Consider the following 53,752-nt stretch of genomic DNA (forward strand, 5'->3'; position numbering starts at 1 on the left):
TTGCGCGCTAACTGGCTATTCCTGACGCCGTTTTCCTCGCCAATTGGCCTCTTGGTTCGTCAGCGGCTCCCCGTATACAGAATGCCGAAAACGCTGTCGTGCGCGATTTTCAGGCAATGCGATGGAAAATCGTGGAGTTCCCCATGGATTCGAATGACCACGGTTCCCTTCTCAACCTCATTATGATCCCAGCACTTCGTCACCGGCGATTCGTCGGCGTCAAGAATATCTAAGCCCGCGAGAAAAAGCTCGTCCCATGCAGGCGCGGACTTTACCAAATACGATTTACGTTTTGAGCGCCCGCACCAAATTGTTCGCCACGGCTGCAGACCTAAGTTCACGATTCTCGTCGCAACGAAATCCACCGGAAGATCCAAATGATTCGAAATATGGACGACAAGATCCATCGACGGACGACTACGCTTTAGTTTCTCAGCCAGCCATTCTCTCGGCAAAAGAATCTCGTCCGCACCGAGATCGCAAAGCTGCTCAATTAAGCCGTGCGCGATCCGCTTTTTCACGTTGCTCCCGGCCGCGCGAGCCATAGCGACACGGTCCTTCTCCAGCACGAGATGGACAAGCTCGTGGGCAATCGTGTGGCGCCGACTCCACTCGTCAAGATCGCCATTAATTTCTATTTCAACGTCGCTCCCCGACAACATTAGCCTGCCGCGCATTGCAAGCGGGACGATCGCAACGCGTTGCACGCCCAAGTGCTTCGCCAGTCGCTTCAAATCCGTCGGCGGAGCGTCCGTCCCAGCGGCGATTAATTCTCGTCTGACGAGGCGCATCGCCTCGGCTTGAGTCGCTTTGCTCTTGCTCCGCTGTTCAGCGGCGGAGTCGAGCAAGCGGTTATAGAACCGAACGTCGAAGTATCGCTGATCTCGGCTGCCGTTCAGCATGGCGTCAGGCCTCTTATTTTCGGTCGGCGTCGTCTGGAAAAAGCTGTAGGCGGCGTCCTCCTCTTTCTTCGGATTCTCTTAGGTGGCGCGCCTCCAACGCCCTGTGGCGTGCAACCCACTGGTCTTCGCTGATATTCGTCCCTTCGCCGCTCGCCGCTAACTGCCGCAAATAGTCGTCACGAAGATCGATGAACGAGTCCGCGTTCCAACCCGCCTTCTTTGCGGTGTTTTCGAGTCGCTTTAAATTCGCGTCCGGTGTCGTCATATTACGCGAGGCTTTGGGCATTTCGTCGCCGAAAAGGTCATTTAGCGAGGCGCCTAAGGCGACGGCAATCCGTTCGATCAGGTCAATCGATGCGCTCTGATAATACCCCTTTTCGATGGCCTCGAGCAGTCGGGGCGAGACGCCCAATGAATCCGCGAGATCGCCGGGCGAGCCGTACCCCTTTCTCGTCCGCAAGGTTGTAAGACGGTGTCCGAGCGGTACCGCGCCGCCAGCATGGACGAGCGTCTTCCAACGCCGAACCGTACCGAGATTGGCGCCTAGGGACCTCCGCAGCTTGCGCTCCAGGTCCTCTGGCGTCGCGTACGTGATATCGTCGAGGAGGTGCGCAGGACTGCCCGTCACCATCCGCGAAACCGTGCTACTATCCTCGCGCACGAGGAGGATTGTCGGAATGCTGTGACTTGTCGCAATCTCGATTTCTTGTCCAACGCCGAAACTCGGTCGATTGGCGATCACGAAGAGTAAGTCAGCGGCAACAACTCGCTCGCGGTCAAGCCGATAGACGACGCGCGGATCAACGCCTTTATTCAACTGCGGATCGGTAGCCTTCCGAGGCTGGTACACGTAAAGGCCGTACTCCTTGGCGGTCTCGGCGATCTTACTGGATACGAACATGATCGCTTCACGAGAATCGGGGTCCAAGCCGGTTAATGCCGTGGCGATGTACCCGTGAAGCGGCTCAATAGGTTCCACGCTTGCGAGTTCCGAGTTCGCACGCTCCAAAAGACTCCGAACGTCCGCGCACGTACCCGGTCGCTTTTCCGGCAATTTGTTCAAGAGTTTCTGCGCCGCGTCAAAGAGAATGGAGGACACGCCGTCTGTCGCCTTCACAGCGGGATCAAAACGCGGATTGTCGGTCTCGATCAAGCGGGTGAGGCGTGCCCACTGTCCCTCATCCGCGAATACCTGCTCCCCGTGCAGTAGCGCATAAATAATGGTTCCCAGGGAATACAAATCAGTCCGATCGTCGTAGCTGCGGCCAAAAAGCATCTCGGGGGATGAATTCCGGATCGTCCCGATGAAACTTTCCTCCGGCGTCAGACGCGAGTCTGAGAGGATCTGTACAACACCCAGGTCCATCAACTTCACGTCGAAATTGGACGTCACTAATGCGTTTGCAGGTTTGATATCACGGTGACGAACCCCGTTGTCATGAAGATGCGAGACGGCGCTTAGCAATTGACTGACAAACCGCATGACCAACCGCCGGGGAGCGGGGTGGAATTGCTCAATCCATTTGTCGAGCGGAATTCCGTCGACATACTCCATCACCAGGAACGGCGCTGAATCGGACGTTCCGGCGGGCACGTATTCGTGCATCCGCACGAGATTCGGGTGGGAAAACTGCGACCCAACTTTGAACTCGCGCTCTATTCTGTCGAACTGCCGCGCTTGTTGAAGGATTTCAGGCTTGTAGCGCTTGATTGCAACGAGATCACCAGGGCGAGCGTACGCCTTCGGCGCGACCGGCGTTGCAAGAAAAACTTCGCCCGCGGCGCCTTCGCCCAATTTATCCACGACCCTGAAGTCGCCGATCTGCTCAGTCATGACACTCGCCCCCGATTGTTTAATTTCGCGCTGAGCGCGGGGAATGTGCATTCGACGCCGCTCAGTATTCGTCCGTTTAGTCTCTCATATTCTGCGGTCCTGTGCTTGCCGTCGTCCTCCTTACGAACATCCCATGCTGTTGCCGCAGTTGTAGCAGAGGTAGCAGTTGCCGCTGCGCACTGTGATCGAGCCGCAGTTGTCGCAGCTTGGGGCGTCGAGTTGGAATTTGGCGAATTGCTCGCTTTGCGTCGAGAAGTGGCCCCCGTTGAGATCGACTTTCATCGCCACGCCGGCGCGCTCGAGGAGGGCCGCGTCGGGGCGGGATGGGGACTGGGGGCTGGGGGCTGGGGGCTGGGAAGTCGAGCGTGCCTTTTTTTCTGGGCGCTTTTGCGCGGTTGCCCCCTCACCCCGGCCCTCTCCCGCCAGGGGAGAGGGAGATGAAGTTGGCGCGCTCCGTTGGATTGTCGGTCCGGTTGAATGCTTGGCTGCCGGCGCTTTTGTCAGGCCGCGGGCCTGACCTACGGGCTTGGAACTGGTCCGGGGTGTGACCACCCCGGCTCGTTGTTCGTCGCCAAGCAGTCCGCGCTGGTCTTCAATCGGCGCGTCGTCGCTCTTTGGGATCACGGTCGGGCCTTCGTCGCCGAGAAGGCCTTGCTGCGCTTCGCGGAAGCCGGGTAGGAAGGTGATCCCCAGCCAGCGGAAGATGTAGTCGACGATGCTCTTGGCGATCCGGATGTCCGGGTTCTTGGTGTGCCCCATCGGCTCGAAGCGGGTGTGTGAGAACTTGTTCACATACACTTCGAGCGGCACCCCGTATTGCCAGCTCATCGAGACGGCCGTGCCGAAGCAATCCATCAGCCCGCCGATCGTGCTGCCCTCCTTGGCCATCGTGATGAACAGCTCGCCCGGCCGGCCGTCTTCATAGAGGCCGACCGTGATGTAGCCCTCGTGCCCGGACACGCTGAACTTGTGCGTGATCGAGTTGCGAGTGTCCTGCAAGTGCTCGCGGCGCGGGACGGCGGCTTGTTTGGCGGCCGCCTTATCCCCTTCGCTCGAAGTGGAAAGCGGTTGACTCTCCTTCGAACCGTCGCGATAGATGGCCAGGGCCTTGAGGCCCAGCCGCCAGCCTTCGAGATAGGCGCTGGCGATGTCGGCCGGGGTCGTGTCGCGCGGCATGTTCACCGTCTTCGAGATGGCCCCCGAAAGGAACGGTTGGGCCGCGGCCATCGTCAGCACATGCGCCCGCCAGCCGATCGACCTGGTGCCGTTGCGCGGTTGGAAGGCACAGTCGAACACGGGCAGGTGCTCCGGCTGCAATTCCGGGGCGCCTTCGATCGTGTCGTGCTTGTCGATATAGGCCAGGATCGACTCGATCTGCGGCTCGTCGTACCCGAGGGTCTTGAGCCCCAGCGGCACCGTTTGGTTGACGATCTTGAGCATGCCGCCGCCGGCAAGCTGTTTGTACTTCACCAGGGCGATGTCCGGCTCGATCCCGGTCGTGTCGCAATCCATCATGAAGCTGATGGTGCCGGTCGGGGCGAGCACGGTGGCCTGGGCGTTGCGGAAGCCGCTGGCGCGCCCGGCGTCGAGCACTTCGTCCCACAGACTGCGGGCCGCTTCCTTCAAATCGCCGGGGCAGGCTTCGTCGATTCGCTCGACCGCGTCGCGGTGCATCTGCATCACGTGCAGCATCGGATCGCGATTGATCTCGAACGAATCGAACGGCCCGACCGCCGCGGCCAATTCGCTGCTGGTGAGGTTCGCGGCGCCGTGCAGCAGGGCCGTGATCGCCCCGCAAAGGCCGCGCGCGGCGTCTGAATCATACGGCAAGCCGCTGGCCATGATCAGGCTGCCGAGGTTCGAATAACCCAGCCCGAGCGGGCGGAAGCGATGGCTGTTCTCGGCGATCCGCTTGGTCGGATAGCTGGCATGATCGACGAGGATTTCCTGGGCGATGAAGTAGATGCGGCACGCATGATGGAACCGGTCGACGTCGAACGAGCCATCCTCATTGCGGAACTTCATCAGGTTGATGCTCGCCAGGTTGCAGGCCGTGTCGTCGAGGAACATGTACTCCGAGCAAGGATTCGAGGCGTTGATCCGCCCCGAGTTCGGGCAGGTGTTCCAGTGGTTGATCGTCGAATCGTATTGCACTCCAGGATCGCCGCACGACCAGGCGCATTCCGACATTCGGCCGAGCATCTCACGGGCCGGCCACGATGGCCCGGCCTCGTTCGGGTTCGTGACCCAATGCGTGACCCAGGGCTTGTCTTCGGTGACGGCCTGCATGAACTCGTCGGTGACGCGCACCGAGAGGTTCGCGTTCTGGAACATGATCGAGCTGTAGGCCTCGCCGTTGAAGTTGGCCTCGTAGCCTCCCTTCTCGATCAGCACCAGCGCCTTCTTCTCCTCTTTGGCCTTGCACTCGATGAACTCCATGATGTCGGGATGGCCGACCTTGAGCGATTGCATCTTGGCGGCGCGGCGCGTCTTGCCGCCGCTCTTCACGACCGCGGCGATCTGATCGTAGACGCGCATGAACGAAAGCGGGCCGCTCGGCCTGCCGCCCCCCGAGAGCTTCTCGCGATGCGAGCGCAGCGTGCTGAGATCGGTCCCCGTGCCCGAGCCGAACTTGAACAGCATGGCCTCGCTGCGGGCGAGTTCCATGATGTCTTCCATGTCGTCTCTGACGCTCTGAATGAAGCAGGCGGAGCCTTGCGGGTATTCGTACGGGTTCTCCGGTTGGTTGACCGTCTCGGCCACCGGGTCCCAGTGCCAATTGCATTGCGCCCCTTTGACGCCGTATTGATGATAGAGGCCGACGTTGAACCAGACCGGGCTGTTGAACGCCCCGTGCTGGTGCAGGCAGAGCCAAGTCAAGTCGCGGTAGAAATTCTCGCCGTCTTCGGCGCTGGCGAAGTAGCCGTCTTGCAGCCCCCAATCGGCGATCGTGCGACTGACGCGATGGATGATCTGGCGGACGCTATTCTCGCGCTGCGGCGTGTTGATCTCGCCATAGAAGTATTTGCTGACCACCACGTTCGTGGCCAACTGGCTCCAAGACTTGGGGATCTCGCAATTGGTCTGCTCGAAGAGCACGCCCCCCGATTCGTCCTTGATCGCCGCGGTGCGCTGGTCCCACTCGACGGTGTCGAACGGATCGGCAATATCGGTTGGGCAAAAGACCGGCTCGACGGCCAGGCCTTCCGGGCGGCGCCGGGCAGAATGGCGACGCGAACCACTGGTCTTGGAAATGGGGTTTTTCATGCTACCGAGTTCGGCTCGGGCCATTGTTCAGCTCCTTCTGGAAAAGAATCCTGAGCATCCGTTCGATAGTATACTTCAGTATACTAAACCAAAGTCCCTTTCGGCACCCGCCACACAAGATTATAAGGCTTTTGGAGGCCAGGAATCCGGCCCCGTGCGATCGTTCCACCCATTGGTGGCAAATTGTGTCGTTTGTGCTAGCAGAACTCAACAGGTTGTGGTCGATGCTCACAATACCACAACATACAGCGTGAGGGGCTAGTTTACAAACTTTCTCCTCCTCGTCAACAGGAGTCCAAAATCGGGTTCTAAGGCCTTGCAGGGAGGGGGTTTCGGGCGGCGGATGCTAGCACGGCCCGCCGCGCGGTCTCAAGGTCGCCAGGGCGGATTCGCGCTCGTTTTTCCGGACGATTTGGAGCTTCGTTGACGCCGCGCTAACGCACTCTAAACACGCGGAAAATTTTTTGGCGTTTTTTCGCCCGGCCGACATGAATCGATGGTGGTCGTCCTTCAAAAGAACCGGAGGAAACAGAGAGTTTGATTCGCGACTTGCCGGTCTCTCCGTTCCCTCTGTTTGCTCCTCTTCATCCGTTTTGGATTTCTCGTATGAGGAGTCAGCGTCTACTCGGCATCGGGAGCGGATTTGGTAGAATTGCGGCTGCCCGATGACCCTAAGCTGAGCGCCAGCGTGATGTCGCCGATCTAGCCAGTTTTACCTGAACTTGAACGATCCCGTACCACCCCAAAAAAAATCCCGCATAGTTCTCTTGCTAACTCAAAAGACCGCCGATATACTGTTCAGGAGTTCAGTAACTCGGCCGCGACGGATTGGCGATTTTCGCGCTCGTTTCCGCCGGCTTTTCGAGATCTCGAGCCAAAAGGACTGTGACCATGGTAACCGCCACGAAAACGAACAATCGCATGGCCAAAAAAGAGACCGTTCCCGGCAAGTCGTCCACGAAACACGATCCGCACCAGGCCGGCGAGACGCTGATGGAAGAGAATCCGGCGCTCAAGAACGCGGTGGCGCAGATCGAAAAGCAATACGGCGAAGGCTCGATCATGCCGCTGGGAACCGGCATGAACGGACCGATCGCGGGAATCCCCACCGGCAGCCTCTCACTCGACATGGCGCTCGGCGGCGTCGGCGTGCCCAAGGGGCGGATCATCGAGATCTTCGGCCCTGAATCGAGCGGCAAGACCACGCTCGCCCTGCACGTCATCGCGCGGGCGCAGAAGGCAGACGGAATCGCCGCCTTCATCGATGCCGAGCACGCCCTCGATCCAAGCTGGGCCAAGAAGCTGGGTGTGGAGTTGGAAACGCTGCTCGTGAGCCAGCCCGGCAGCGGTGAAGAGGCGATGCACATCACCGAAATGCTGATCCGCTCGAACGCCGTGGACGTGATCGTCATCGACTCGGTGGCGGCGCTCGTTCCGCAGAAGGAACTGGATGGCGACATGGGCGATTCGCACGTCGGCTTGCAGGCCCGGCTGATGAGCCAGGCGATGCGCAAGCTGACCGGCGCGATCTCGAAGAGCAAGACCTGCGTGATCTTCATCAACCAGATTCGCGAGAAGATCGGAGTGATGTTCGGCAGTCCGGAAACCACCCCCGGCGGCCGGGCGCTTAAGTTCTATAGCTCCTGCCGGATCGACGTGCGCCGGATCGGCCAGCTCAAGGAAGGGGAGGAAGTGGTCGGGCAGCGGGTGCGGGCGAAGGTGGTCAAAAACAAGGTCGCGCCGCCGTTCCGAGTCGCCGAATTTGACATGATGCATTCCGATGGCATCAGTTACGAAGGAGACGTGCTCGATCTGGCGATGGTGCAGAAGATCGTCGTGCGGTCCGGCACATGGTTCCGCTATGGCGATCTTCAACTTGGCCAGGGTCGCGAGCGCGTGCGGGCGTATCTCCGCGAGCATCCCGAGCTGACCGAAGAGCTGCGAACCAAGATCATGGAATCCGGCGCGCCGGCGGCGATCGCCGCGGCGCCGGCGGCAGACACGGAGGGCGACGGTGCGGCGACCGAGTGACAGGATGAAGAATGCGAAGCCCGGAGCGATCTCGAGTCTGACCGCCCGCTTCCCGACCTCCGCACAGCGGTGAACGAATGGCGACAACGAAGTTGACCCGCGCGTCGTTTGTGGCGTTGCTCGCCGCCGTAATCGCGCTGATGCCGAAACCCCTTTGGGCTCAAGAACCGAACGGCCTGCAAGCTGCCGCGGCCATTGAGGGCGCTCTGGTCGATGCGATTGCCGGATCAGAGAAATCGGTCGTGGCGATCGCGCGGGCCGATGTCGACGATCCTGCGGCACAGAGCCGTGTGACGATTAGCCGCGGGCCGGCTGGCGGTGGATTGGAGGCCGGGCTGCCGCAGGTGCAGGCGCCGCGCTCGCCCGGCGATCCCGATTTCATTCCGGATGCGTATGCCACGGGCGTGATCGTCGACCGTCACGGCCTGATTTTGACCTATTACCACGTGCTGCGATTGAAGAGCCAACACTATGTCACAACGCCCGACCGCCGAGTTTATGCCGCCCACATCAAGGCGGCCGATCCGCGCAGCGACCTGGCGATTCTCGAGATCGACGCCGACAACCTCACACCGATTCGTTTCGGAGATGCGACCGGTTTGAAGAAGGGGCAGATCGTCATCGCCCTGGGCAACCCGTTTTCAATCGCTCGTGACGGGCAAGTGAGCGCCAGTTGGGGCATTGTCTCGAATCTTTCACGCAAGGCGCCACCCGACGATCCCAACCAATACAGTCCGACCGGCAAGGATAAGCTCTATCATTTCGGCACTCTGATCCAGACGGACGCCAAGCTGAATCTGGGCACCAGCGGCGGGGCGCTCGTGAATCTCCGCGGTGAGATGATTGGACTGACCACGTCGCTCGCCGCCACCGCCGGCTACGAGCAGGCCGCCGGCTACGCGGTGCCGGTCGACGACACGTTTCGCCGCGTCGTCGATGCGCTCAAGGAAGGGCGCGAGGTTGAATACGGCTATCTCGGGGTGACGCTGGAAAACCTCAAGGATTCCGAGCTTGCCAAGGGGGCGCACGGAGCGCGAGTGGAAATCGTGCAAGGGGGATCGCCGGCCGAACGCGCCGGATTGCACCGGACCGACATCGTCACCCATGTGAACGATCAGTCGATCTTCGACGCCGATGGATTGATGCTCGAGGTCGGGCGGCTACCGGTCGAGTCGCAGGTGCAATTGACCGTGCGCCGCGACGATCGGGAGCAAAAGATTCACGTCGAGCTGGCGAAATACCCGGTGCGTGGGGTCAAGGTCGTGACCGCTCCCTCGCCGGCGTGGCGCGGGCTGCGAGTCGATTACGCCACGGCGCTGCCCAGCGACACGCGCCGCTTGCCGTACGATCGCATTAGCCCCGAAGGCTGCGTGGTGATTACGGAGGTGGAAAAAGACAGCCCCGCCGCCGCCGCGCAGCTCCAAGTGGGCATGTATGTCACGCAAGCCGGCGGCGCTTCAGTGCGCACTCCCCGCGAATTCCAAGCGGCCGTGGCTGGCAAATCGGGCGACGTATCCCTGCGCGTTTTCGCCGGCGCCGAGGTGAACTCCACGGAGGTTCGCACGGTCAAGCCGACGGCCGGTTAGAACTTCGCCATTTTCTCTAGCTATGCATCCGCGGCTCATCGTCGCCGTGGGCGACGATCTCGGCCTCCGCCGCGGCGAGTTCTTCGAGCCGCTCATGAACGAGTTCATCCGATCCGAAGAGCTTGGCCAGCCGAACGTAGGTGCTATGATGCCGCGCCTCGCTCTCGAAGAGATTGTCGTAGAATGCCGCGAGCGTTCGATCGGATAGCCGCTCGCGGAGCAGGCCGAAGCGTTCGCACGAGCGGGCCTCGATCAGTCCGGCAACCAGCAGCCGATCGACGGCCTTCCGCGGCTCCTGCTTCGAGACGAGTTCATTGAGCTGCCGACCGTAGCTGCTCGGCGTCAAGCGGCGAAATCGAATCCCGCGGCTGACGAGCAAATCGAGCACCATTCGGAAATGTTCGAGTTCCTCAGTGACGATCGCCGACAGCTCGCGGCAGAGTTCCACGCGATCGACATAGGCGAAGATCAGGTTCAAGGCCGTCCCGGCCGCCTTCTTCTCGCAATGCGCATGATCGATCAGCAGCAAATCCAAATACCCCGCAACCTGCTCAAACCACCGCGGCGAGGTGCTCGACTTGAGACTTAGCATGGCGCTCAATACCAACCAGGCTCGATCGAATCTGCGGTGGCATCGCACACGAGCGACTGCTCCGCGCCTCAAAACATCACCTCGATGCCCATCAGCTTCCAATCTTAACGAGTTGCCGCGTGTCTACGACAGAATCGTATTGACACTCATCGGTGAGCCATTTTGGCGCAACGCTTCGAGCGATGAGAAGCTTGGCTGCTCGGTACCGGCATGTACCGCATGGAGTCCATCTGAAAGACTGCAACGCTAGCGCGCCAGGTCGGGCAGCGGGATTTTGTTCGAGAATCTCTAGGAGGTCCATTAAGAACCAGTGGCGCTCGACTGGATCGTCAGGAATGCGTAGATTCGCGAGCAGTATGTCCTCATCGCCCGGTCGAAAGTTTCTAATCAAGAGCGCTAGGGACTTCGGTTCACCAGCGGGTGTTTGCAAATGGTCCAGTGCGAACTTGCGAATTGAAGAGTGCGCATTCTGTGCAACTGTCGAATATGCTCGCCTCCGTACTCGTTCGTCTTCATGCTCCAAGAGCCCCAGCAACCGCTCATCGAATTGCGGCAGAGGGCGGTTAGAGAAGACATGCAGATAGTTTATGATCACGCCCGGGGCATGGCTGTTGAACAAGCGATCCAGAACTGCTTTCAGGTCGTCTTGCCTGGCGTACATTCCCCAGCCTCGAAAATGGCCGGCGCCTTTCTGCGCGTTTTCCGCGGTTCGCACGATTTCGCTCAACGTAATACGGCGCATTCGATCAGCATGGGCCTGTCTCGGCTCGCGTACCGTCGTCTCCGCGTACGTCCGCCATCTCTCAAGAAAACAACGAACTTCTGGCGACGCTTCCGCTTCACGAGCAAGAAGCTCGACGGCTTTCGACTCGCCAAGCTGCTCGATGGCGGAATCCATCATAGCCATATCATCCAAATCCCATTCTCGATTGAGCAGGCGCTCGCCTCTGGCTCTGGCAACGAAAAGAAATCCTGCTTCCGCGTCGAGTTCGATTAATTCCTCTTCACCAAGCCATGGGCAATCCGGCAATGGTTTTTCAGCAACTATCTCCTGCAGGCGATGACGAAATCTGTCGTCGCCATTCATAGCGTAGAAAACGCAGAATTGGCAAAGCTGTTGAGCGTTAACCTCGTAATCGACCGATTGCAAGGATTTGAGAATCGGTTCCCGAAATCTGTCGACAACGGCGCTGGCTTCCATAATTTGCCACAACCAAGAGCCGCGCGCATCTTCGCACTGTTTGTCGTATCGCAAGTCGGTCAGGCACGCATTGAGGAGAATCGTTTCATCCCTACCTTTACCGTTCTTCGCCCACCGAAGTGCTCGCCCGAGACCTTTCTGAAGCGCATCCTGCCAATCGGCCCCATCAGGGACTTCACCAGGCTCGATATCCGATCTGGACATCATCACTTCTTTCGATTCAACGCCGTCACATGAAAGATTCGAGAGCGAATCGCTCGCCGTTTGTCATTTGCTCCTTTGGCGACTTCGGTTCCCCGAAGTGAGGGCCTCGTGGACTCCGTTCTGCTTTCCTCGACCCCTGGCCTCCGGCTTCCGGCCTCTGTCCTCCGCCTGGCCGGTGAGTTCGAAGAGGAAGCGGCTGGGGTCGGTGGGGCGGCTTTTGCCCCATTTCATGCGGCCCAGCGCGAGTGAAAGGGTCAAACGGTCTTGTGCGCGGGTGATGCCGACGTAGCAGAGTCGCCGCTCTTCTTCGATCGCCGCGCCGCCGTCGGTCACGGCCCGATGGTGCGGCAGCAAGCCCTCTTCCAGGCCCACTAGAAAGACCTGCGGGAACTCCAAGCCCTTGGCGCTGTGCAATGTCATCAGCGCGATGGCGTTGCGGGCGAGCTGCGACTCCTTCTCGTCGGCATCCTCCCGATCGCCCAGCGCGATCTCGTCGAGGAATTCGGCCAGGCGGGGCCGCTTCGAGCGCTGTTGATAACGGCCCAGCGCGTTGACCACCTCCTCGACCGCCGCCCACCGCGATTGCTCCTCATCCGGATCCTTGTAAACCCGAGCCAACTCGCGGCGATAGCCGATCTCCTGAATCAGCGCGGAAGCGACCTCCACCGGCGCGTCGTGCTTCAATTGCTCCTGATACCTCAAGATCATCGCCTGAAACTTCCGTATCGCATCCGCGGTGGCCGGATTCACTTTCGATTTTTCCGCGGCCGAAAGGTCGTTCGTCACTTCTCTGGCCTCTGGCCTCTGGCCTCCGGCCCCTTCCTCATCCCTCGTCCCTCGCCCCTCATCCCTCCCCCCTCGCAGCACCTCCCACAGCGGCTTGCTCGCCCTCACGGCTTGCGCCAAAAGCGCCGTGACTGTCGCCTGCCCGATGCCGCGCGGCGGATTGTTGACCACACGCAACAGCGCGCTTTCGTCGTGCGGCGCGACGAGCAACTTGAGATAAGCCACGATGTCGCGGACCTCTTTGCGATCGTAAAACGACATGCCCCCCACCAGCACATACGGCAACCCGACGCGGCGCAGCTCCATCTCGAACGGCCGGGGCTGTTCGTTCGTGCGGAACAGGATCGCGAAATCGCGGGGCTGAGCGCCCGGCGCGCGGAGCCGGCTTTGCAAATCGGCCACGACCTGCCGGGCTTCGTCGGTTTCGTCCTGGCACTGGAGGATGCGAGGCTTTTCGCCCCCGGGTCGCGCGGCGCGGAGGACCTTCTCGTGCCGCGTTCGATTGAACAGGATCAGCTTGTTGGCGAGCCCAAGAATCTCGGCGGTCGAGCGATAGTTGTCTTCCAGGCGGACGACCTTCGCCTCGGGCCAATCGTGCTTGAAGCGCAGGATGTGCGCCACTTCGGCGCCGCGCCAGCCGTAGATCGATTGATCGTCGTCACCGACGACGCACAGATTGCGGTGCTCGGCGGCCAGCGCCTTCACGATGCGGTACTGATTCTCGTTGGTGTCCTGATACTCGTCGATGAGCAATTGGCTGAACCGCGCGGCCTCGGCTTTGCGCGCCGCGGGAAAGCGAGCGAAGATTTCCTGTGTGAGCACCAAGAGGTCGTCGAAATCGACGGCCCCGCGGGCTTTGAGCGTCTTTTGATAACGCCGATAGGCGGCCGCGGCGAGATGCTCTTTGTCGGTCTGGGCCAGGCTGGAGGCTTGCTGTGGATCGACGGAAGCCGTCTTCCAGCGCCCGATGAAGTACAGTAAGTCCCCCGGGCGCAGTGATTCGTTCGGCACGCTGATCTCGCGGAGCACGGCTCGGGCGATGCTCTCCTGCTCATGCCGGTCGCAAATCGTGAACTGCTGCGGATAGTCGAGCTGCTGAATCTGCCGCCGCAGCACGCGAACGCAGAGCGAGTGAAAGGTCGAAATCTCAGGCCGCTGCGGGAGCCGTTTTCCCAACAGCGCGGCCGCCCTCTGCTGCATCTCGGCCGCCGCTTTGTTCGTGAACGTGACTGCCAGGATTCGTTCGGGGGGAGTGCCGTGTCGGATCAACTCGGCAATGCGATGGGTGACGACGCGCGTCTTGCCGCTCCCTGCCCCGGCCAGAACGAGCAGTGGGCCCGAGAGCGTGTTGACCGCCTCGCGCTGCGCCGGATTGAGATGATCGCTCATGCTCCGATGCTAGCGTGCCAGCGCGCCGCCGGGAAGTGCCGAGCTACTACCAACCGCGCCATATTGCCATATTGCCCAGCCTGTGAAATCAACATTGACCAGTTCGGCGATCGCTTTTATTGTCCGCAGTTTGCAGAAGGCGAGACATTCGGCCGGAAATGATCGTGAACAATCGCGAATCGACACTGCGCCCTCGTTCCCAGGCTCCGCCTGGGAACGCGCTGTTCGCGAGGCTCTGCCTCGCATGCAGCACCATCGCGGCGTCGGTCGCTCGCAATTCCGGCCGGCAGAGCCTGCCGAGCAGCGTGGTCCCAGGCAGAGCCTGGGACCGAGGCACTCATTTCCGATCATTTTCGTTCATTTCCGGCTCGATCCGGTTGCCCGCGACCGCGGCGTTGTTGCATGCGCTGTTGCTTACTTGCGGCTGTGCGCAGTCGAGCTTTGTCACGTTGCGAGGCGCGCCGCATAATCCGCTGGCCGAATCGCTATCGCTCTTCTCTCGCAGCGGCCCGCAGCCGAGCGATCGCACCATGCAATTCCTTCGCGGTTACGGTTTGACCGACGAGCTGAACGGCGATCCGCACAAGCTGATCGAGAAGGTGCAAACGATCGTCGATCGTGAGCCAAGCCCCGACAGCATCTATGCGATCGCCGAGCTGGCCTACGTCGGCGGCGCGAAATTGCAGAAGAACAAGGACCCCAGCGAGGCGCTCGATCTTTACGCTGCCGCGGTGGCCCACGCGTACAAATTTCTGTTCGATCCGCAATTTACCCAGCAGCGGAATCCGTATGATCCCGAATTCCGCCGCGCTTGCGAGGTCTATAACGGCGCGCTCGAAGCGGCGCTGCGGATCGCCCGCGATCGAGGCGGCTTGCAGCCGGGCGCTTCCCACACCACGAATTTGGCCGGTCAGGTTTGGGAATTGCAAACCGTGGTGCGCAACAGCCATTGGCCCGACGAAGATTTCGGCAGCGTCAAGTTCGTTTCCGACTATGAAATCAAGGGACTGGTCAACCACTATCACACCTACGGACTCGGCGTGCCGTTGATCGTCGTCCGGAAGGGGGTCGCGCATAACGATCCGGCCGATCCGTACTACGCGCCTGGGCTGGCCTATCCGATGACGGCATTCCTGCGGATCGAGCCGGACGTCGTGTCGGGAGACGGAGGTTCGGCGAAGCACCATCGCGCCGTGCTCGAGCTTTACGATCCGCTGACGTCGACTGAGGTCGCCTGCGGCGAGCGCCGCGTACCGCTGGAGACCGACCTCAGCACGCCGCTGGCCTATTGCCTCGACGATAAGTCGTTCCAACAACTCGACCAATCGACGCTCGGCCTGCTCCGACCCGACTCGAAGGACGCCAAGACCGGTCTCTACATGATCGAGCCGTACCAGTCGTACAAGATTCCCGTGCTGATGATCCACGGTCTGTGGTCCAGCCCGATCACCTGGATGGAAATGTTCAACGATCTTCGCGGGCAGCCGGAGCTGCGAGCTAACTATCAATTCTGGTTCTATTGTTATCCGACCGGACAGCCGTTCTGGCAGACGGCCGCCGAGCTGCGCCAGACGTTGGCCACGATGCGCGCCACGCTCGACCCGCAGCGGCAGGCCCCGGCGCTCGACCAGATGGTGCTTGTCGGGCACAGCATGGGCGGGCTCGTGGCCTGGTTGCAAACGCTCGACAGCGGCGATGAATTCTGGCGTCTCAACAGCGACAAGCCGTTCCAATTGGTCAAGACCGAGACGCCCGTGCGCGATTCGCTGGCGAACACGTATTTCTTCAACCCCAATCCGTCGATCCGCCGCGTGATCACGATCGGCACGCCGCATCGCGGCAGCAGCTTTTCCAACGACACCACGCAATGGCTCGGCCGAAAGCTGATTTCGCTCCCCAAGGCACTCGTGCAGAACGAGCAACAACTGCGGCGCGACAATCCCGACTATTTCGGCAAGCTCGCGCTCATCGACGTCACTACGAGCATCGATTCGCTTTCGCCGCGCTCGCCGATCCTGCCGCTGATGCTCACGGCGCCGCGAGCGCCGTGGGTCGCGTATCACAACATCGTCGGCCGGCTGCCGCATCACGACTTGCTCGGCCGCGTGAGTGGCGACGGCGACGGAGTGGTGCCCTACGAAAGCGCGCACTTGGACGACGTGGCCTCGGAAATAGAAGTCGCGGCCGACCACTCCGAACTGCACCGCCATCCGCTCAGCGTGCTGGAAGTGCGGCGAATTCTCCTGGAGCAACTTACCGAATTGCGCCAAAATCCCTATGGCCCGCCGCGCGTGATGATCGCCTCGCGGCAGCCGCCTGCCGGTGTTCCGCGCTAAGATCGGCGCCGCGCATTCAGTGATCTGCAGATTGCGCAGATTTCCGCAGATTAATTACGACGATTTTCTCTACGGTCAGAAGTATATTGCCTTTCAATCCGCGAAAATCTGCGCAACCTGCGGATCAAGTCTTGACCTCCGTAAGCTCCAGCTTCAATCCCAAGGCCGTCGCCAGGGCCTGAACGCTCGCCAGTGTCGCATCGCGGCCATATTCTATGTCGCGCACCGTATTGGGATTGGGGATTCCCGCTGCTTTTGCGGCGGCGTACCAAATCAGCCCTCGGGCCTCGCGAGCGGCCCGTATCTGCGACGGAATGCCTGGCGGAGACGGTTTGCGCCCCGCTCCCGCGGCGGGCGGGATTTCCCTCACGATCTTCTCGCGAATTACTGCATGCCGCCGCTTCTCCTCGTCGGTCGCAGGACGCACGATCTGTCGAAAGCCTTTCTTCGCCATCGTTGTATCTCCTACGGCTCGGGCACTTCGTATGCGGTCACCAGGTAAACGGAATCCTCATCGACCTCTTCAAAAACCACGACGATGTAGCGCCCGTCATCGGTAAGACCGAACACGCAAGGCAAGCCCGATGATCTACTTACGCTGCGGCTCGCGTAATCCTCCAGAACTAGCTCGAAATCCGCAGTCGTCAGCCCGTGTTCCTCGATGTGCTCGACATTGCCGCCGGCCTCATCGTTCCAGATGATCTGTTTCATCGACCGGCGCGATCGGCTTTCTGATTATAACATTGTATTGCGATAATTCAATTCGAGGTATTTAGGCCGTAGAACCCGCGATCAGTGGCCGCGTTCGCAGGCGATGCGCGCCGCGCATTCCGAACTGCAAGGGATTAATCTCGGTCAGAGATTTGGAATTCGCACGTCTTCTCTCAATTGATTCGAAGCCGTTCATGCGGCATGCCTTCATCAGTCCTTGACCACTCCGCCGGAGAGAACCCATGCGCCTTCCAGCGTTGGTAGAAGAACTCGGTGATTTCGCACGGCGACTCAAAGGATATGTGAATATCGGAGTCGTTGCAGAAGCGAAACTCGATCGCGAGCGGCGGAATCTTAATGAAGAGATCTTCCCGCCCGAAATGGCCCATACCAGCAGACTCAACACGATGCACTTCCGCCATAAGATCGGCAAGCGGAATTCTCACCGGCTGCCAATCTGAAGTGGCGTAATAGTCGCTTCCCCAAAAAGAACCAAAAAGTGTTTCGCGGTACTCGTACCCGAGCTTGCGAAAGTGCTCAACGAAGTACGCAAGCTCGTCATACATTTGATCCGTGTCGATTGGGAAGGTCAGTATCTCGCGGTTCATATGCCATTGAAACCAATTTACGCGATCCAGACGGTCATTAGTTCTGATTATAGAAACCGATGCTCGGCTCCGAAAGCGACGGTCTTAACCCCGCAATCTTTCCTTACCAGCATCAGCTCGAGGCACCTGGGGAATTCGGCAATCTCTGATTGCAGCTTTGGTCCCGATGGCCCCAACAATGAAAACGGCCCGCCGATCCGTTATGGATCGGCGGGCCATGAATTCCTTACGAGCCGCCTCCGGTGACTTACGTCACCGGCTTGTCAGTTGCCACGCTCTCAATACATGTCGTAATCCCCGCCATGCCCAGCGCCGCCGCCTGCCTTCTTGCCTTCGGCCTTGGGCTTGTCGGCGATTAGGGCGTCACTGGTGAGGAGTAGGATGGCGACGCTGGAGGCGTTTTGCAGGGCGGTGCGGGTGACTTTGGTGGGGTCGATCACGCCCGCCTTGACCAGGTCTTCGAAGACGTTGGTCGCGGCGTTGTAGCCGAAGTTCCCCTTGCCGTCGAGCACCTTCTCGCAAACGATGCTGCCGTCCTGGCCCGCGTTCGAGGCGATCATCGTCAGCGGCGAGCGGCAGGCTCGGGTGACGATATTGAAGCCGATCGATTCATCGTGCGAAAGCCCTTCCGACTTGAGCGCGGAAGTCGCTCTCAACAGAGCAACGCCGCCGCCGGGGAGAATGCCTTCTTCGACGGCCGCACGTGTGGCGTGCAGGGCGTCTTCGACGCGGGCTTTCCTTTCCTTCATCTCGCTTTCGGTCGCGGCGCCGACGTTGATCTTCGCCACGCCGCCGGCGAGCTTGGCCAGCCGCTCTTCGAGCTTCTCTTTGTCGTAGTCGCTCGTCGAATTGCTGATCTCGCGGCGGATTTGCTCGATGCGGGACTTGATGTCGGTCGATTTGCCGGCCCCTTCGATGATCGTCGTGTTGTCCTTGTCGATGATCACCTTTTTCGCTCGGCCCAGATCGGCCGAGGTCAGGTTTTCGAGCTTGATCCCCAGGCTCTCGAACACCGGGGTGCCGCCGGTCAGGATGCCGATGTCTTCGAGCATCGCCTTGCGTCGGTCGCCGTAGCCAGGGGCCTTGACGGCGCAAACCTGGAACGTGCCGCGGAGCCGGTTGATCACCAGCGTGGCGAGCGCTTCTCCTTCAATGTCCTCGGCCACGATCAACAGCGGCTTGCCCGAGTTCACCACCGATTCGAGCAACGGCACGAGTTCCTTGACGTTCGAGATCTTCTTCTCGTAGACGAGCACGTAGCAATCTTCGAGCACGCACTCCATCGTTTGCGGATTGGTGACGAAGTATGGCGAGAGATAGCCGCGGTCGAACTGCATGCCTTCGACCCACTCGACCTCGGTCTTGAGGCTTTTCCCTTCATCGACCGTGATCACGCCGTCCTTGCCGACCTTCTCCATCGCCTCGGCCAGCAGCTCGCCGATTTCCGTGTCGTTGTTGGCGGCCACGGAGGCGACCTGGGCCATTTCCTTCTTGCTCTTGATGGCGATCGACATCTTCTTGAGCTTGTCGGTGATGTCGCTGACGGCCCGCTCGATCCCCTGCTTCATCTGCACGGGGTTTACGCCGGCCACGACCGCCCGCAGCCCTTCGTTGAAAATCGCTTCGGCGAGGACGGTGGCGGTGGTGGTGCCGTCGCCGGCGACGTCGCTCGTCTTCGAGGCCACTTCGCGCACCATCCGGGCGCCCATGTTTTCGTAAACGTCTTCGAGATCAATTTCCTTGGCGACGGTCACGCCGTCTTTGGTTACGGTCGGCGAGCCGAAGCTCTTCTGAAGAATGACGTTCCGCCCTTTGGGACCGAGCGTGACCTTCACGGCCCGGGCCAATTTGGAAACGCCCCGACGCATCGCGTCGCGAGCTTCCTGATCGAAAGCAATCATCTTTGCCATGGGGAATGTGCTCCTGAAAAGTTGTCAGTGGATTGTTGTCAGTAGTTTGTTGTTGCGAGACTCGCGACACGCAAGGCGCTCCCGACTTGGCGGCACGCAGAGCGTGCCCTACTCGATGACGGCGAGGATGTCTTCTTCGCGCATCAGGAGCAGCTCTTGCTCGCCGATTTTGAATTGCTCGCCGGCGTAGCTGGAAAAGATCACGCGGTTGCCCGGCTTGACTTGCAATGGGTGCCGCTTGCCGTCGTCGAGCAGCTTCCCGTCGCCGACGCTAACGACGACTCCGCGGGCAGGCTTGTCCTTAGCGGTGTCTGGGAGCACGATGCCACCGGCGGTGCGACCTTCTGATTCTTCGCGTTCGACCACCACGCGGTCGCCGAGCGGCTGCAGCTTGAGGTTGGACTTCTTGGAATGAGTTTGAGGTTTGCTCTTCGTCGCCGTGGACATGATTGGTTCGCCTCCAGGAGAATTCGTCGTGAGAGATCAGTTTTCGGAATGAATCCGAGCACGGCGGCGGCCGGCAATCGCTCGGATACGCGATTTAGCCCTCCAGCGGCTGCCAAAGGGCGCACTGGAAGACTTCGCGGCCGGACAGGGAAGCAATCCGCGCGCCAGCGCCGATTGGCGCTCGTAACTTCTTGGATCACAAATGATTAAACTGAAACTGGCCATTCGGATTTGAACGCTTCGGGCTGCCGAGACCGCGATTAACCCAGCGTCCTCTGCCATTCTGACAGCCGGCGAATTCTTCTAGCCTCCTCTTATCAATCCTGCAAAATCCTGTAATCCTGTCGATGATTGTCTTTTTGAGAGGACTGCAGGTTTTAGAGGACTGAGTTGATCGCGAAAGTTGCGGCCATGGCGGCTCCGCTCAGATCGTGTCGTTCAGGCATCACGTCGGTCGCGGGTGCGATATAATTTGCTTGCAAAGAAAGCATTCGCTCAAAAAGAAGGCCACGCGCATGACCAAGACGTCGTCGGACTCCCAAATCTCAGATCTAAAATCGCAAGTCTCAGATGGCAACGACGGCGCCTCGTTCGCCGAGACGGCGCTGCGGATGGGGGGCAAGAGCGACGAAGAGGCGCGGCGGACGGGGGCGATCGACAAGGCGGACGAACAGGTCGAGGCCATGTTCGCCGCGCGGTTTCAGACGACGAGCAGCCCCGTGCATCGGGCCGTCTGGGATCGAGGGCTGCCGGTCGAACTGTTCGTCTCACAGTCGACGACGGCGCCGCCTGAAGTCGAGCGCGTGATGACGTGTTCGCTCGACGTGGTGCGCCGGCATCGGCAGGCCGGAACGCTGCTGGATGAAAACCGCAAGCTGAGCCAATCGTTGCTCGATGATCTGGGGACCGCTGGCTATTGGGGCCTGTTGGTGGACCGCGAGCATGGCGGCTCGGGAGCGCCGTTCGCCGCCTTCGCCCCGTTTCTGACGCGGATGGCGTTGATCGATCCGACCGTCGCCGGCTTGGCCTCCGTTCATGGTTGCATCGGGGCGGTCGATCCAGTCCGCACGTTTGGCACTCCCGAGCAGAAGGGCCGCTTCCTGCCGCTGTTGGCCAGCGGCGAGAGCCTCTCGGCCTTCGCTCTCACGGAACCCGGCGCCGGCTCCGATCTCACCGCGCTGCGCACGCGAGCCGAGCGCGACGGCGACGAGTTCATCGTCAACGGCGAGAAGTTATTCATCACCAACGTGCTGCCCGGCCGGACGATCGGGCTAGTGTGCTTGATCGATGGTCGCCCGGCTGTGCTGATCGTCGATTTGCCCAAGCAAGAAGACGTGCATTTCCAGCTTCGCCGCTACGGACTTTACGCTCTCAAGCAAGCGCACAACTACGGCATCGTATTCAAGGATTTCCGCGTTCCCGCGGCGAATTTGCTCACTCCGCCGCGCGGCGACGGGCTGACGATCGCTTATCACGGGCTGAATCTGGGCCGGGTCGCGCTCTGCGCCAACGCGGCCGGCACGATGCGGCTAATGATGGCCAGCATGTTGCCCTGGGCAAAGTTCCGCAAAACCTACGGCGAGCCAATCGCCAATCGAGAACTCGTCCGCCGCCGGCTCGGGCGATTGGCCGGGCTGATCGTGGCCTGCGACGCGCTCGTTGCCTGGTGCGCCGGGCTGATCGATGCGGGCTATCGCGGCGAGATGGAGTGCATCATCGCCAAGATCTTCGGCAGCGAAGCCCAGATGGAAGCGGCCATCGAGCTGTTCATGAAGACGCACGGAGGCCGGTCGTTCCTCGTCGGGCACATGTTCGGCGACAACGTACACGAGTATCTCGCCCCGTGCATTTATGAAGGGGAAGGAGAAATGCTCGGGATGGCATTTTTCAAATCGCTCGTGAAGCATCACGGCACGCGGTTCTTCGAGCCGATCGGCAAGGCGCTCGCCGCGGCGAAGATTAAGAAACCGAATCCGGTCAATCCAGCGCATGCCTGGGCGCTGCGCGGCGTGATTGGGCCCTATCTGAAATGGCTCGCCGCCGAGCATTTGCGGCGAGCTGTCACGCCGGAATTCCCGCCGATGCCCGCGGCGCTGAAGGCCCATGCCGAGTTCGCCGCCCGCTTCTTGCAGAAATCGCCGCTGGTGATCGACGGCGTGATGCGGAAGCATCAGCTTGCGTTGGCCGATCGGCAATGCCGCATGTCGCACCTATCGCAGCAGATTCAGGACGCGGTGGTGATCCTATGCACAAGCCTTTTCGCGAGCCGGCGCGAAGACGAGCTGGTCCGCAGCGCGGCCGATTGTCTCTGCCAGGACCTGACTCGCAAACTCACGCATCAAAGCCCGAGCGACCGCTACTTTCGTCAAATCACATCGCTCGGCGAGCAAATTGCCGACGGCGGATTCAATTCCATCGCCGGATTGCATCCGGATGAAATCTTGATGCCGTACAATGCTTGACGAAGCTCGACTGCCGCATCAATCACGACAAAGAACTCGACGGAACCGAGCTTCCATAGCGGCAGTGATTACCATATGAACCGCGACACCGACTCTCCGACCTCCGACGAGGGCCGTCCCGACGCAAGAGGCGAGGCGAACTCAAGACCTCCGATCTCCGTGCTCAGCGCCGGAATCCTGGTGGTCGATCATCTCTCGGCGCCGATCGCCCGGCTGCCGCGGGCCGGCGAGCTGGTGCTTTGCGATCGACTGCCGCTGGCGATCGGCGGTTGCGCGGCGAACGTGGCGATCGATTTGGCGCGAGTCGGCGTGCGCGTGGGGGTGGTCGGCTGCGTCGGACGCGATCCGTTTGGCCAGTTCTTGATCGATCGGCTCGCGGCCGACGGCATCGAAACCAGCGACGTGCGAATGCTCGAAGGCATCGACACTTCGGGCACGCTCATCATCAACGTGGCCGGCGAGGACCGCCGCTTCATCCATTCGGCCGGCGCCAATGCCGTGACGCAGGCCAGCCACATTCCGCCGGAGCGCGTGCGGCAGGCGAAGGTGTTCTACGTCGGGGGCTATCTGCTCATGCCGGCACTCGAGCGGCCGGGAGCGCTCGTCGAACTATTTCGTCGGGCCCGAGCCGTCGGCGTGAAAACGGTGCTCGACGTGGTCGTGCCCGGTCCCGGCGACCATTGGCCGAAGCTCGAAGCATTGCTGGCTGAGACCGACGTCTTCTTGCCGAATGAAGACGAGGCGGCTCTGATCACCGCTCTTGCCGATCCGCTCGACCAGGCCGCGCGATTCCGCGACGCGGGGGCCGGCACTGTCGTCATCACGCAAGGCGAACGCGGCACGCTGCTAGTGAGCAATGATCGTCGCGTGCGCGCAGGCGCATACCCGACCGAATTCGTCGGCGGCACCGGAGCAGGCGATGCGTTCGACGCCGGCTACGTCGCCGGACTCTTGGCCGGCGAGGACACAATTGGATGCCTAAAATGGGGTGCGGCGCTGGGGGCCAGTTGCGTGCGCTCAATCAGTGCAACGGAGAGCGTCTTGACGCGAGAAGAAGCGGTCGCTTTCATGCGCGAACATGAACTCAGAATTGAACCGGTGTAGGGTGCGTCAAGTCCGCGCAGACGCACCGGAACCGCCAGCAAGCGCCGCGTTCACGGTGCTGCTCGGTGTGTCTGCGCAGGAGCTTGACGCACCCTACCTTACTTCGACATTCGTCATTTTCCCGCTACCCCTTGATCACCCCAATCGGCCTCATCCGGGCAACTTTCTTGGCGAGGTTCGCTTTGTGGACGACCTCGACCACCAGATCGACGTTCTTGTAGGCGTCGGGCTGTTCTTCGGCCAGGCCGCGCCAGCTATGGGCTCGGGCGATGACGCCGCGGGCTTCCAATTCGCGGTCGATCCGCCGCCCTTGGGCATGCTTGACGGCGGCGGTGCGGCTCATCATTCGGCCGGCGCCATGACAGGCGGTGCCAAACGTTTGCGTCATGCTCCCCTCTTGCCCCACGAGCACCCAACTCGCCCGACCCATGTCGCCGGGGATGATCACGGGCTGGCCGATCTGGCGATACTGGGACGGCACTTCCGGATGGCCCGGCGGAAACGCCCGCGTCGCTCCTTTGCGATGGACCCAGAGCTTGCGGCGATCGCCGCCGATCATATGCTCTTCGAATTTGGCGATGTTGTGAGCCACGTCATAAACGAGGTTCATCTGTAACTCTTGCCAGGTGCGGCCGAACACCGTCTGAAAACACTCGCGAGCCTGCCACATCAGGAGCTGCCGGTTGCACCAAGCGAAGTTCGCCGCCGCCCGCATCGCTCCTAGATAATCTTTCCCCTCGGGGCTATCGATCGGAGCGCAAACGAGCTGCCGGTCGGGCAATTCGATGCCGTATTTCTCCGGCACGCGGCGCAACGCGTGCAGCGCGTCGTCGCACACCTGATATCCCAGCCCGCGCGATCCGGAATGGATCATCACGCAGACCATGCCGAGCGTCAGACCGAATGCGCGAGCGGCCTCGTCGTCGAACACCGCCTCGACCACTTGCACTTCGAGAAAATGATTGCCCGATCCGAGCGTGCCGCATTGATCGGCGCCGCGCATCAGCGCGCGATTGCTGACGAGCGTCGGGTCCGCGCCGTCGAGCCGGCCGCGGGCTTCGGTGTATTCGATGTCGCGCTCGACGGCCAGATTGCGGTCGGCCAGATAGCTCGGCCCCGCCGCCATCAGATTGCGAAGTTCCTTGGGATTGAAGCGGTATTTTCCTCCACGGCCGACGCCGGCCGGCACCTGGCGGAACAACTCCTCGACGAGCGTCTTCAACTGCGGCTTGACGTCGTCGAGCATCAGATTCGAGCGCATCAGGCGCACGCCGCAGTTAATATCGTAGCCGACGCCTCCCGGTGAAATCACGCCCCCTTCCCGCGCATCGGTCGCGCAAACGCCGCCGATGCAAAACCCATAGCCCCAGTGGATGTCGGGCATGGCTAGGCTGGCGTATTGAATGCCCGGCAGAAACGCGACATTGGCGACTTGCTCGGGGGCCTGATCGTTCTTGATCGCGTCGATCAATTCGTCGTCGGCGAAGATCAGACCATCGACGCGCATCCCGGCCTTGTACGACTTGGGAATCCGCCAGCAGGTTTCGCTGACGCGCTCAAGCGGACCGCTGTATGCGCCTTTAGCCATGGAACGGAACTGTGAAGTACGAAGTATGAAGTACGAAGTACAAAACTGTTTGGCCGCGACCCGCATGGGAGCGCGACCGAACGACTCAAATATCCACAATCACTTCCGCTAGCCAAGTGCCGTCGGGCTCTTGCGCCACCTTCAATTCATGATACGTGATCGCCTTCACTTCGTGTTCCGCGTGATGGCGGGCCGGATCGAAAGGTTCACCTCGGGCGGTGGCTTGCACGCTGCTTTCGGCGACCCGCACCTGGAATTCTACCAGCACCAGCCGGCGTGTTTCGAAGATAAACAGCAATTCGTTGAGCCAGTCGAAGAGTAGATAATCCAATTCCGCGCCGATCACCCCCAGCGAGACCTCTTCGACAGCGCGAACATCTTCCAGGTTCGCGATCATGAGCGAAAACAGCCCTCGCCCGGCCTCGGCAAAGAGTGCATCGAGATCAGCAGCCCGAACACGTAAACCCAAATCGGCGGTATGCTCGAAGGTTTCGTACACGGGATTACAGCTTCACAACCACGCGGCCGGTGACTTGTCCCTTCAGGATCGCTTGGATTGGCCCTTCCAATTCGTCGAGACCGACGGTCCGGCTCACGATTCGTTCCAGATCGTTCGGCTTCCAAGGTCCCGCGAGCTTCGACCAGAGGGCGATCCGTTTGGCCATGGGATAATAGGACGACTCGATTCCGATCAACTGGATCCCGCGCAGGATGAACGGATAGACGGTCGTCGGCAGATCGGTCCCCGCCGTCAACCCGCAAGCGGTCACGCAGCCGCCGGGGCGCACCGAGCGCAGCGCGGTCGCCAGGATTCCGCCGCCGACCGTGTCGATCGCGCCGGCCCAGCGAGGGCTGAGCAGCGGGCGCGGTGAAGTGTCGCTTACCTCTTCGCGCGTCAAGATGCGCTTGGCCCCGAGCCGCGCGAGCAGCTCGCGAGCTGATTCCTTGCCGGTGGCGGCCTCGACGTCATGGCCGGCCTTTGCCAAGAGCGCGACGGCCATCGTCCCCACGCCGCCGCTCGCGCCCGTGACGAGGATTGGCCCGGCCGACGGCCGCACTTCGTGATGCTCGAGCGCCGCGAGGCTCATCCCGGCGGTGAACCCGGCCGTGCCGTAGATCATGCTCTGGCGCGCGGTGAGCCCGGCGGGAAGCGCAACGAGCCAATCCGCCGGCACTCGGGCCAACTCGGCGTACCCGCCCCAGCGGCCCGCGCCGAAATCGAAGCCAGTCACCAGCACCTTATCGCCGGCACGAAATCGCTCCGCGCTGCTTTCGACCACGGTGCCGGCAGCGTCGATCCCTGGCACGTGCGGAAAGCTCTTAGTCACGCCCGGATGGCCGGTCGCCGAGAGCGCGTCCTTATAGTTGAGCGACGACCACTCGACCCGAATCAGTACGTCGCCCGGCGGCAGGTCGCCGATCGAAAGCGGTTCGATCCCGCGGCTTACGGCGCCCGCGGCCGATTTTCGTACAACGAGGCAGCGGAAGGTGTCGGTCATCGGTCGATAATGGAATTGAAGGGCAAGTGCGACGATTCGGGCCCAACTCGCGGCAATCGTTGACACCCTAGTGTCGAAACCTATAATTCCGGTGCTGTCAGGATTCTAACCCCCGCCGCCGCCGGATGACACCGGCGTTTGCTTTCAAGCGAAACGGGGCACCGTTTCTTCGCCAACTAAGAGGAGAACCTCATGGAGAATGTAGTCGAGATCACGGACAACAACTTCCAAGACCAGGTTCTTGGTTCGAGCGACCCGGTGCTGGTGGATTTTTGGGCCCCCTGGTGCGGTCCTTGCCGGATGCTTGCTCCGTTGGTCGAAGAGTTGGCCGGCGAGAATCGCGGCTCGATCAAAGTCGGCAAGATCAACATCGACGACAATCCCGGCGCCGCGCAGAACTACGGCGTCAGCAGCATCCCCACGCTGATGATCTTCAAAGGGGGCGAAGTAGTCGATCGGTTCGTCGGCGTGCAACCCAAGAACCGCTTGCAGCAAGCGATCGACGCCGCGAAGGGGTGAAGCCTTACTTCACTTCTTCTTGCACGAACCGCACGCTCGGCCGACCACTTCCTTTGCTCATCGACCCCTTAAGGAATTCGTTCACGTAGCGCAGGCGGTCCTTGGGGCGATCGGGGTCGTGGAAGTTGTCTCCCTTTTGCAGAATCGGGCGCGTCTCGGTAATCCCGCCGAACTCTTTCGCGCCGGCCGATTGGCAGGGGAACCAATTGCCTTTGCCCTTATCGTCGACCAGATAAAACTCGGAATAGCAATGGCCGGGGACCCAGATCGTACGCGCCGGGATATTTTCGGCGCGGCACATCGCGATGAATAGCGAAGAGTATTCCTCGCAATCGCCGGTTCCGTCGTTCAAGCCCTTGAGCGCTCCCTTCAAGTCTCCCGCCTTGTACTGGATCTTGTCGCGAACGGCGTCGCAAATGGCCTCGACCTTGTCCCAGTTCTCCTTCCCATCAGTGACCTCCTTGGCCAGCTTGACGATCTTTGGATTGCGGCTCTCGATATAAGGGCTCGGGCCGAGATAGATGGCCGCATCTTTCTCTTTTTCCGGATGCTCGGCGACCTTGAAGATGCTCTTGTCTTCCGGCGGTAGGATCGTGCGGCGCGTGATCTCGAAGGTCACCAGCGCATGGGCCTCGTCTCCCGCGTTCAGATGGGGCACGGCCACGAGCATCTGTTTTGCCGTGCCGCCGGTCAACTGGCGATATTCGACCTTGCGAACGCTCGGCGAGACATCTTCCTTGAGGATCTGCACTTTCTGCTCGGGCCATTCGGTCGGGACCGGCACGGTGCCCACGATTCCGATGCACGGGCCCCCTTGGGCCGTGATGGTCATGCCGATCTTGATCTTCTCGACGACCGTCTTATCCAGCCGGATGCCGGGCGTTTTGACGTCCTCGAATTGCGCCCGGGCCTCGGATGCGCTGAAGATCAAGAGCCCAGTAAGACACGCGGTGAGTCGATTGTAAAACTCTGTCACGGAGTCGCTCCAAGAAAGGGGCAAAGCCTCCGTGCGATACGACGGTCGACAAACCGCCGCCAAAACCTGGTAAACCGACCAAACGGCCGCCCCTTTATTATACAACCCCAACGGGCAACGCCGTTAAGCATTTTCAGTAGGAACCCAGCGTAGGCCGCGAAGCGCGTCCAACGCTGAGCTGGAGGACGCAACGCCGTTGGCGTAGAGCAGACTGCAATCAGGTTGGGATGGAACCTTAATTCTTTCCGGCCTGCGCGGCAGCTTCCTGTTTGGCCCTAAATTGCTTTGCCTTCGCCGCGGCGTCGTCTTCGACTGCCTTGGCTTGCTGGGCCTTGCAGAGATCGGGATTGGGGGTCGCATCGCCCGGCTCGATATTGAGGATCCATCGGATCGCTCCGAGCAGCGACTGCTGATACTTCGGATTGGCCCAGACTTTTTCGTCGTGGCCGAGGCTGATATAGAATACCTTCCCCTGGCCGTAGTCCTTGCACCAGGCGATCGGGACGTGATACGGCTCGTGGTGCTCGGTCTTAGCCATGTTCATGCTCATCAGCACGTGGACCTTTTCCGGCTGCCAGTTCTTGAACTTGTAGATTTCATCTTTGATCGTGAACTCATCTCCCCACGGCTTCATGGCGGGGAACTTCGTGTCGTGAACGGTGATCGTCACCTTCGAGCCATTTCCCCACGGGTGGCCGTCGAAAGTGCCGCCGATCATGTCCCAGTAGGGCTTGTAATTGTGAAACGTGTCGGTCGCCGAATGGGTGCCGATGAATCCATGCCCCTTCTGCTTGAGCCAGTCGTTGAAGAAATAATCCTTGGCCTCCTGCGGGATCGGCAGATCACCGGTGGTGTAGAAAAACACGATGTCGTAGTTGGCCAGCTTTTCCTTGGTAAAATCCTTGGCCACATCCTGCGTGCAATCCACTTGGAACATGCCCGAGGAGATTCCCAATTCGGTGACCGTCCGCTCGGCGGTTGAAAGATCGGTTCCCTTGCGGGTGACCGAACTGTGCTTGAACCCGGCGCTTTGCGTTACCATCAAAATGCGAGCGACGTGGTCGGGCTTCGCGATCACGCTCTTTGCATCGTCTGCGACGGCTGCGCGCGAAACAAGAGAACCGATTAGCATCAGGCTGGCCGCAATCGAAGCGGACTTCAACCAACGACGATTCATGGGAATACTCCTGGAGAAACGCGGGAGGGAGGGCTGGCTGGATAAAGGCGGGAGAATCGACCTCTGTCATTTAACCATCGCCCGAAGCCGATTGCAACTGGCGAACGTTGGCGTTTCAGTCCCACGAGCGACTTGGTATGCTCTCCGGCGAAACCGCATAGTCCGCGGGATTTGCCTCCATAAACCGCATGAAGACCTTATCGGAACAAGCTGCGTTGGCAAGCTCGCGCCGCCGCTGGCTGCGCCTGCTTTGGCCGATCGGCATCGCCGCGCTCGGCTTTGCCGTGCTGCCGCTCGATCTGCCGATCGCGCGCTGGTTTCACGACGGCCGTTGCCCGCCGGAGATTCTCCGCTGGCTGGGATTCGCCGAGACGTATGCTTACGGGTTCGGAGTGGCCTGCATTCTGCTTACGGTTTTCGCGCTCGATCCTGGCAAGCGACTTCTGCTGCCACGTGCGGCCGCGACCGCATTTGGCGGCGGGCTACTTGCAAACGCACTCAAGCTGCTCGTCGTGGCCCGAACGCGGCCCGAGTATTTCGACTTCACGCGGACCATCGGCGAGACGTTCGGGCAATGGCTCCCGCTGGGAAGCGGCGGTAGCCATCAGCAGAGCTTTCCATCTTCCCACATGGCGACCGCCTTCGGCCTGACGGCGGCGCTGATTTGGCTCTATCCGCGCGGACGATGGATCTTCCCGTTTTTTGCGCTCTTGGCCGGCTGCCAGCGAATGTCGAGTTGGGCGCACTTCTCCAGCGATGTGGTCTGGGGCGCCGCCGCGGGCTGCGTCGCAGTGGTCCTTTTCCTTCCCGGCGGATTGTTGGCTTCCTGGTTCGACCGGCTGGAAGCGCTGCTGGCCTCCTATGGCGCGCCTCGCGCCGCTGCGGCGTCTTCTTCGGACGAACGCAACGAGGATTCCCAACGGTGCAGTGCTGCGTGACCCGCGCCGCCTGATTGGTGACAACTCACCGTGGAATCGGCGACTGCGGAAACTCAGCCAGATACTCGGGGCAGACGCCTTTGAGCCAGGCAAAGTAAGCGTCGATCTTCTTCGGCCTGACGGTGCTCGACGCGATCAGGCCGACGAACGGCGAAGTGAGCAGCATGACAAGCCCGGTCCAAAGCACGGCAGCTCGACTGGCGCCTACATCGTTTGCGCCTAGCACGAGGACGCCGATGCCGCCGACGAACAGCAGCCAGGCGATTGCAATGCTCCTGTTTCTCCGCGACCGATGCCGCGGACAGAGGCCGATCTCGACTCGGGCGGTCTGCCGAATCACCAGGGCGATAATCACATAGATCAATACACCAGCAAGGATGGTTAGATAGATCGCCGGATGGTGCCAAGACAGGTTCCGTTTGAGTCGATAACCTTCAGCCGGCTCGTTGCACTTGACGCAGCGATCGGGCAGCACGGCGCCTTTACGCAGGACCAAGAGCCCGCGGTCTTGCCACACCTCGTCGCCGGGCACAATTTGCGCCGTAAGCGGCGCTTGTGGAGCTTGATACGGATTGATTTCGGCGTTTGACATGGTTGATCCGAACACAACGCATGGTGGCGGCTCGTTCCGGTGGCTGCTGGCTTGCAGCACGCATTGCCGGACACGATTGCGACCATTGTAAATGCGCCGCACGGCGGTTGCAAACCACCAAGAGCCGATCGCTCAATAAAGGCTCGGGCTGGTTTCCGTCCAGCCGACGACCGGGACGTCGGGCGGGATGACGAAAATCTCGACGCGGCGGTTGCGGCGCCGGTCGGCGGCGGTGCTGTTCGGGGCGATCGGCTGCTGCCCGCCGTAACCGGCCACTCCCATCCGGGGCTCGGCGACGCCGGCCTTGTGCAGATACATGGCCACCGTAAGCGCTCGCGACGTGCTCAAGTTCCAGTTGTCGCCGTAGCGCTGCCGCGTTTCCTTGCCCGCGATCTTTTGATTGTCGGTATGGCCGACGATCATGATCCGCATGTCGCCGGCTTCTTTCGATTGCAGAACGCCCGCCAGATCGGAGAGGACTTGCTCCGCCTGTGGCTTCAAATCGGCGTTGCCGCTGTCGAACACGACGTCCGTATCGAGCTTCGCCATGCCCGTTTGCGGATCGAATTGCAGGCTGGGATGCCGTCGAGCCAGCCCGGCCAATTGATTGGAAACTCCGGCCGGGATGTGTACCGCGCCGTGCGCGAAGCCGGTGAACTGATCGCGGAGTTGATCGCGTTCGTGCTGGTAGTTGGCCAGCTTCTTGTTGTCGGAGCCGAGCTTTTGGTCGGAGAGCGCAAGCTGCTCTTCCGCCTGGATCAGCTTGTCTTCGATCTGGCGGTTATGCGATTTGAGATTGTCGAGTTCGGCCAATTGCGCATGGTTCTGCTCGGAGAGCGCGCGGTTCTGGGCCTGAACCGTGTTCAACTGGCTGGCCGGCACCATTTGGCACCCGCAGACCGCGGAGGCAGCCAGATAAAAGAGCAGCCAACTCAAGCTGCGCGTGGAAGACATCGTTCGACTCCTTTCGAACTGCTAAGTCATCGAGGTTGACCCGTAGGGATCGTGGCGTACGCTGCCAGCGTCCGTTCCGACGCTAGCAGCGTCGGCCACGTTCGCGACGAGCCGTCCGTGGCCCGCTCTCCCATCATTTGTCCATCCAACCGATCGTGCGCTCGATCGATGTAAATATCGAACTGTTGGCCCCGCTCAGGCCATTCCATTGCCACATGTTGCGGGTCAGATCGTACATCATCATCCCGGCCATCAAGAGCAACAGCGCGCAGCAAACCAACCCGGCCACATTCCAGCCGGAGTAGGGCGTCTCGGGCGCCTGTGTCGTCGCGACCAATGCCGGTCCGGTCGTCAGAATTCCGGTGGGCGAAATGCCCATCGCCCCTTCGGCTCCCGTGTCTTCTTCCAACATCGCCACCATGCCGGAGGTGGCCGGGGTAAACGCCCCGGAACTCAATTCCTCGTCGGCATCCAGCGCGATCACCTGCGAGCCGCTGTCCGATTCGTCGGCAGTCGTTTCTTGCACCGGAGTGAGCTGAAAATCCTCATCCGATTTCAGTTGGGTCGTGCCCTCCATGTCGGCGGATTCTTCGAGCGAGATCACGTCGGCTTCACCCAGCTCGAGTAGCTCCTTCGCCGAGCCGCCGAGCACCAGCGGCTCTTCCAGCGACAGCCCGCTGTCCTTGGGATCGACCAGATGGATGCCGCTGTCGGTTGCCCCGCGGGTAATGTCGCTATCCGGTTTGGCGCCGAGCACGTCTTCATCCAGCTCGAGGCTGCGGCTGAAATCCGACATACCCGCTTTCTTGCTGTCCGTGCCGCGTTTCTTGCTGGAGCTGCCCGTGCCGGACTCCGAGGTTTCCGCCAGGCGGATTTCGTCGTCGGCGAGTTTGAACGATCCCGACCCGCCGGTTTTCCCGGCCTTAGAGCCGCCGACCGCAGACCCGCCGGCCACGTCGCTTCCGAGCCCAATGGCCAAATCGCTACCCGAGCCGCCCGGCAGAACGCTCGCGCCCTTATCGCTTCCGCCCGGCTCGAGTTTGAGATCGTCGAGCACCCCGAGCTTGGAATCGGGCTTCGCGGCGGCGGCCTTCTTTTTGTCCGAGTCGCTGAGGATGAGCTTCACGTCGCTGCCGATCCCCGAAATGTCCGCCGCCAGCGACACGTCGCTGAGCGACGAATCCTTTTCCCGCGGCGCGAGCTTGATGTCGCCTTCGGTCACGGGACCATGCGGGCTCCCCTTGCCGATGATCGTGCTGGAAGTGCTATCCGCCGATTGGCCCAGCTCTTTTTCACTGAGCAGAACCGAGTCGACGGCCTCCGGCGCTTCCAGGCCAAGGTCGCCTCCTTTGGTCCAAGAATCGCCAGCGCCGGCGGCCAAATCTTGCTTCACCCGTTCGATATCTTCGGGTTTGAATTTCCAGGCGTCGCCGTCGCGATATGGGAAGAGCTGCTTGCGGTCGCGCATCTTGTTGATTTCTTCGATGCTGACGCCGAGCATTTTCGCGGCTTCTTCCTGATCGATGAGTTTCCGAGCCATCGCAGTTCCTCCGCCAGACCGTTGATCGTCCGGCTAACAGCTTTCCGGCAGACTCTCCTTGATGCCGCCGCAAGCCAATTGTTTATCTTCGCCGCGTCGTCCATGCGCGCCGTGTCGGCCGGCCCACGGTGAGGCGGCCAGCATGAGTAAAGTTAATGATTCTCGAGCATCGCACGAATCTCGCGTGGCAACGGGCTGACCGCGTTGAACTCCGACATCTGCAAATCCCACTGGAAATTGCGAACGCTCTTGAGCGCGACGACGCCGGTTGCCGGTTCGATTTGATATACGCAGATCACTCGCGACTTGGGATCGATGATGGTCAACAGTTGCCGGTTTTCGGCGGTCGCAAAGGTGTGGGTAATCAATTCGCCGGCGGAATTGGGCGAACCGCCGTATGCCCCTGCACCATATTGAGCCGCTGCCTCGTTGCGCTGGCCGATCGCCAACATCGCCAACAACATCAGACCCGCGCCGAGCAAGGCGCCCAGACCCGTGCTTCTCATAAGTCACCTTATGGGAGTTGGGGGAGCTAGGGCCTCTAGTCCATTCTAAAAGCCCGGATTTTGATTACAAGACGCGTGCGGCGGGAATTGCCGCGGGATGTGGACCGAAAAAAGCCCGGAAAAACCAGGCCTTTCTCGGGGCAGAGGGTTGCCGGGCGGGGAGTTTAGCGTCAACCGCGGGGGTTCGCAAGGCGAAAAAGAATCGCGAGAACGAGAACCCAGAAGTAGGGTGCGTCGAGCGGTCCTCCGCGCTGACGCACCCTACGGCTTTCCGGCGACATCTATTTCCACGCACCGAGTTCGATTTCCTTGGTCAGCATGTCGTCGCGGTTGTTCGCTTCGTCTCGGCGGCGCAGCTCGATCGTCACTTTGTCGCCCGGATTTCGAGAGCCGATCAGGGTTGTCAGCGTCTCGAAGTCGGGGACTTGTTGGTCTTGAAACCTCAGAACGATGTCTTGCTCTTGCAGGCCGGCCCGGTCGGCGGCGGAATTCGGCTGCACCATCGTGATCCGGCAACCCGCCGGGTCGGTCTGCCCCGAGACGCCGAGCATGGCGTTGCTGCGTCGGTCGATCTTGACGCCGGGATAAAGCTGAGCCAACCGGGCGGCACCGTCGACGGTGACTTTCGAGCCAAACAAGTCGATCTCCGCAAGCCGGTTCAAACCGTCGAGATGCTTCAAGTCGTCGTCGGTGATCCCCACGCCGTGGACTTGCAGCCATTCAAGGTCGGGAACTCGCTTCAAGAGCTTGAGGTCGGCCGTAGTGCCGCGCCATTCCGTGCCAATCACGATCTGAATCCCGTCGGCGTTGCCCGTTCGCGGATTGCCGAGCGTGACCGTCGCGCCCAAGCGCTTTAACTCGTCGAGCGTGCGATCCTGGCGGAGTTCCTGAAAATCGTTGAGGGCGTCGGCCGCCAGGTCGGCGGACGAGCCGGCCCTGGCCTCGGCGATCTTTGTAAGCGAATCGGCCGCCGCGTCTCCAGTCGCCACGTCTTCCGAGGCGAGCAGGGTCTGCAGCACTTGGACCGCTCGGCAGGACACTTCCAGGTCGTCTTGCAACGCGGCGGCGGTGACTGCGGCGACGACCGATTTCCCGGCCCGGGTCAACTGGATGGTCGCCTCCGCGCGCGTGCCGTAGTCGTCGCTGCTAAGCTGGCCGATCCATTGGCGAACGTTGTCGGCGGAGACGGTGCTCGGCTCGGCGGCGCGCGCCGCGGCCGCGAGCGGCCCCGTCAGGGCAATCGCCAGCAGCATTCGGAACGTGATTCGGTCCATCGGTTCCACCTTCTCGCGAGGTGAAGGATATCATGGGAACTGGTCCGGACGATTATAGCATTTATCCCGGCCGGTATCGCTAGCCGAGTTTCTTGGGCGGCGCGTTTATTGAAGCTTCAAATCTGAATTGACGGGTACCATGGCCACTGCCCTGAGTGGCCATGCGCCAACTCAAGTCCATGCCCACGCAAAGCCGTGGGCACGGCACCCGGCCTCGCCCACGCGCGCTGGATTTGTCTCACCGCGGCCGCATCTCCGCGGCGCGGATGAAGCGCAGCGAAACGTCGGTCGTTTTGTCGTGAGCTTGGATCGCCAGCGTGCCCGGCTCGACGCGCGAGCCGTTGCGCGGATTGGCGTCCGGCGGGCGCGGGTCGGTCCAATCGGTCACTGGATAGCCATCGACCCAGGCCGCCATGTGGAGCCCCGTCGCGATCAGCGTCAGGTGAAACCAGCGGAAGTCGTCGGGCACCACGCGGCGGGCGGCCTGCCGGCGGTAGATCGCCCCCGTGCCGAAATCGGCCGGCTTGGTGCGATCGCCGTCCTTGAAGCGATTCTCGATCTGGCATTCGTAGCCGTTCATCAACTGGCCCGGAATGCAGCGGAAAAAGATTCCTGAGTTCACGTTCTTCGCGTTGCAGATCACTTCCGTCTGGAGCGTGAAGTCGCCGAACTTCTCTTCGCTCTCGACCTGGCCCGAGCCGATCTTGACGTTCAAATCACCTTCCTTCGTAACGGTGGCGATCGTCGGCTTGCCGGGATAGAGCCGCCAGCCGGTCAGGTCGCGGCCGTTGAACAGGTCTTTCAACCCCAGCGGCTTGAGCTTGACATTGCGAAACTCGGCGTTGCCCGTGTTGTATTGCAGGCCGATGAACCCGCGGCCGAGCGGCTTGGGATCGGTGTAGTCGCACACCACGGCGCCGTCGAGCTTGAGCGTGAAGTGGTTCCCCTCGACGCGAATCTCATAAGTTTGCCAGTCGGTGCTGAACTTTTCGACCGTTCCCTTCTTTCGCCCGACAAGGCTGCCGGTCGGGAATTTACTGATGCTCGGGTCGGCGATGTTGGCCTCGTAGCAATCGACGGTGGGGCTCTTGGGCACGGCGGGGGTTCGCAGGAAGATTCCGCTGTTCGTCTCCTTAGGGGCGCGGAAATCGACCTTGAGCACGAAATCGCTGAACTCACTGTTCGTGTGCAACAGGCCCGGCTTGCCCGAGGTGACGGAGATCACCCCGTCGGCCACTTTCCAATCGGCCTTGCTCCCCGGCGACCAGCCGAACAGCGTCTCGCCGTCGAAAAGCTGAATCCAGCCGTCGGCGATTTCGTCTTTGCTTAGCGCATTTTGTTTGGCATCGCCAGACTCCGCCGCCGCGCCGACTAGCGGGAAAAGCCAAATGCTCAACACGCCACCGAGAACGGCAATCGACTTTCGCGCGAGACGATGATTCATGGCGAAGAAACTCTCAAAGTGAAAGAATAAGGATTTTGTTTATGAGGAGACCAGGAAAGCAGGAAGGGAAAGCGCGAGCAAGGCATTCTCAACTTTCCTGTGTTCCTGGTCTCCTCATAAAAACCAATTGATTGCGGCCGGCGGCCGCGCGACCTGGGCAAAGGGGACAGTCCCCGTTTTGCTCCGCGGACTGCGCAAAAAGGGGACAGTCCCCGGCGGTTCTCGGATAGGCTCTTAATGATAATCGCCGGGAGGGCCGTCTACGAGCGGATTTCGAGGCGGACTTCGCCGATCATTTCGGCGGGCGATCGCTCGCGGCGCGGGCGCTCGGGAGGCGTTGCGCCCGGCTCTTCAGGCGGCAGCTCGATTTCGAGAACGAGCACGTTGCGCGGCGCGAGCAGCCGCGTCACGTCGAACTCGGCACGCTTCGCTTCGCCGCTAATCTGGCCGAGTGGCGCATTATTGAGCGCGATCGTGCCGAATTGGTCGGCCCCTGCGACGACGACCCAAACTTTCTCCAGCGGCCCAAGATTCGTCGGCAGGCCGAACCGCCGCGTGTAGCGCAGTCGATCCGGTGCAATCGCCTCGCATTCCCACGGCCAGCGCAAGCGAATGATGTGTGTGTCCAAGCCAGTGTATTGTTCGCTTCGCGGTAGGGAGCGTCGAGCGCAGCGCTGACGCACCGAGGCAGAGCCAAAGGGCAAGCCGTTCGGCGGGTTCCGGTGCGTCCGCGCGGACTTGCCGCACCCTACAAACCCGGATTGCTCAATCCGGCAGGAACGTCTCGGCGACCGTGATCTCGCGAACCTGCCGCGAGGTCGGCTCGTAAACGCGAATCTTGACCTGCACCCCGCGCAGCGGGACCGGATAGGGAGGACACGTCATCCGTTCGTTCGGATTATCGACGCCGTATTTGCCGGAAACGCCCGACCCTCCATCATCGAATCCGTCGAACGCCTGGTTCGCCGACTGGCTCGACGATATCGCGCTGTTCCAATACTCGTATCCGAGTGACCAAGTGTCGAAGGTCGCATAGTTCTTCGTTGAATTCGACACGGTTAATCCGAAGGTGCTTCCAAATTTACTGTTCCCGTTTCCGTAGTCGGGACCAGCGAAATAAGTCGGGGGTGCCGACGCTGGGTTGGTGATTCGCACGCCCGAATTATAGTTCAAATCGACATAAGCGCCGTACTGTGGCGGGTTGAACTTTGTGCCGCCGGTCCAGCCCGGATCGCTAGGCACAAGCGGCGTATTCTGGTGAGCTGGGTCAAATCTCACTTCCGCTCCAGGATCCCAGACCTTTACATCGAAGCTCAAGACGTTCGTTAGCACAACATCCTCTCCGTACCTCTGGCTGCCGATCGGATTCGGTGCACCGTTAGGAAGATACGGCGGCTGAAAGGGCTTCAGGCCTGCTGGGTTGTTGATTAGATACGGCGCCGGTGACGGGACGTGCGCAAACCGGTTCTCGCGATAAGTCAAATCGGCCAATGAATTGGCAACGACTTGCCCACTTACCAAATGTGCGGAAACATCATTGTTTTCAAAATAGGTGGCGGGTGGCGGCGTAGTCCCTGTGTCAGTCAAGATCGTGGGGAGGACTAAGAACTGTCGCCGATAGAGAGTGTATGTTGGCGGATTCGTTGCGATTCCGGCCGCGTTAAGCGTCGGCTGGACATACCATATGACCTCGGCGACTTGAGATTCTATTGTCCTTGGGCTTCCGCCCGGTGTGAAGCGCCCCGTGAACGGCAAATCAGGACTGCGCGTGGTGAACATGAGATAATCTTGCGTATAGCCGATCATAGCACTCGGGGCGTTAAGCTTGACATCGTTGCTATCGCGATTCGTGGCAGCCGGTCCCTTGACGATCTCGAAAAATCCGCTCCCGGCCGAGGGCTGCTCCCATGGCAAGAACGAAACCGTCGCGCCGCGGAGGTCGCGGCGGAGCAGGTTTTGCGTCGAGCGGAGGCGGTCGTTGGTTTCGATCATCGCGCGGCCGGCGTTGATTTTGTCTCCCACGACGCCGAACAGCGTGACTGTCGCCCCCATTACCATGATGCTGATCGTGGTGGCGATCATCAATTCCATCAGCGACAACCCGCGCCGCGCGCGCAATGTAGAAGGCACACTCCGTGTGCCGCAGCGGACCTTCAAAGCGGTTTTTACACGTTGGGTGCCATGCCCACCGCCCTGGGTGGGCATGAGCCGCGTCGAGGCATGGCCACTCAGGGCAGTGGCCATGGCACCCATCGCTCGTGAGGTGGGAAAAACAGCGGGCGCGGGCGAATTCATGAGATGGTCCTGCAATGAAGAGAGACTCTGCCCCGAAACCGAGGCCGCCGATCATCGCATTTGGCCCGCGTCGACGATCGACTCCAACTCTATTCGACTCAACCGGCAAGCGAATGTCAAGGGAGAGAAGACAGAGAGACGCGGGAATTACTGGGGCGGCGTAGGGTGCGTCGAGCGGTCGTCCGCGCTGACGCACCGGACCCGGCCAGAATTGTCTGACCGGCGATGGGCCACGGTGCGTCCGCGCTTCGCTTGACGCACCCTACCGCGACTGCCGGGCAGGACTGGTCCGGCTCGGCAAGCCAGACCTACACGAATAATCGCCGAAACTCGGCGGGCCAGGATCGCCGCGTTTACCGCAGCGGCGCTTGCGGCGCGGTGACGAGCCGCGTACCGTCGGGGGCGGTCGGCATGGCGCCGGGGATAGCTGATTGGAGCGTCGCCACGCGGGCGGCGACGTCCGGCTGGAAGCGGTTGCTCGCCAATGAACGCTGATAGACGGCCAGCGCCTGCGTCGGGTCGCCCGATTCTTCCTTCAGCTTGCCGAGCGCGGCCAAGGCCCGCGGGTTGTCTGGGGCGATCGATAGAGCGTCTTGCAGATGGGCTTGGGCCGCCTGCTTGTCGCCGAACTCCTGGAATAGCCGGGCCAACTCGACCTTCGGCTCGGGGGACGACGGGCTGCGCTCGCCCCACCGCTGCAAGAGGCTGAAGGCGTCGTCGGGCCGATTCTCTTCGACCAGCAGCACCGCCAGCCCGCGGTAGCAATCGCGATGGTCGGGGTTCCGGTCGAGGCACAAATGGTAATAGGTCTCGGCCTGATCCAACTGGGCCTTTTGATTGGCCAGCTTGCCTTGGCGATGGTAAGTGGCGGCAAGGTTGTAGTAGCTGTCGGCGTCGTTCGGATCGGCCTCGATGGCTAACTGAAATTTCTGAGTGGCCGCGGCGTAGTTGCCCTGCTCGAAAAAGCCGACGCCGGCGATGTTGTCGGTGTGCGCCATCCAACCGCAGCCCGAGCTACAGACGGTCAGCAGACCGGCGAGAAGCATTGCTGCGGGCGACAACGCGCGGCGTGAGACTGATCGTGATGCGATCACGAGACCACCGATTCCTTGGCTGAGGCTTCGATCGAAGACAATCGGCGAATCCCCTCACCCCAGCCCTCTCCCACAGGGAAAGGGAGCGGTTTTGGCGACTCGCCAGCCGATGCGGCGACGGCCGAAATGGATTTTTGCAACAGACAATCTGCAACGCCTTGCCCGGTGCTTTGACATGCGGCGCGAGGCCGTGGTTGGGCAAGGTGAGAACGGACGCGAGAGAATAGACTCGCGCATCGGCCGATGCAAGATCAGATTTGCGATCGAATCGCGATCGCTAGCACGACAGTTCTTCGCCGACGATGATCGCTGCGAGCGGCTGGGTGTCGTCCATGTCGCCGGCGATTTCGTTCTTCGCGGCAAGCGATTCGCCGCCGGAGACTCTCTGATAGCCGAGGCCGCGGATCACTTCAAGGATTTCGCTGCACGTGGGAAACATCCGGCCACTGCTGCGCTTATATTGCTCGAGCGCTTGCATGAACTCGACTTCCTCGCCGGAATAGTCCCGTTCGCAAGTGGTCGGGTCGATTTGGCGGCGGCGGTTGACTTTCGCTCGGCGCTCGATTTGGCGATGCTCGACGACGACCGACATTTCTTTCTTGCGGCGTTCGTCGCGGTCGCGGCGGTCCTTCAGCTTGGCGCGTCGGTCGGTCGATTTCGAATCAGGTTTTGAGCTTTTGACCACGGCAGAAACCCTCGTACTCGTAGGACGATTCGTTTGCCCGGCCAAGGGCCAGGGCACGAAATGAATCATCGGAGCCGAGTCGTGGAAAACTCTAACTTCTAGAGAAAACAGGCGATTGTTCCGTTCTGGGCGATTGGTGCGGATTTTACTGTCTGGAGAATCATTCCGGCTCTGGCGACACTTCCACCAGAATAGTCGGAGTCACGCCCGAAACACGCGCTGCAAGAATGCGATGAACGGGAGCAAACAGCGAAAACGGAGAGCGGAGAACTCGAAACCTCCGTTCTCTCCGTTTGCTCCTGGTCAAATGTCTTTTTCGGATGCGGCGGGGAGGGCACGACGGTGGCAGCGTCGGGCCACGAAATCAGCCGATGACGGCGATTCGCGAGAGCGGGAGCGGCTCGGCCGATGATCGGATCGGTGCATCGCCGCCGGGAAGTGTCCGCCGCAGCGCGTGTAAGGCGGCCGACATCGAATCGGCGACCGGCTTTAGCCCGTCGGCCATCTGTTCGACCCATTCGATCCGGTGCCCGCGAAACTCCTCGGTCATCGCCGCCGCCTGGTTGTAATACTGGCCATACAGATAGTTGCCGTCTCGCACAACCGCAGACGGAGGCACCGCAACTGAACGATCCGTCGCTCGATCCTCGTGGTTCGGCACATTCAAACCGCGCCATAAGCCAATCGCGACGAGTGCCGCGGCCGCGATCGCGGGGACCGACCACATCCAGCTTCGCCAGAGCGGGCGTTGCGCGTCGGCCGATTCGGCCGCCACGCGCACGGCGTAATTCGCCGCCACGCGCACGGCGAAATCCGGCCCGGGGCCGGGCGACTCGACCGTCTCCACGCCATCGAGCAGCAATTCGTGTCCGGCAAGCAAATCGGCGCAGTCGGAACAGTCGCGGGCATGCTCGACCAATTCCAAATCGGCGTCCGGCGGACTTCGCTCATCCAGCAATTCGTTCAATCGCATTTCAAACCGGACGCAGTGCATGGCGCTCCTCCGCTAACATTCCGCGCTCGCGCAATCGTTCGATCAATTCGCGGCGGGCTCGGTGGACCCAGGTTTTTACGGTGCCGACGGGGCACTCCAAAGCGGCCCCGATCTCGGCGTAACTCATCTCTTGTTCGTGAAACAGGACAAACGCCTGGCGGTAATCCTCGCGTAGTGATCCCATCGCCAACTGCAATTCCTCGCGCAGCCGGCGGGCTGGCTCGCCGTCGGCCGTCGTGTCCGACGGCTCCTCGACAAAGGCAGTCGTTGCCGGCCGCTTGGTCCGCCGCGAGAGCAGCGTCCGGCAGCGGTTTGCGGCAATCGCCAACAGCCACGGAAGAAAAGTCCGTTGCCGATCCCAGTGCGACAAGCTCCGCAGCGCTCGGACGAACGTCTCTTGCGCCATATCTTCGGCATCCTGATGGTGCCGCAGCATCCGAAAACAAAGCCCGAAGACCGGGCGCTGATGCCGATCCACCAGTTCGAGGATGGCCGAGTGCTCTCCCGCCAGACAGCGATCAACCAGTTTGCAGAAATCGTCTGCCAAAAGGGCACCTCGCTGCGGCTGGAAAGCGGTCCATCACTACAGAATACCCCGGCAACTCGCGGCGAGTTTCAGCGTGCCGGGAGCAATGGCCGGGTTCGGGGCTGGACCTCATCTTACCCGTCGAGAGGGTGCGAAATCAAACTAGAACTCGCCGGGTGCGGAAGACCACGCTATTTCCAGACTTCGCGGCAAATATCGCGGAGTTCGCCCGGCGAGACTTCTTCCAGCCGTTGGCCCCGCTGGGTGAGCTGCTCGTTGATCTTAATGGCGGTCTCCTGCATCACGGCGTGGGTCTCCTCGGAGCCGCCGCAGAGCAGGAAATTATCCCCCTTGGTGATCCGTTTGTGGCCGTCTTTGGCGTCGAAGGCCAAACCCAACAGGGCCGCTTTGGCGATCCGATGATTGCGTTTCAAATGAATCTCCCCAGCACAAGTTGGCCTGCGATCCCAGAGTTATTATCGCATGGGCCCGCGTTGGAACTATAGGCATGCTGGAGAATTGCGGTCAAGCGCGAGGCAGGTAGGGTGTGTCGAGCGAAGCGCTGACGCACCGGAACCCGCTTCGATATCGCGGTGCGTCGGCGCAGACTTGACGCACTCTACTTGAATACTGGCGAATTCAGCCCCGAAATCTCGCCGACGGCGCCGTCACGTGCTGTTCGTCGGGTTCGGGGCGCTGCTCAACTGGGCAAGCACTTGAATCACGCCGTTCAGATGGGCCAGCCGCGGTCCGAAACGGTCGATGAACTCGTTCAGCACGAAATCGCCGTCGAGCAATTCCTCGGCGTTGGAATTGACCTCGTCCGTCAGCGATTCGAGAAACTCCGCCTGCACCTTGCTGAGCGCCTCCGCGGCCATCCGGCAACCCTTGGCCAACCGCGGGTTGGCTTGCTTCCATTGCCCGAGTTCCGTGTTTCGCTGGCGCTGCGCTGCGCTAAACTGCGAGATAAGTTCTTCGAGCAATTCGTTCTGTCGATCCTGAGCGGCGAGAAGATCGCGCAACAGCCTCGTCTGCTCGTCGGCGGCGCACATCGGCGTCAACGTCGGAGGAGAAGAAGAAGGCGCGATATCAACCTGCGTGTACAGCGGAGTGCTCGAACGAGCGTTATTCGTCATGGAGAATCCAATTCCTTTCCAGCCAATCACGGACACTTGCGGGATGAATCGCGACTTGGGCAGTTAGCTCAGTGTAGTTAAAGGTCTTTGAAATTGCCAGCTAGAAGAAAGTAGAAACATGACCTAGCACTTGTTCAACTCGGGAACCGCGCACCAGCTCACCGCGCCAGCGAGGGTTCGCCACTTACGCGGTCGCCGCCTCGCTCGCCCTTTGGGCCAGCGGTTGACGTGGTGGCCGCGCCCGCAAAGTCGCCGCATCTTTCCCTTGGCCCCTGGACTTCGCCGTCTGGGCCCTGCCCCCTCAAGTCCATTCCGACGCGGCCCGATTGTCAATTGAGGGCCAATTCGGGCGAGCGATTTTCGGGCGGGGCGGCAGCGTTGTCGATTGTGAAACACCGAGGATTTGTGGATGCCCGTCGATGACGCGAAGTCGCAGCCGGCGCTCGGCTTTTTGACCGTGCTCGAACATGCTCAGCATGGCTTGATGGGCGGATATCTGGTGCTGAACAGCGCGGGCCGGCCGCTGGAATTCCATTGCACGGCGCCGATCAAGCCCAATCGCGCCCAACAGATTCTTTATGGCCCGACGCTCGAACCGTATCTCTACGGTGAACAGATAGGGCAGGCATTGGTCGCCAAATCGCCTGCGCAGCCGCTGGTGATCTGCACCGATCTGCGCCCAGCGCTGGCCTTGCGACCGCTGGTCAGCGCGCCCGTGGCGTTAGTTTTGCCGGAAAACGACGGGGCGCGCGGCGAACCGTCCCCGGTCCCGCCGCTAGCAGCGGCGGCCACGATAGCAGCCGCGCCGGGCGATGACGACGGGCTGCGAACACCACGGTTGCGGATTGACTCGGCGCATAGCGGTTGGCCGCAATTGCAGATTTTCCAGATCGGCCGCAACCGGCTGGCCGTTCCGCCCGACCGCGATGCCGACCGCTCGACCATCTTGAAGCGGCTCGCGCCGTTCGAGGACCTGTTCGATCTGGCCGAACCCTTCTCCCGCATCCGCGAAGCGCTCGAAGAAGCGCAGCGCGGCGGGCGATGAATCGGCTTTCGATTTGAAACCTTGGGATCGCGATTTGAGAGCGCCCGCCGATGCAGATCTTCTCGATTGAACTGCCGAACGCCGAGGTCACGACGCAATCCCAAGCGCGAAGTGATTTCAATTCCGGACTGCAACCTGATTTAGCAACGATGGATCTCGCCGACAGCCGGCCGGAGGTGTTGTCGGTTCCGCTCAACCGATTGCAAATCAAGACGCACACGTTTACATTTCCGCACGCGTCGGTGAAGGCCGCGCTGGCGATTGAGAGCGGCCAGCCACCGAGCGGCGAAGCCGGTCGCCCGGGCCCTGGCCTCGGGCCTCTAGCCTCCGGCCCCTCTCGCACTCGGTTCAAGCCTCCCGGCGACATCGTGAAGTTGAAGGACCGGCTGCACTATGTCTTGCAGCCGTCGCTCGAGACGCTGCTGACGGATTCGGCGCTGCATTTCCCGTTCGTGCCGTTTACTTATCAGTTCGAGGGAGTCGCCTTTCTCTTTCCGCGCGTGGCGGCGGTGCTGGCGGACGAAATGGGGTTGGGCAAAACGATGCAAGCGATCACGGCAATCCGCCTGCTAATCCATTCAGGCGAGATGCGGAGCGTACTGTTAGTCTGCCCGAAACCGTTGGTGACCAACTGGCAGCGCGAGTTTACCCTGTGGGCGCCCGAACTCCCGTTGGCCGTGATCGAAGGGGAGCAGGAAAAGCGCCGCTGGCAATGGCAATTGCCCGACGCGCCGATCAAGATCGCGAATTACGAGGCCCTGAACCGCGACCGGCGGATGGTGGTCGATTCGGGCTTGCATTTCGATTTGGTCGTGCTCGACGAATCACAGCGAATCAAGAACCGCAACAGCACGACGAGCCAAGTGGTGCGCTCGATCTCGCGGACGCGAAGCTGGGCGCTCACCGGCACTCCGGTCGAGAACAGTCCCGACGATCTGGTCGGCATCTTCGAGTTCGTCGCGCCGGGGCATCTATCGCCCGACATGAAACCGCGGAGCATGGGGCGTGCAGCCGGCGAATACGTGCTGCGTCGGACGAAAGACAAGGTGCTCACCGACCTGCCGCCGAAGCTGTTTCGCGATGCCGAATTGGAACTCACGCCCGAACAGCGTCAGACCTACGAACTTGCCGAAGACGAGGGAGTGCTGCGGCTCACCGAGATGGGAGACGAGGCCACGATCCATCATGTGTTCGAGTTGGTGCTGCGGCTCAAGCAAATCTGCAATTTCGATCCGGCCACCGGCGAAAGCGCCAAGCTGGAGCGCTTGGCGGCCGATCTGGAAGAGGTCGCGGCCAGCGGCCAGAAGGCGATCGTCTTCAGCCAATGGGTGCAATCGCTGCAAGCGCTCGGCCGCCGGCTGCGGCGCTTCGGCACACTCGAGTATCACGGGCAAATCCCGTCGCGCAAGCGCGACGCCGTGATTGAGCAATTCCGCGACGATCCACGGCGGCACGTGCTCTTGATCAGCTATGGGGCCGGCGGGGTCGGGCTCAACTTGCAGTTCGCGGGCTATGTGTTTCTCTTCGACCGCTGGTGGAACCCGGCCGTCGAGGACCAGGCGATCAATCGGGCCCATCGGATCGGCGCGGCGGGGCCGGTCACCGTCTGCCGCTTTCTCACGCTCGACACGATCGAGCAGCGGATCAACCAGATTCTCGAAGAGAAGCGCGAAATCTTCGACACGATCTTTTCCGACACGGCGCCCCACCTCCACTCCGGTCTCACGCAGCAAGAGGTTTTCAGTCTCTTCAAACTCCGCTGCCCGCACGGGCCAATCGATCTGGCGGCGTGAAAAACCATCGAGCTGGGCCACCCGAATTGTTTGGTCGCATCACTCCGCCGGTCTTTTGCACTGGGCCTAATCCGCCGTATGATGGGCGTCATGCCCTCGGCCCTTTACGAATACGACGTCCTCGTCATCGGCGCAGGACACGCCGGCACTGAGGTTGCGCTCGCCGCCACCCGGCTCGGTGCTCGCACGGCGCTTCTAACAACCAATTGCGACACCGTCGCTCAGATGAGCTGCAATCCGGCGATCGGCGGCGTGGCGAAGGGGCAGATCGTTCGCGAGATCGACGCGCTGGGCGGCGCCATGGGCCGCGCGATCGACGCCACCGGCATCCAATTCCGCCTGCTCAATCGCCGCAAAGGTCCCGCGATGCACAGTCCGCGGGCCCAGGCCGACAAGAAGCTCTATCAGCTCGAAGTCAAACGGATCGTCGAGGAGCAGCCGAATCTTGTGCTGCGGCAGGAGACGGTGGAAGACCTGCTCACCGAAGAAATCAGCGGGCGGCCGCGCGTCGTTGGGGTTCGCGTCCGCGGCGATGCCGAATATCGCGCTCGCGCCGTGGTTCTGACTACCGGCACGTTTCTGCAAGCCATCATGCACACCGGCGAGACGAAGACTCCCGGCGGCCGCGCCGGCGAAGGAACGACCGCCGGCATCAGCGGGGCGCTGGGCCGGCTTGGCTTCGAGCTGCGACGATTCAAGACCGGCACGCCGGCCCGGCTCAACGGCCGCACGATCGACTTTTCGCAGACTGAATTGCAGCCTGGCGACGACGAGCCGCAGCCGTTTTCGTTTCTCACCGAATCGCTTCCCGCGCCCCAGGTCCCCTGCTGGATCACATACACGAACGACGCGGTGCACGATCTGATCCGCGCCAATCTGCACCGCGCCCCGATGTACTCGGGGCAAATCCAATCGCGCGGGCCGCGCTATTGCCCCTCGATCGAAGACAAAGTCGTGCGGTTCGCCGATAAGGATCGGCACCAGCTTTTTCTCGAGCCGGAAGGGCGCCACACGCGCGAGGTCTATGTCAACGGAATCTCGACAAGCCTGCCGCGCGACGTGCAGGACGCCATGTTCCGTCTGATTCCCGGCCTGCAGAGAGCCGAGATCATGCGCTACGGCTACGCGGTGGAATACGACTACGCTCCGCCCGAGCAGTTGTGGCCCAGTTTGGAAACGAAGCGCGTCGCGGGGCTTTACTTCGCCGGGCAGATCAATGGCACGACCGGCTATGAAGAGGCGGGCGCGCAAGGCTTGATGGCGGGGATCAACGCGGCGCTGGCCGTGCGCGGCATTGACCCGATGGTGCTGGGCCGCGAGCAGGCGTATATCGGCGTGCTGATCGACGACCTGGTGACGCGCGGCGTCGATGAGCCCTATCGCATGTTCACCAGCCGGGCCGAATTTCGACTTTCGCTGCGGCAAGACAACGCCGATCGACGGCTTACGCCGCTCGGCCGGCAGATCGGGCTGGTGGACGCCGCGCGCTGGCAGCGACTGGCCGCCAAAGAAGCAGAGATCGTCACGGCGCTTGCCGTACTAGAATTGACCCGTGCCGGAGAATCCAACTTGCTGCGGCTCTTGCGGCGGCCGGAAACGACCTGGCCTGACGTGGTCGCCCAAGCGCCGGAGCTGGCGGCGATTTCACGCGAAGCGGCGCTGCAAATCGAATATGACGTGAAATACGCCGGCTACGTAGCTCGCCAGGAGATCGACGTCGCGCGGCAAAAGCGGTTGGCGGACAAACGGATTCCGTCCGAGTTCAACTTCGCGGGTATCGCACAGCTTCGCACCGAGGCGCGCGAGAAATTAACTCGCATTCGACCGGTGAGCCTTGCCCAGGCCGCGCGAATCAGCGGCATTACACCAGCCGATATCGCGCTCTTGCTGGTGCATCTCGAAGGCAATCGCTGATTCAGCTACTCCAAACCTGCGAATTTCGGGAAAATCGCTATTTTCTCAGGGGCCGGTTTTGGGTAAAGAACTATTCTGGGTTGAATTGGAGGGCGGTCGATGGCTGCCGAGCACGTTGCGGTGAAAACTCTGAGAAACCGCTTGATTTGCGTAAGATGTTAGTTGTTTGGTGGTTGCGTCGATTAAGTCGATATTGACTCAATATAGAAGATGGCTATAATTTGGTGCCGATGGCAAATTCGGTAATTCAGGCGAGAATTGTCGAATTGCCCAGTTTTTTCGGGATCAGATGCGAGAGTTTCTTCATCACCCCCTCCGTCGGGTTGGTGAAGGATCATGTCTAGCGTGACACGGAGGACTAGGAACCTTCGGGCTTGTCCGTGGATCGGCAGCTTCGAGGGTCCCGCTTAGACTAGCTGCACCATCGGCTAGGGAGAGGGGTGGTTCGCAGATGAAGACTGTGTTTACGACGGGTGAAGCGGCCAAGATTTGCAAGGTTAGCCAGCAAACCATTATCCGCTGTTTTGACTCGGGGCAATTGAAGGGGTTCCGCGTGCCGGGGAGCCGCTTCCGCCGCATCCCCCGCGATCAGCTCTTTTCGTTCATGCGGGACAACGGCATCCCGACCGACGCCTTGGAGAGCGGCAAGCGAAAGATTCTGGTCGTCGACGACGACGAGGAACTCGTCGAATTGATCGTCGATGTCCTCGAGCGCGACGGCCGATTCGAACTGCGCGCGGTGAACAACGGGTTCGACGCCGGGATGATGGTCAAGGAATATCGGCCCGACCTGATCGTGCTCGACGTAATGCTGCCCGATATCAACGGCAAGGAAGTCTGCCAGCGGGTGCGCAGCGACTCGACGATGGACGACGTGCGGATCATCTGCATCTCGGGGATGATCGAGGCCGACAAGGTCGATGATCTCAAGGTGGCCGGGGCGAACGATTTCCTCCAAAAGCCGTTCGAGGTCGAGCAATTGGTCGACCGAATTTGTCATCTGCTCGATGTCGAGACGGTGACGGCCGGCTCCGCGAGAGCGGTTTGATCGCGAACGTTTGAAATATGCACCAAGCCCACGGGGTGTCGCCCGTGGGCTTTTTTGATGAATTGGACTGTAGCTGGATTCGCAAGAATTCAGCCCTACCATCGGAATTCTTGCGAGTTCCGCTATGTGCCCGTGGACGAGCGCGAGCTAATCGAGCAACTTGCGGCGGCCGCGCGCGAGGCGGCCGAGCTACTTTCGGCCTTCGGCGATGCCGAACCGGCTGCGCGGCGGCTCTCGGGCGTGTTGGCCGAACTCGCGCCTGAATTGCCCGCGCTCGGCGAGCGATTGGCGCGACTGGATGAACTCGAGACGGATTTTCAAGCGGCGGTTGAGACTGCCAAGCTCGACGCGCTCAAGGAATTCGCCTACGGCGCGAGCCACGAGATCAACAATCCACTGGCCAACATCTCGGCCCGAGCACAGACGCTGTTGCAAGACGAGCGCGATCCGGAGCGCCGCCGCCGCCTGGCGGCCATCAACAGCCAGGCTTTTCGCGCCCATGAGATGATCGCCGACGTGATGCTCTTCGCGCGGCCTCCGCGGATGGAGCGCCGCGAGGTCGATCTCTCGGCGTTCGTGGCGATCGTGATCGATGAAATGTCGGAAGACGCCGCCGTCCAGCACACCCAGCTCATGCGTAAGGGGAGTTCGGATGCGCTCGTGGCCGGCGTCGATCCCGTGCATCTGCGCATCGCGCTCAAGGCGCTCGTGACCAATTCGCTCGAAGCGCTCGCCGAGGGCGGACGGATCGAGATCGAGGTCCGCCGCGGCGCGGGGCGCGCCGTCAAACCGGCTGCCGCGAGCGGCGAGGTCGCCGAAATCCTCCTTTCCGACACCGGTCCCGGCATCCCGCCGGAGGTCCGGCCGCACATTTTCGATCCCTTCTTCTCCGGCCGCGAAGCAGGGCGCGGCCTGGGAATGGGATTGCCCAAATGCTGGCGCATCGTGAATCAGCACGGCGGCCGCATCGACGCCGAAAGCGCCGACGGGCGCGGAGCAATCTTCAAAATCACGTTGCCGATTTGAGACGCTAATTCACGACCGCGGCCACCACTTTCTTGTGGTGCTTGTGGGGCACGATGGCCACTTTGTCGGCAGTGTCGCTCGTCGCTTCGATCACGACGTGCTCACCCTTGTGGATCGCGGCAAGCGTGACTGGTTTCATGCCGGCGGCGGTCGCCGCTTCGTACACCGTGCTCGGCCCGACCTGGAATGTCGTCGTGACTACCTCGGGTGGCACAACCGTCGCACCATTGACCACGCGCTTGTGTGCCTCAATCGTGATTGTGCCGTTGCCATCCGCAGAGACCGTCACCGACACCACCCGGCCATGCGCCTTGTGCTCCTTGTTCTTTCCATTTCCGGCTTCCGCCGCTGCCGGCGCCGGCACCCAGCAAACCGCGGCCAGCATTGCACTGGCAATGATCGCCAAACCCAATCTCGTTGCCAACATGTTCCACTCCTCACTCGGCTTTCGCCCCGGAATAACCCATCGCACACTCGAATCTGTTCACGCTTCCACGACTTCTTCGTAGCGGCCGACGCCAACCGCGGCTAGAATCGCAATCGTTCATCGCGCGGCATGTGGCCGACGCTGCCAGCGTCGGGGCCGGCGGCCCGCAAGAATTAAACACGCGGAAGTCGGGAAAGTTTCGGCCGTAGGCCGATGAGAGGGATTACATGGCCAGCGATCCCGACCCCAACTCGGCCGCGGAGCCGGCTGGTTCTCACCCGCCCTCGGCGAGCCGCTCGCGCCGCTGCGATCTGGGAATCGTTGTGACCAATTCACTGGAGTCGGGGTGCTTCGAGGACCGGCTGGCCTGCGTTATCACGTTGCGCGGCGATGGATTCGTCCTGCGTCAGGGAGCGCTTCATGGCCGCAATGTGGCCGTGATGATCTCCGGAGCGAAATCCCAACAAACGGTTTTTGCGGTGGAGGCCCTCGTTCACGGACATTCGCCGCGGTTGGTCGTCGCCGCCGGATTTGCCAGCGGCCTGACCGACCGGCTCGAGCGCGGCGATCTGATCGTGGCCGACAGTATTCTCGGGGTCACGCGAGAGCTGCTGCCGCTCGACCGGACCCTGGATCGGAATCTGCTGTCCGCCACGCCGCGTCTGCACGTCGGCCGGCTGCTGACGTTCGAGCAACCTGTCCGCCGGCCCGCCGAGAAACGATTGCTCGGCCAGGAGCATGGTGCGCTGGCGGCGGACGGGCAATCACTCACCGTGGCGAGAGTATGCCGCGGTGAAAACGTCCCATTTTCCGCGGTTCGAGTCATAGTAGACGCAGTCGATGACGAACTGCCGCCGGAAATCCAGCGGCTCACTAGCCGCAAAACGGCCGCGCAGCGGATCGGGGCCGTCGCCGGCTCGCTCGTGCGCCGCCCGTCCGCGATCAAGGCCCTCTGGAATGCCTACGAGTCGTCGCTCGCCGCTTCCGAGACGCTGGCCAAATTCCTCGAATCGCTCGCGGCGAGTATGATGTAGGGCGGAGGTCGGAGATCGGAGCAGAGTAATCGCTCGTCAGCCGGTTCGCTTGCGAACCGATCCGCGCGAGCAAGGATGAATTCGGAGAACTGCGCATGAGAATCCTTCTCGCCGGCCCGCGCGGGTTTTGCGCCGGCGTCAACATGGCGATCGACACGCTCGATCTGTCGATCCAGATTTTCGGCACGCCGATTTACGTCTATCACGAAATCGTCCATAATCGGCACGTCGTCGAGCGGTTTTGCTCGCAAGGCGCCATATTCGTCGATCACTTGGCCGACGTGCCCGAAGGCTCGCGGCTGCTGTTCTCGGCTCACGGCGTGTCGCCCGAGGTGCGGCGATTGGCGGCCGAGCGGCGGCTGAAGACGATCGACGCCACTTGCCCGCTCGTGACCAAGGTGCATCTCGAGGCGGTCCGCTTTGCCAGGCAGGGGTATACGATTCTCCTCGTCGGCCATCGCGGGCATGACGAAGTGGTCGGCACGATGGGCGAGGCCCCAGAGGCGTTCGTGCTGGTCGAATCTCCCGAGCAAGTCGATCGTCTCGATTTTCCGACCGGCACGAAGCTGGCATATCTCACGCAGACGACGCTCTCGGTGGACGACGCCAACCGGATCATTGGCCGCTTGAAGGAGCGGTTCCCGGAGATCGTCGGCCCGCCGAAGGAAGACATCTGCTACGCGACGCAGAATCGCCAGGAAGCAGTTCGGCAATTGGCCCGCGAGGCCGACATCGCGCTGGTGCTCGGGAGCCAGAACAGCTCGAACAGCCAACGCTTAGCCGAGCTGGCAATGGAAACGGGCGTTCGCGCCCATCTCATCGACGGCCCCGCCGATCTGGACCTGACGTGGTTCCGCGGCGACGAGACCGTGCTAATTACTGCCGGGGCCAGCGCGCCGGAATCGGTAGTCGAAAAATGCGTGGCTTTGTTACGCGACAAGTTCTCGGCCACCGTCGAGCCGCGCTCGATCCGGGAAGAAGAAGTTTACTTCCCGCTGCCGAAGGAACTGCGGACGGTCGGGCGATAGCGGGCTTCGATTTTGGATTTGCGATTTTGGATTGCGGAGGTGAACTCCAACCCCGGACCATCCCGCCGTTTACAATTCCGCCTGCGGACGCTGAATCCAAAATCCAAAATCGGCAATCCAAAATCCGATCACCGCGGCTTGGCGAAAACTGCCGAGTCGGTCAGCGGCGTATCGACTTCGCCGTGGATGTAGGTCTTGAGGTAATGGTTTTCCATCGTCAGGTGGTCGTGCTGGGCCTTGACGATGTCGCCGATCGAAACGATGCCGATCAAACGGCCGTCGGCGACGACTGGCAGATGGCGAATGCGGCGATTGGTCATCGTGCCCATCGTCTCTTCGACGGAGTCGGCGGGCGTGCCCATCGCGACGTCTTTAGTCGTCATTGCCTCGCTTACGCGGACTTGATCGAGCGGCGCGCGCTTGGCGGCGCAGGCCTTGAGAATGTCGCGCTCGGTGATGATGCCGAGCATCGACGACGAGGAATCCGCCGCCGTGACGACGAGCGAGCCGCAGTTGTGACGCACTAGCGTCTGCACGACGTCGTCGAGCGTCGCCTCGGGACGAATCGTGTGAACGGCGGAACCTTTTTGGCGGAGAATGTCTTGCAGTAACATGGCCGAGCCCTTGAAAAGATAGTTGGCTTGAGAGATGAAACCGGCCGGCGCCTCGTTCAGAATCCAGACTATTCAGCATATCGCTCGGCCGGGGGCCTTGTCAAAAAAAATCCTCGGATGTTTAAGCGACGGGAGGGCTTCCGAGCGGGGACGGACATTCGCAAATCCTGACTTTTCCAGATGGCCGGTTTGCCTCGATTACCGGCTCTGCGAAGGCTGCGCAAAATTCAGCGCCGGCCGGTCCAGGGTTGTCCGCCGCGTGGCCATGTGACACGAATTGCTATTGGTTTCGCCGCGCCAGCACTGGTATCCTTCGGCAATCCGAGATAATGACCTCCCTCGGCTCGCAGCGCCGGCATGCGGAGCACGACCTCCACTGTCCAATATGCGCCATCCCGCCGCGAGCGGCGGGGCTAACGGAGCCGCCTTCCGACCTCGACTTCCAACCCCGACCTCCGACTCCCGTGCTCACCGTCCTCATCCCTGCCAAGAACGAGCGGCTGAATATCCGCCCCTGCATCGAGTCGGCTAGGTCGATCGCCGACGAGATTCTCGTGGCCGATTCCGGCTCGACCGACGGCACTTTGGAGATCGCGCGGCAACTGGGCTGCCGGACCGTCGAGCGCGAATTGGTCGATTTCTCCGATTTCAAGAACTGGGCCATCCCGCAAGCGAAGTATCCGTGGGTGCTGGTACTTGATGCCGACGAACGCGTG

Annotated in this window: 48 protein-coding genes; 15 read left to right on the forward strand and 33 right to left on the reverse strand. The window is 61.3% G+C overall.

Annotation, left to right across the window (positions count from 1 at the left end; all coding sequences use genetic code 11):
• Positions 1–59: 59 nt before the first annotated feature.
• The 3 genes from VGY55_04340 to VGY55_04350 form a co-directional block, all read right to left on the reverse strand.
• The gene (locus VGY55_04340) at positions 60–902 is read right to left on the reverse strand and encodes an ImmA/IrrE family metallo-endopeptidase (GenBank protein ID HEV2969196.1); all 843 of its coding nucleotides are present in this window, start codon (positions 900–902) and stop codon (positions 60–62) included.
• Positions 903–915: 13 nt separating this feature from the next.
• Positions 916–2,736, reverse strand: a complete 1,821-nt coding sequence (locus VGY55_04345; protein ID HEV2969197.1) for a protein kinase — start codon at positions 2,734–2,736, stop codon at positions 916–918.
• Between the two features lie 120 nt (positions 2,737–2,856).
• The gene (locus tag VGY55_04350) at positions 2,857–6,027 is read right to left on the reverse strand and encodes a vitamin B12-dependent ribonucleotide reductase (GenBank protein ID HEV2969198.1); all 3,171 of its coding nucleotides are present in this window, start codon (positions 6,025–6,027) and stop codon (positions 2,857–2,859) included.
• A gap of 969 nt (positions 6,028–6,996) precedes the next feature.
• Here VGY55_04350 and recA point away from each other — a divergent pair.
• Positions 6,997–8,034 (forward strand): recombinase RecA, encoded by a 1,038-nt coding sequence (gene recA, locus VGY55_04355; GenBank protein HEV2969199.1) that lies wholly within the window; start codon positions 6,997–6,999, stop codon positions 8,032–8,034.
• A 77-nt stretch (positions 8,035–8,111) separates the two neighbouring features.
• Positions 8,112–9,620, forward strand: a complete 1,509-nt coding sequence (locus tag VGY55_04360; GenBank protein HEV2969200.1) for a trypsin-like peptidase domain-containing protein — start codon at positions 8,112–8,114, stop codon at positions 9,618–9,620.
• A 16-nt stretch (positions 9,621–9,636) separates the two neighbouring features.
• Here VGY55_04360 and VGY55_04365 read toward each other — a convergent pair whose 3' ends face one another.
• From VGY55_04365 to VGY55_04380, 4 genes are all read right to left on the reverse strand, one after another.
• Positions 9,637–10,212: a tRNA-(ms[2]io[6]A)-hydroxylase gene (locus VGY55_04365; protein ID HEV2969201.1), complete on the reverse strand. Its 576-nt coding sequence runs from the start codon at positions 10,210–10,212 to the stop codon at positions 9,637–9,639.
• A gap of 91 nt (positions 10,213–10,303) precedes the next feature.
• Positions 10,304–11,617 carry a hypothetical protein gene (locus VGY55_04370; GenBank protein ID HEV2969202.1) on the reverse strand — a complete coding sequence of 438 codons (1,314 nt, stop codon included), beginning with the start codon at positions 11,615–11,617 and terminating at the stop codon, positions 10,304–10,306.
• Positions 11,618–11,680: 63 nt separating this feature from the next.
• Entirely contained in the window at positions 11,681–13,792 is a 2,112-nt protein-coding gene (locus VGY55_04375; protein HEV2969203.1) for a UvrD-helicase domain-containing protein, read from the reverse strand.
• Between the two features lie 337 nt (positions 13,793–14,129).
• Entirely contained in the window at positions 14,130–14,324 is a 195-nt protein-coding gene (locus VGY55_04380; protein ID HEV2969204.1) for a hypothetical protein, read from the reverse strand.
• On the opposite strand from VGY55_04380, the gene VGY55_04385 reads away from it, so the two are divergent.
• Complete coding sequence (locus VGY55_04385) at positions 14,323–16,128, forward strand: alpha/beta fold hydrolase (GenBank protein ID HEV2969205.1); 1,806 nt, start codon at positions 14,323–14,325, stop codon at positions 16,126–16,128. The two genes, VGY55_04380 and VGY55_04385, sit on opposite strands and share 2 nt — an antisense overlap.
• Before the next feature lie 124 nt (positions 16,129–16,252).
• On the opposite strand, the gene VGY55_04390 is transcribed toward VGY55_04385, so the two are convergent.
• From VGY55_04390 to VGY55_04410, 5 genes are all read right to left on the reverse strand, one after another.
• A complete protein-coding gene (locus VGY55_04390; protein HEV2969206.1) occupies positions 16,253–16,582 on the reverse strand; it encodes a helix-turn-helix transcriptional regulator in 330 nt (109 codons plus the stop codon).
• Between the two features lie 11 nt (positions 16,583–16,593).
• Positions 16,594–16,839 carry a DUF4258 domain-containing protein gene (locus VGY55_04395; GenBank protein HEV2969207.1) on the reverse strand — a complete coding sequence of 82 codons (246 nt, stop codon included), beginning with the start codon at positions 16,837–16,839 and terminating at the stop codon, positions 16,594–16,596.
• Between the two features lie 173 nt (positions 16,840–17,012).
• Positions 17,013–17,447 carry a hypothetical protein gene (locus tag VGY55_04400; protein HEV2969208.1) on the reverse strand — a complete coding sequence of 145 codons (435 nt, stop codon included), beginning with the start codon at positions 17,445–17,447 and terminating at the stop codon, positions 17,013–17,015.
• Between the two features lie 278 nt (positions 17,448–17,725).
• Positions 17,726–19,357, reverse strand: a complete 1,632-nt coding sequence (gene groL, locus VGY55_04405; GenBank protein HEV2969209.1) for a chaperonin GroEL — start codon at positions 19,355–19,357, stop codon at positions 17,726–17,728.
• A 108-nt stretch (positions 19,358–19,465) separates the two neighbouring features.
• Positions 19,466–19,804 carry a co-chaperone GroES gene (locus VGY55_04410; GenBank protein HEV2969210.1) on the reverse strand — a complete coding sequence of 113 codons (339 nt, stop codon included), beginning with the start codon at positions 19,802–19,804 and terminating at the stop codon, positions 19,466–19,468.
• Positions 19,805–20,319: 515 nt separating this feature from the next.
• Between VGY55_04410 and VGY55_04415 the strand changes: the two genes are divergently transcribed.
• Complete coding sequence (locus VGY55_04415) at positions 20,320–22,266, forward strand: acyl-CoA dehydrogenase family protein (GenBank protein HEV2969211.1); 1,947 nt, start codon at positions 20,320–20,322, stop codon at positions 22,264–22,266.
• 75 nt (positions 22,267–22,341) lie between these two features.
• Positions 22,342–23,370 (forward strand): carbohydrate kinase family protein, encoded by a 1,029-nt coding sequence (locus tag VGY55_04420; GenBank protein ID HEV2969212.1) that lies wholly within the window; start codon positions 22,342–22,344, stop codon positions 23,368–23,370.
• Positions 23,371–23,494: 124 nt separating this feature from the next.
• Here VGY55_04420 and VGY55_04425 read toward each other — a convergent pair whose 3' ends face one another.
• From VGY55_04425 to VGY55_04435, 3 genes are all read right to left on the reverse strand, one after another.
• Positions 23,495–24,958, reverse strand: a complete 1,464-nt coding sequence (locus tag VGY55_04425; GenBank protein HEV2969213.1) for an RtcB family protein — start codon at positions 24,956–24,958, stop codon at positions 23,495–23,497.
• Positions 24,959–25,043: 85 nt separating this feature from the next.
• Complete coding sequence (locus VGY55_04430) at positions 25,044–25,457, reverse strand: archease (GenBank protein HEV2969214.1); 414 nt, start codon at positions 25,455–25,457, stop codon at positions 25,044–25,046.
• A gap of 4 nt (positions 25,458–25,461) precedes the next feature.
• Positions 25,462–26,457, reverse strand: coding sequence for an oxidoreductase (locus VGY55_04435; protein ID HEV2969215.1), 996 nt, complete (start codon positions 26,455–26,457; stop codon positions 25,462–25,464).
• Between the two features lie 192 nt (positions 26,458–26,649).
• On the opposite strand from VGY55_04435, the gene trxA reads away from it, so the two are divergent.
• Positions 26,650–26,976 carry a thioredoxin gene (gene trxA, locus VGY55_04440; GenBank protein HEV2969216.1) on the forward strand — a complete coding sequence of 109 codons (327 nt, stop codon included), beginning with the start codon at positions 26,650–26,652 and terminating at the stop codon, positions 26,974–26,976.
• A gap of 4 nt (positions 26,977–26,980) precedes the next feature.
• On the opposite strand, the gene VGY55_04445 is transcribed toward trxA, so the two are convergent.
• The gene (locus VGY55_04445; protein HEV2969217.1) at positions 26,981–27,952 is read right to left on the reverse strand and encodes a transglutaminase domain-containing protein; all 972 of its coding nucleotides are present in this window, start codon (positions 27,950–27,952) and stop codon (positions 26,981–26,983) included.
• Positions 27,953–28,187: 235 nt separating this feature from the next.
• Entirely contained in the window at positions 28,188–29,129 is a 942-nt protein-coding gene (locus VGY55_04450; GenBank protein HEV2969218.1) for a ThuA domain-containing protein, read from the reverse strand.
• A 188-nt stretch (positions 29,130–29,317) separates the two neighbouring features.
• Between VGY55_04450 and VGY55_04455 the strand changes: the two genes are divergently transcribed.
• On the forward strand, positions 29,318–30,067 hold the full coding sequence (locus VGY55_04455) for a phosphatase PAP2 family protein (GenBank protein HEV2969219.1): 750 nt from the start codon (positions 29,318–29,320) through the stop codon (positions 30,065–30,067).
• A gap of 25 nt (positions 30,068–30,092) precedes the next feature.
• Here VGY55_04455 and VGY55_04460 read toward each other — a convergent pair whose 3' ends face one another.
• From VGY55_04460 to VGY55_04525, 14 genes are all read right to left on the reverse strand, one after another.
• Positions 30,093–30,659, reverse strand: a complete 567-nt coding sequence (locus VGY55_04460; protein ID HEV2969220.1) for a hypothetical protein — start codon at positions 30,657–30,659, stop codon at positions 30,093–30,095.
• 132 nt (positions 30,660–30,791) lie between these two features.
• Positions 30,792–31,613, reverse strand: coding sequence for an OmpA family protein (locus VGY55_04465; protein HEV2969221.1), 822 nt, complete (start codon positions 31,611–31,613; stop codon positions 30,792–30,794).
• 133 nt (positions 31,614–31,746) lie between these two features.
• Positions 31,747–33,153, reverse strand: a complete 1,407-nt coding sequence (locus tag VGY55_04470; GenBank protein HEV2969222.1) for a helix-turn-helix domain-containing protein — start codon at positions 33,151–33,153, stop codon at positions 31,747–31,749.
• A gap of 152 nt (positions 33,154–33,305) precedes the next feature.
• Complete coding sequence (locus tag VGY55_04475) at positions 33,306–33,659, reverse strand: hypothetical protein (protein HEV2969223.1); 354 nt, start codon at positions 33,657–33,659, stop codon at positions 33,306–33,308.
• Between the two features lie 281 nt (positions 33,660–33,940).
• Positions 33,941–34,933 carry a PDZ domain-containing protein gene (locus tag VGY55_04480; GenBank protein ID HEV2969224.1) on the reverse strand — a complete coding sequence of 331 codons (993 nt, stop codon included), beginning with the start codon at positions 34,931–34,933 and terminating at the stop codon, positions 33,941–33,943.
• A gap of 238 nt (positions 34,934–35,171) precedes the next feature.
• Positions 35,172–36,377, reverse strand: coding sequence for a DUF1080 domain-containing protein (locus VGY55_04485; GenBank protein HEV2969225.1), 1,206 nt, complete (start codon positions 36,375–36,377; stop codon positions 35,172–35,174).
• A gap of 260 nt (positions 36,378–36,637) precedes the next feature.
• A complete protein-coding gene (locus VGY55_04490) occupies positions 36,638–37,006 on the reverse strand; it encodes a hypothetical protein (protein HEV2969226.1) in 369 nt (122 codons plus the stop codon).
• A 136-nt stretch (positions 37,007–37,142) separates the two neighbouring features.
• Positions 37,143–38,621, reverse strand: a complete 1,479-nt coding sequence (locus tag VGY55_04495) for a hypothetical protein (protein ID HEV2969227.1) — start codon at positions 38,619–38,621, stop codon at positions 37,143–37,145.
• Positions 38,622–39,025: 404 nt separating this feature from the next.
• Complete coding sequence (locus tag VGY55_04500) at positions 39,026–39,718, reverse strand: tetratricopeptide repeat protein (protein ID HEV2969228.1); 693 nt, start codon at positions 39,716–39,718, stop codon at positions 39,026–39,028.
• 325 nt (positions 39,719–40,043) lie between these two features.
• A complete protein-coding gene (locus VGY55_04505) occupies positions 40,044–40,358 on the reverse strand; it encodes a hypothetical protein (protein ID HEV2969229.1) in 315 nt (104 codons plus the stop codon).
• 457 nt (positions 40,359–40,815) lie between these two features.
• Entirely contained in the window at positions 40,816–41,445 is a 630-nt protein-coding gene (locus VGY55_04510) for a hypothetical protein (GenBank protein HEV2969230.1), read from the reverse strand.
• Positions 41,426–41,992 carry an RNA polymerase sigma factor gene (locus VGY55_04515; protein ID HEV2969231.1) on the reverse strand — a complete coding sequence of 189 codons (567 nt, stop codon included), beginning with the start codon at positions 41,990–41,992 and terminating at the stop codon, positions 41,426–41,428. Before VGY55_04515 ends, VGY55_04510 begins: the two co-directional genes overlap by 20 nt.
• A gap of 170 nt (positions 41,993–42,162) precedes the next feature.
• The gene (locus VGY55_04520) at positions 42,163–42,405 is read right to left on the reverse strand and encodes a hypothetical protein (protein HEV2969232.1); all 243 of its coding nucleotides are present in this window, start codon (positions 42,403–42,405) and stop codon (positions 42,163–42,165) included.
• 234 nt (positions 42,406–42,639) lie between these two features.
• Positions 42,640–43,107, reverse strand: coding sequence for a hypothetical protein (locus tag VGY55_04525; protein HEV2969233.1), 468 nt, complete (start codon positions 43,105–43,107; stop codon positions 42,640–42,642).
• Positions 43,108–43,516: 409 nt separating this feature from the next.
• Here VGY55_04525 and VGY55_04530 point away from each other — a divergent pair, with 409 nt between their 5' ends.
• The 5 genes from VGY55_04530 to VGY55_04550 all read left to right on the forward strand — a co-directional run bounded on the left by VGY55_04530 (position 43,517) and on the right by VGY55_04550 (position 49,933).
• The gene (locus tag VGY55_04530) at positions 43,517–44,152 is read left to right on the forward strand and encodes a hypothetical protein (GenBank protein ID HEV2969234.1); all 636 of its coding nucleotides are present in this window, start codon (positions 43,517–43,519) and stop codon (positions 44,150–44,152) included.
• A 149-nt stretch (positions 44,153–44,301) separates the two neighbouring features.
• The gene (locus VGY55_04535; GenBank protein HEV2969235.1) at positions 44,302–45,945 is read left to right on the forward strand and encodes a DEAD/DEAH box helicase; all 1,644 of its coding nucleotides are present in this window, start codon (positions 44,302–44,304) and stop codon (positions 45,943–45,945) included.
• A 90-nt stretch (positions 45,946–46,035) separates the two neighbouring features.
• Positions 46,036–47,859, forward strand: coding sequence for a tRNA uridine-5-carboxymethylaminomethyl(34) synthesis enzyme MnmG (mnmG, locus tag VGY55_04540; protein ID HEV2969236.1), 1,824 nt, complete (start codon positions 46,036–46,038; stop codon positions 47,857–47,859).
• Positions 47,860–48,310: 451 nt separating this feature from the next.
• On the forward strand, positions 48,311–48,907 hold the full coding sequence (locus tag VGY55_04545) for a response regulator (protein ID HEV2969237.1): 597 nt from the start codon (positions 48,311–48,313) through the stop codon (positions 48,905–48,907).
• Between the two features lie 57 nt (positions 48,908–48,964).
• Positions 48,965–49,933 (forward strand): HAMP domain-containing sensor histidine kinase, encoded by a 969-nt coding sequence (locus VGY55_04550; protein HEV2969238.1) that lies wholly within the window; start codon positions 48,965–48,967, stop codon positions 49,931–49,933.
• Between the two features lie 4 nt (positions 49,934–49,937).
• Here VGY55_04550 and VGY55_04555 read toward each other — a convergent pair whose 3' ends face one another.
• Complete coding sequence (locus tag VGY55_04555; GenBank protein HEV2969239.1) at positions 49,938–50,360, reverse strand: hypothetical protein; 423 nt, start codon at positions 50,358–50,360, stop codon at positions 49,938–49,940.
• A gap of 227 nt (positions 50,361–50,587) precedes the next feature.
• On the opposite strand from VGY55_04555, the gene VGY55_04560 reads away from it, so the two are divergent.
• Together VGY55_04560 and ispH are read left to right on the forward strand one after the other, a co-directional pair.
• Positions 50,588–51,394, forward strand: a complete 807-nt coding sequence (locus VGY55_04560; protein ID HEV2969240.1) for a hypothetical protein — start codon at positions 50,588–50,590, stop codon at positions 51,392–51,394.
• Between the two features lie 95 nt (positions 51,395–51,489).
• Complete coding sequence (gene ispH / locus VGY55_04565; GenBank protein HEV2969241.1) at positions 51,490–52,422, forward strand: 4-hydroxy-3-methylbut-2-enyl diphosphate reductase; 933 nt, start codon at positions 51,490–51,492, stop codon at positions 52,420–52,422.
• A 128-nt stretch (positions 52,423–52,550) separates the two neighbouring features.
• On the opposite strand, the gene VGY55_04570 is transcribed toward ispH, so the two are convergent.
• The gene (locus VGY55_04570) at positions 52,551–53,036 is read right to left on the reverse strand and encodes a CBS domain-containing protein (protein HEV2969242.1); all 486 of its coding nucleotides are present in this window, start codon (positions 53,034–53,036) and stop codon (positions 52,551–52,553) included.
• 464 nt (positions 53,037–53,500) lie between these two features.
• Between VGY55_04570 and VGY55_04575 the strand changes: the two genes are divergently transcribed.
• The coding region (locus VGY55_04575; protein HEV2969243.1) for a glycosyltransferase at positions 53,501–53,752 on the forward strand (252 nt) is incomplete at its 3' end.

Source organism: Pirellulales bacterium (genome assembly GCA_035939775.1).
Classification (GTDB): Bacteria; Planctomycetota; Planctomycetia; order Pirellulales; family DATAWG01; genus DASZFO01.

What these genes read in the sequence shown, in the direction of transcription:
- VGY55_04545 (HEV2969237.1), top strand. Translation starts at nt 48,311, where the DNA reads ATGAAGACTGTGTTTACGACGGGTGAAGCGGCCAAGATTTGCAAGGTT.
- VGY55_04530 (HEV2969234.1), top strand. Translation starts at nt 43,517, where the DNA reads ATGCCCGTCGATGACGCGAAGTCGCAGCCGGCGCTCGGCTTTTTGACC.
- VGY55_04455 (HEV2969219.1), top strand. Translation starts at nt 29,318, where the DNA reads ATGAAGACCTTATCGGAACAAGCTGCGTTGGCAAGCTCGCGCCGCCGC.
- VGY55_04480 (HEV2969224.1), bottom strand. Translation starts at nt 34,933, where the DNA reads ATGGACCGAATCACGTTCCGAATGCTGCTGGCGATTGCCCTGACGGGG.
- VGY55_04510 (HEV2969230.1), bottom strand. Translation starts at nt 41,445, where the DNA reads ATGCACTGCGTCCGGTTTGAAATGCGATTGAACGAATTGCTGGATGAG.
- VGY55_04435 (HEV2969215.1), bottom strand. Translation starts at nt 26,457, where the DNA reads ATGACCGACACCTTCCGCTGCCTCGTTGTACGAAAATCGGCCGCGGGC.
- VGY55_04470 (HEV2969222.1), bottom strand. Translation starts at nt 33,153, where the DNA reads ATGGCTCGGAAACTCATCGATCAGGAAGAAGCCGCGAAAATGCTCGGC.
- groL (HEV2969209.1), bottom strand. Translation starts at nt 19,357, where the DNA reads ATGGCAAAGATGATTGCTTTCGATCAGGAAGCTCGCGACGCGATGCGT.
- VGY55_04360 (HEV2969200.1), top strand. Translation starts at nt 8,112, where the DNA reads ATGGCGACAACGAAGTTGACCCGCGCGTCGTTTGTGGCGTTGCTCGCC.
- VGY55_04420 (HEV2969212.1), top strand. Translation starts at nt 22,342, where the DNA reads ATGAACCGCGACACCGACTCTCCGACCTCCGACGAGGGCCGTCCCGAC.
- VGY55_04485 (HEV2969225.1), bottom strand. Translation starts at nt 36,377, where the DNA reads ATGAATCATCGTCTCGCGCGAAAGTCGATTGCCGTTCTCGGTGGCGTG.
- VGY55_04475 (HEV2969223.1), bottom strand. Translation starts at nt 33,659, where the DNA reads ATGAGAAGCACGGGTCTGGGCGCCTTGCTCGGCGCGGGTCTGATGTTG.
- VGY55_04425 (HEV2969213.1), bottom strand. Translation starts at nt 24,958, where the DNA reads ATGGCTAAAGGCGCATACAGCGGTCCGCTTGAGCGCGTCAGCGAAACC.
- VGY55_04450 (HEV2969218.1), bottom strand. Translation starts at nt 29,129, where the DNA reads ATGAATCGTCGTTGGTTGAAGTCCGCTTCGATTGCGGCCAGCCTGATG.
- VGY55_04570 (HEV2969242.1), bottom strand. Translation starts at nt 53,036, where the DNA reads ATGTTACTGCAAGACATTCTCCGCCAAAAAGGTTCCGCCGTTCACACG.
- VGY55_04340 (HEV2969196.1), bottom strand. Translation starts at nt 902, where the DNA reads ATGCTGAACGGCAGCCGAGATCAGCGATACTTCGACGTTCGGTTCTAT.
- VGY55_04365 (HEV2969201.1), bottom strand. Translation starts at nt 10,212, where the DNA reads ATGCTAAGTCTCAAGTCGAGCACCTCGCCGCGGTGGTTTGAGCAGGTT.
- VGY55_04390 (HEV2969206.1), bottom strand. Translation starts at nt 16,582, where the DNA reads ATGGCGAAGAAAGGCTTTCGACAGATCGTGCGTCCTGCGACCGACGAG.
- VGY55_04535 (HEV2969235.1), top strand. Translation starts at nt 44,302, where the DNA reads ATGGATCTCGCCGACAGCCGGCCGGAGGTGTTGTCGGTTCCGCTCAAC.
- VGY55_04385 (HEV2969205.1), top strand. Translation starts at nt 14,323, where the DNA reads ATGCAATTCCTTCGCGGTTACGGTTTGACCGACGAGCTGAACGGCGAT.
- VGY55_04415 (HEV2969211.1), top strand. Translation starts at nt 20,320, where the DNA reads ATGACCAAGACGTCGTCGGACTCCCAAATCTCAGATCTAAAATCGCAA.
- VGY55_04465 (HEV2969221.1), bottom strand. Translation starts at nt 31,613, where the DNA reads ATGTCTTCCACGCGCAGCTTGAGTTGGCTGCTCTTTTATCTGGCTGCC.
- VGY55_04395 (HEV2969207.1), bottom strand. Translation starts at nt 16,839, where the DNA reads ATGAAACAGATCATCTGGAACGATGAGGCCGGCGGCAATGTCGAGCAC.
- VGY55_04505 (HEV2969229.1), bottom strand. Translation starts at nt 40,358, where the DNA reads ATGTCGGTCGTCGTCGAGCATCGCCAAATCGAGCGCCGAGCGAAAGTC.
- recA (HEV2969199.1), top strand. Translation starts at nt 6,997, where the DNA reads ATGGAAGAGAATCCGGCGCTCAAGAACGCGGTGGCGCAGATCGAAAAG.
- VGY55_04400 (HEV2969208.1), bottom strand. Translation starts at nt 17,447, where the DNA reads ATGAACCGCGAGATACTGACCTTCCCAATCGACACGGATCAAATGTAT.
- VGY55_04350 (HEV2969198.1), bottom strand. Translation starts at nt 6,027, where the DNA reads ATGGCCCGAGCCGAACTCGGTAGCATGAAAAACCCCATTTCCAAGACC.
- VGY55_04500 (HEV2969228.1), bottom strand. Translation starts at nt 39,718, where the DNA reads ATGCTTCTCGCCGGTCTGCTGACCGTCTGTAGCTCGGGCTGCGGTTGG.
- VGY55_04495 (HEV2969227.1), bottom strand. Translation starts at nt 38,621, where the DNA reads ATGGCCACTGCCCTGAGTGGCCATGCCTCGACGCGGCTCATGCCCACC.
- VGY55_04525 (HEV2969233.1), bottom strand. Translation starts at nt 43,107, where the DNA reads ATGACGAATAACGCTCGTTCGAGCACTCCGCTGTACACGCAGGTTGAT.
- trxA (HEV2969216.1), top strand. Translation starts at nt 26,650, where the DNA reads ATGGAGAATGTAGTCGAGATCACGGACAACAACTTCCAAGACCAGGTT.
- VGY55_04345 (HEV2969197.1), bottom strand. Translation starts at nt 2,736, where the DNA reads ATGACTGAGCAGATCGGCGACTTCAGGGTCGTGGATAAATTGGGCGAA.
- VGY55_04410 (HEV2969210.1), bottom strand. Translation starts at nt 19,804, where the DNA reads ATGTCCACGGCGACGAAGAGCAAACCTCAAACTCATTCCAAGAAGTCC.
- VGY55_04560 (HEV2969240.1), top strand. Translation starts at nt 50,588, where the DNA reads ATGGCCAGCGATCCCGACCCCAACTCGGCCGCGGAGCCGGCTGGTTCT.
- VGY55_04370 (HEV2969202.1), bottom strand. Translation starts at nt 11,617, where the DNA reads ATGTCCAGATCGGATATCGAGCCTGGTGAAGTCCCTGATGGGGCCGAT.
- VGY55_04550 (HEV2969238.1), top strand. Translation starts at nt 48,965, where the DNA reads ATGAATTGGACTGTAGCTGGATTCGCAAGAATTCAGCCCTACCATCGG.
- VGY55_04375 (HEV2969203.1), bottom strand. Translation starts at nt 13,792, where the DNA reads ATGAGCGATCATCTCAATCCGGCGCAGCGCGAGGCGGTCAACACGCTC.
- ispH (HEV2969241.1), top strand. Translation starts at nt 51,490, where the DNA reads ATGAGAATCCTTCTCGCCGGCCCGCGCGGGTTTTGCGCCGGCGTCAAC.
- VGY55_04380 (HEV2969204.1), bottom strand. Translation starts at nt 14,324, where the DNA reads ATGGTGCGATCGCTCGGCTGCGGGCCGCTGCGAGAGAAGAGCGATAGC.
- mnmG (HEV2969236.1), top strand. Translation starts at nt 46,036, where the DNA reads ATGCCCTCGGCCCTTTACGAATACGACGTCCTCGTCATCGGCGCAGGA.
- VGY55_04555 (HEV2969239.1), bottom strand. Translation starts at nt 50,360, where the DNA reads ATGTTGGCAACGAGATTGGGTTTGGCGATCATTGCCAGTGCAATGCTG.
- VGY55_04460 (HEV2969220.1), bottom strand. Translation starts at nt 30,659, where the DNA reads ATGTCAAACGCCGAAATCAATCCGTATCAAGCTCCACAAGCGCCGCTT.